Here is a 57,671-nt window from a genome sequence, read left to right on the forward strand (position 1 = left end):
TCGAGCTCAGGATCAAGCCGCCGACTCCGGCACAGAACCCAGAGAATAAATAGACCAATAGAATAATATTTTTCGAATTGATCCCTGCCAGCCGAGTCGCTTCCGGGTTGGCGCCGACGGATTGGATAAACAGTCCCAGCGCCGTCTTTTTTGTCATAAACAACGCAATACCAAACACTGCAGCCACTAAATAGACAGAAAAAGGAATCGTAAGCAAATAGCCACCGCCAATAAAGGAATAAGGCTCATAATAAATGGTCGTTATTTGCCCATTCGTGATCAATTGCGCAATCCCGCGCCCTGCCACCATTAAGATCAAAGTGGCGACAATTGGCTGGATCCCGATCCGTGATACCAGCAGCCCGTTCAAAAGTCCGGCAGCCAAAGACAAACCGAGTGCAGCTGCGATTGCCATAATCAACGGCGTTAGACTCGTATCGGGTGCCATTCCCTGAACAACCGTCATAGCAGCAATCGACCCGGACATGGCAATCACCGATCCAACCCCAAGGTCAATCCCTTTGGTTGCAATGACAAGCGTCATACCGATTGAAATCAGCATTAGCGGCGCCCCGCGGTTGACAATATCGACGAGACTTCCGGTCAGGTGGCCATTTTTGACTTCAATCTTAAAAAAGCCCGGGTCAAAAAATAAGTTGATTGCAAGGATGAAAAGCAGAATGATGACTGGCCAAAACAATCGTGATTTCAACATTTCAACCCACCCCTCCCGCAATTTCCCTCATAATATCCTGCTGGGTCATGTGCTCCCGGTTTTCCAGTTCCGACACCTTTTCACGCTCCCGTAAAACGGAAATCCGCTTGCATGTACGCAAAATTTCTTCCAGCTCGGAAGAAATGAATAAAATCGACATGCCCTTTTCACTTAACGACACCATCAGCTTCTGGATCTCCGCCTTTGCCCCGATATCGATTCCGCGCGTCGGCTCATCCAAAATCAGTAAATCCGGATCAGTCAGCAGCCACCTAGCCAGAAGCACCTTCTGCTGGTTGCCGCCACTCAAGTTTTTGATCAACTGCTCGGGATTAGGAGGATTGATGTTCAACAGTTTGATATATTCATCGACGATTTCTTCTTGTTGCTTTCTCGGAATATAGTTAAACCAGCCCTGTCTTCCCTGCAACGCCAGAATCATATTTTCACGTATCGACAAATCGCCGATAATTCCTTCTGATTTCCGGTTTTCTGATGAAAAAGCAATGTTGTGGGCAATCGCCTGTTTCGGGGAATTTAAATGTACCTTTTTCCCTTTGACTTTAATCGTACCGCTGTCTGCTTTATCTGCACCGAACAGAAGCCGGGCCAGCTCCGACCTTCCTGAACCAAGCAGTCCGGCAAGACCCATGATTTCCCCTTTACGAAGTTCCAGGTTAAACGGCTGAATGTTACCGGCTTTAGCAAGCTGTGCCGCTTCCATCACCGTTTCCGATACGCCTTTATTCTTTGCCTCCGGATTTTCGTTAATCGATGTACTATCGATAAACTCCTTGCCGATCATCTTCGAAATCAATTCGTACCTTGGCAGAGACTGCGTTTTGTATTCGCCAATCAATTCACCGTTCCGCAAAACGGTCAAACGATCGGTAATTTCATAGATTTGATCAAGAAAATGACTGATAAACACGATGCAAAGGCCATCGTTCTTCAGTTTCCTGATGGCAGAAAACAACTGCTGAACCTCCTTCAAATCAAGACTCGAAGTCGGTTCATCTAAAATCAGCACCTTTGCCTTCACATTCAAGGCACGGACAATTGCAACCATTTGCTGGATGGCGACGGAATAAGAGCCGAGTGCTTTCGAAACATCAATATCCAGGTTAAGCTTCGTCAACAGCTCCTCCGCTTTCCGGTTCATTTCTTTCCAATCGATCCGGCCTCTTTTCATGATTTCGCGTCCAATAAATATATTTTCAACAACGGACAGGTTCGAACACAGGTTGACTTCCTGATAAACAGTACTGATTCCCAGGTTCTGGGCTTTAAGGGGAGTCGAAACTTCGACAGGATTGCCGTCCAGCGTGACTGTCCCTCCGTCTTTCGTATAAACCCCGGTCAGCACTTTAATCAAGGTGGATTTCCCTGCTCCATTTTCCCCCATTAAGGCATGTACCTCTCCCGGGAATAAGCGCAAGCTTACATTTGCTAACGCTTTAACCCCGGGAAAGGTTTTGGTTATTCCCTTCATCTCTAGTTTCGGAAAGAGCTTCTCCAAGTTGATACCTCCCTATTTGACATCCTTGTAAAGAAAACTTGACAAAGCCAAGGCTTTAACGCAGGCTGAGCCTTAGTTGCGCTTTTATTGAAGAAAGTATTTTATACTTTCTTCAAATGTAAGAAAAACAGCCGCTCAAAATTTGATTTAAGCGGCTTAGCCATTGTTTTTTTAGTATTTACGAGTTGGAAGAAGCTCTTCGGCTTGATCCATTGTGTAAATGCCTTCTTCTACAGAAATCCGCTTATCAAGCGTTTCTCCTGCAAAGTGAGCTTCGATCAGCTCGACAAGCTGCGGGCCAAACAATGGGTTACATTCAACGGTAACGTTCATCTTGCCGGCTGCCATCGCTTCAAATGCACCTTTTACAGCGTCCACACCGATGATTTTGATGTCTTCACCCGGTTTCAAGCCGTATTCTTCAATGGCCTGGATGGCACCAATCGCCATATCGTCGTTGTGGGAGTAAAGCACATCGATGTTTTCCCCATCGGATTTTAAGAATGCTTCCATGACTTCCTTCCCTTTGGCACGGGTAAAGTCACCGGATTGGGATTTGATGATTCTGAAGTTCGGATGTTCAGCCATTACTTCTTCAAAACCTTCTTTACGGTCGATAGCCGGCGCGGATCCGACTGTTCCTTGAAGCTCCACGATATTGATATCGCCTTCGACGCCTTCCATATCTTCCACAAGCCAGTTGGCAGCTTTTCTTCCTTCTTCGACGAAGTCGGAACCAAGGAATGTCACCCACAAAGAGTCATCCTCGATATCCACCGCTCTGTCAACAAGGAATACTGGGATTCCAGCGTCCTTCGCTTCCTTAAGTACGGTTTCAAAACCAGTTTCTACTACTGGAGAGAACACGATCGCATCGACTTTTTGTGCGATAAAAGAACGGATCGCTTTGATTTGGTTTTCCTGTTTTTGCTGGGCATCGGAGAATTTCAACTCATGGCCAGCATCGGTGATTGCGCTCTTGACGGATTTGGTGTTTGCTGTTCTCCATTCACTCTCAGCACCTACCTGGGAAAAACCAATCACAAGCTTATCGCTAGAGGACCCGCCTCCTTCTCCACCACTACTCTCGTTTCCTTCTGTATTAGCGGATGAGCATGCAGCCAATACAAGGATCAATGACATGAGAAATACTAATCTGAACTTTTTTAACTGTCTTGCCATTAACCAAGTCCCCCTTATCTTCTTTGAATCTTTTGCTAACGAGCGTGTTGTTTTCATCAGCTTGGTTCAATTGTAAAGCGTTTTCAAAATCAACTGAATAGAATCATTTATCAGAAAAATAGAAATATTTTAACACATAGAGAGCAGGCAAACAAAAAAGTGGAAAAATTTTAGGGAAAGTGTAATTTTTTTAAATCGACACTGTTTGCAGTGAGCGATAGATATTTTTATACAGAAATCAACTTCGGGAATGCGGAAAGGGTACAGCAGCTTACATACTTTTTGAATAGGATTATATATTTAAAAAATTTATAAAAGTAACAAATTGCAACTATTTTCAGAAAAGTGTATTTTTTACCTAAGAATTGTGATTTAATGTTATTAAATAATTTGTCGAACTAAGCCATAATATAAATCCACTCGGGAACCTCTTTTCAACTTCACTAATTGTAACCGCTTACTAAAGATTTGGGATTTCATTTGCAAGGGGAAAAATTTATGAAACTGAAAAAATGGTTGGTTTCCAGTCTGCGGACAAAGCTCTTAGTCATGTTTATCCTGTTAACAGTGATACCGCTTATCATCATCGGAATGGTTTCATATATAAAATCAATCCATATCATTTCTCATAATGCCCGTACGTCAGCCCAGCTTCAGGCTAATCAGGCCAGCCAGGCTATTAACGTCATTTTCGAAGATGTCCAACGGTTTACCGAGATTGGGAACCAGGAAAGCACCGTTCAATTCCTGCTCAGCCCGGAAAACACCAATGAGGATGCGAAAAACATCTTAAACATGTTTGCTTTTTACCGTGAAATATATCCGTACAGCGAAAATATCCGCAATATAAAAATCTTTAATCTCGATGGCAGGGTGATCAGTGAGAGGGACGGGGTCCATCAATTAGAGAAAAGTCCTAAAAACGACCCGGAATATACGAACCTGCTGCAACGGGAGGAACATTCGATGATCGTCCCGACAACAATCAATGATACACCAGTTATCTCGATCACCAACTCTGTCATATCGGAAATTACAGGTGAAGTAATCGGTTTTATCAATATGGTTGTAGACGCTACTGCCATTGAACAAATCCTCAATCAAACATCTTTGGGAGACTCCGGCATTTTTTTTATCGAAACAGAGTTGGGTGAGTCGATATTTTTCCCAACTGAAAATAAAAAAGGCCGGGCTTTTATTGCCAATAGGGAATTGATCCGGAAAAGAAAATCAGGAGTGATCATGAACCAATCCGGAACGACCGTCACTGTTTTCGACACAGTAGCTTCCACCGGTTGGAAGGTCATCGGCCAAGCTCCAGTCAAAGAGATTATGAGTGAATCCAATGAAATCCGGACACTAATTTTTGTTACAGTCGCCTGCAGTATCATCTTTACGATTACACTCTATTATTTCATCTCCTTGAGACTGATCAGACCAATCCGCCATCTAAAGGAAAAAATGAAACATGCTTCCGATGGAGATTTGGATGTAAAGGTATATAGCGAAAGCGTGGATGAAATCGCCGATCTCAGTAACAGCTTTAATATCATGATTTCGAAAATCAAGTCACTGCTAAAACAAAGCGTGGAAGAACAAAAGCAACTGACCAATGCAGAATTCCGCGCGCTGCAAAACCAAATCAATCCACACTTTTTATACAACACGCTGGATAATATCATCTGGATGGTCGAAAGCAAGAAAAGCAACGAGGTTATTGAGATGACAACAGCATTATCCCGCTTTTTCCGTATCACTTTAAGTGGCGGCAAAGATTGGATTACCATTGAGGACGAGTTGGAACATATTCGTAGCTATCTCGTTATCCAAAAAATCCGTTACCGGGATATTCTGGACGTTTCCTTCCATATAAATGAAGAGATTCTTTCACATAAAATCTTGAAATTGACTTTGCAGCCGTTGATTGAAAATGCCATCTATCATGGGATAAAAAATCAACGCGGAAAAGGATTGATTATCATTAAGGGTGATTTCAATTTTGACGGCAACATCCGGATCGAGATCATTGACAACGGAAAAGGCATAAAAGAAGAACGATTGCTTGAAATTCAGGAGCGGTTGGCCCGCGGCCTGCCGATGCGTGGCGGAAACAGCGGTATCGGCATGTACAATGTCCAGCAACGGATTCAGCTCTTTTTCGGAAAGCAGTATGGCCTTGCGGTGAACAGCCAATACGGCGAAGGCACGATTATTACATTGACCATCCCAACGGAAGGTGAAACTAATGAAAAAAGTATTTCTGTTAGATGATGAGGTGCAAGTTCGTGAAGGAATCAAGAACAGGATTGACTGGAGAAAAGAAGGTTTTGACTTTTGCGGGGATGCTCCTGACGGCGAGGTTGCCCTTCCTTTAATCCAAAAACTTCAGCCCGATATCGTAATTACCGATATAAAGATGCCGTTTATGGATGGTTTGGAATTAAGCAGGATCCTCCGGGAAGAAATGCCGGATATCAAAATTATCATATTAAGTGGGCACGATGAATTTGAATATGCCCGGAAAGCGATGCGGATACAAATTGCTGAATATTGCTTAAAACCGATCAGTGCAGACGAACTGCTGAAAACCCTCCAAAAAGTATCTGCTCAAATTGACCTGGAGGAATTGGAAAAGAAGAAAATGGACGATCTAAGAAGTGAAGCCACAAAAAATAGATTGATGTCGCAGGAAGTTTTTTTAAGCGAGATCTGTAATGGTTCTTTTTCGCCTTCCGAAGCGTTGAAAAAAGCTGCCGAACTGAATATAGACTTAATTGCGAGTTTTTATTTTGTACTCATTTTGGAAACAGAAACATCAACACCGGTCAATTTGATTCATACGGAATATAATTGCCTCTCTTTTAAGAGCAATAAGAAAGAAATGGTATTTATTATGAAAGGCGAAACAGAAAGGCTGCTTGAGGATGAGGTGAACAAACTCAAGGAAAGGTTAGCAGAGAGGAACAAGCAGAATACCGAGAGGCCGATCGTATATGGATTTGGAAAAGTAGAAAGCCGGATGCAGGGTATTGCCGTCTCCTACGCTCAGGCAGTAGAAGACAAGAGCTACAACAAAATGGTTCAAAAAAATAAAGCCCATGACAGTCAAGAAGATATCCTGAACAATGATGAACTGTTCATTAAGAATCGGAATAAGTTAATCTCGTTTCTTAAAGACGGTGACGCGGCTAAGATACCTGCTTTTGCCGAAAACTACACATCATTTTTAAAAGCCTCGAATAACAGCGCACCGTTTTTCATCTATTATTCCTTGATCGATTTCACACTGACCATTAAGCAATTTATGAAGGAACAGAAGATCGAGGATGTCGGACTGCTGAAGGAAATGGCCAACCGCGAAGTGCGGGCAGGCTGGATCCGGGAATACTCGGAAGTCGAAGCATACATTGCCGATATGCTGAAGGTTGTCATGGAATCCGAGATTTTTTCATCCGTGAAGGTTAACCCGCTGATTCTTAAAGCCCAAGAGTATATACATGAGCATTTTTATGAATCGGAATTATCCTTGCAAAGGATCGCAGATATGGTCAATGTCAGTCCTTCCTATTTCAGCCGGATGTTCAGCCAGGAAACCGGTAAAACCTTGGTTGAGTATATTACGACTATCCGGATGGAGCACGCCAAAAAACTGCTGAAATCGACAAATGACAAAACCTATGAGATTGCCCAAAAGGTCGGGTACAGTGACTCCCATTACTTTTGCAACCTTTTCAAAAAAGTGACTGGGATGACAACTAGGGAATATAAGACGCGCGGTTAATAGAACGGAAGCAGCTTTCTGAAGCATTTGATATTCGCCATAGCGAAGGGACGCCTACCATTGCCTTAGCCAAAATAAATTAGATAATTAGCAATATTATTTCATGCAGCTGGAAACGAAAAAGCCTCTCAAAAGCTTCAGTGTACTCATGAGGGGCTAATTAAATTTATATTGTTTTCCCTCCAAGTATATGCTCCAGTCCCGAACTTAAAGATTGTTCGTCTATGGTAGGGCTTGTCGGGAGTAAGGACAATATCGGGAAACCCTGTTTCATGTAAGGATGCTGGGGAACTTTGCGTTTCTATACATATCCCTGAGTGTGTCATGGTTTTTCCTTCAGACAAGTTTCTCCCTTCTTGAAGGTTGTTAGAAGTATAGATGACAATGCCTGGTTGATCCGTTTCCACCTCGAGCGTACGTCCTGACTCTCCGTCTTCCAGTCGGATTGCTGGCTTCCCTTCACCATCCAGTAGGAAGAAATGATCGATACCACCATTTGCAGCTCTTTGTTGAGCAGTTTCATAGGAAAAGCTGGATCTCAGCTTTCTATTTTGACGGAAATCAAACGGTGTATCTGTTACATCTATCCATTCTCCTGTCGGAATGAGCTGATTATCTAACTTGGCAAAACGTGAACTGTTTAAAAATAATGAATGATTATGAACGGTATGATCAGCCTTTCCACTTAAATTAAAATAAGAATGATTGGTCAATGTTAGAACTGTTTTCCGATCCGTTTCTGCTAAATAATCGATGATCAACTGATTGTCGTTAGTAAGTGTGTAGGTGACCTCGACGTGAATGGTCCCAGGATATCCTCCTTCACCTTCTAGACTTTTGTGTGAAAGCTTTACACCTATTTCCCTATCCCTCTCAAATGGAGAAGCTTTCCAGAGACGTTGATGAAAGCCCCGCTTTCCTCCGTGGAGATGGTGTTCCCCTTCATTCGCTTCCACTTCATACTCCCTTCCTTCTATTTGAAAACAGGAATTTTTGATGCGGCCAGCTACCCTGCCGATCAACGCCCCTAGGAAGCCTGGATTTTTAACGTAATCCTCGAAATCTTCATAGCTAAGCACTACATTCTTAGAATTCCCATTTCGATCGGGGACAGAAATATTCGTGATGATCCCTCCGAAGTTCAGAAAATGGACACTCATGCCCTGGTCATTTTCCAGTTGAAATAATGTCCAAGTTCTTTGACCAGGAACTTGAACCTCATGCGTTTCCATGATCATGAAATACCTCTTCCTTCCCAACGACTGCCCTGAGGATAAGAACAGCCTTTATAAGATGACTTAGCCCTGTATTGAACTACAGGCAAGCTATTTTAGATATGGACCGATTTTCCTAATGGATCCTTGTTCAACCACTATCTTGGTAATTCCTCTTTATCTATATTTAGTTTTTCAGCTAAATGCTCAACACTCATTCTCTCCATCTTTCCTATCCATAAAAAAAGTTAAGGCAAGCTCATTACCAACAAAAGCAATAACTTGCCTTAAGATCACTATTTATTTTTGTTCAATACGTCAAAGGCGACTGCTGCCAATAGGACCAGTCCCTTAATAGCTTGTTGCCAGTCAATACCAATCCCCATGAGAGACATACCGTTGTTTAATACTCCCATGACTAAAGCTCCGATTACAGCTCCGAATATGGTTCCAATCCCTCCTGTAAATGATGCACCACCGATTACAGCTGCTGCAATTGCATCCAATTCGAACAAATTACCAGCTTGAGGAATTGCAGCATTCAAACGACCAGCAAAAATCATTCCACTCAAAGCAGCTAAAATACCCATATTCATAAAAACGAGAAACTTCATCCGTTTCGTTTTAACACCAGACAATTTAGCCGCATTTGCATTCCCGCCGACTGCATAAATGTGACGACCTAGTACTGTCTTATTCATTATAAATGTGTACCCGAGGACGAGAGCTACTAATATAAGCAATACATAAGGAAGACCTTCATACTGAGCCAGCACATATGTAAATAAGTTGATTACAACTGAAAAAAGGATGATCTTCAACATTAATAAAGGCATGGATAACGTCTTGAATCCATATTTAATATCGTTTTTACGTATGGAAAATTCACTGACAATATAAATTACAGTAAAAATAAGGCCGATAAGGATCGTAAATAATTGTAACTCCCCATTGCCAAATAAATCTGGAATGAATGCTGAACTCAAGCTTCTAAAGCTGTCAGGAAAAGGTGCAATGGTCTGACCTTGCAACACGACCAGGGTTAATCCTCTGAAAATCAACATCCCCGCTAAAGTAACAATGAATGAAGGTATATTTACATAAGCCACCCAATACCCTTGCCATGCACCAATAAGAGCTCCGAGAGCCAAACATATGATAATACCAAGGAATACAGGTAAGTCCCAGCTGACGAGTAAAACACCAGAAACTGCTCCTACGAAAGCTGCAACTGATCCTACAGACAAATCTATTTCACCCGTAATGATGACCAGCATCATTCCTATAGCTAATACAATGATATAGCTGTTTTGCATAATAATATTCGTTACATTCAATGGTGTTAATAAGATCCCTTGGGTCAATATCTGGAATAGAATGATTATTCCTATCAATGCGATTATCATGGTAAACCTACGGATATTACTAGCAACTAATTGTTTGATACCCACCATTTTAAGACCTCCAACTTTGTGTCATATATGTCATCAACGTTTCTTGATCAGCTTCTTCAATGTCCACATCAGCAGTGATTTCCCCTTCACAAAGCGTATAGATCCGATCGCACATCCCCAGTAGTTCCGGGAGCTCTGACGAAATCATGATGATACTTTTACCTTGCTCTGCTAATTCATTAATAATCTTGTAGATTTCGAATTTCGCACCTACATCTATTCCTCGGGACGGTTCATCCAGTATTAATAGATCCGGATCAGTAAAAATCCATTTTCCGAGTACTACCTTTTGTTGATTTCCCCCACTCAGATGATTCGTTACTTGTTCAATGGTCGGTGCTTTGATATTCATTTTTGTTTTTATGGATTCAGCTTCAACAATTTCATCATTCATATTGAGGATGCTTTTATGGGAAACCTTTTTTAAATTCGATAAAGTCAAGTTTTTACGAACACTATCAATAAGTACTAAACCATAATCCTTACGATTTTCTGATACGTATGCAATTTTGTGCTTAATGGCTTCACTTACATCATTTAATTTAATTGTTTGACCATCTTTATAAAGTTCACCGGATATCTTTTTACCATAGGATTTACCGAATATACTCATTGCGAGTTCCGTACGCCCCGCTCCCATCAACCCGGCGATCCCTATGATTTCACCTTTTTTCACCTTAAGATTGACATTGTGCAATAGTTGCTTATTTGGATCCAACGGATGATATACAGACCAGTTTTTCACTTCAAACACAACTTCATTTCCTATTACTTTTTTTCTTTCTGGATAGAGGTTGGTCAAGTCTCTACCCACCATATCTTTAATAATGGTGCTTTCCGTAATTTTTTGACTACTGATATGATAGGTTTGAATGGTTTGGCCATCTCGAAGTACTGTAAGACTATCAGAAACCTTCAAAAGTTCTTTTAACTTGTGGGAGATTAAGATCGAAGTCATCCCTTGTTCTTTAAGCTCTACTAATAGATTCAACAGATTCTCACTATCTTCTTCGTTAAGTGCAGCTGTGGGCTCATCTAAAATAAGCAACCTGACATCTTTTGATAACGCTTTAGCTATTTCTACCAGCTGTTGTTGGCCAACCCCAATATTTTTTATTTTTTCTTCAGGGTCTACTTTCAGGCCTACTTTTTTCAGTAGTTCTATCGTTCTTACTAAGGTTTCACTCCAATTGATCACACCATTTCTTTGTTGTTCATTACCAAGAAAGATATTTTCAGCTATTGACAGCTCTGGTATTAAAGCGAGTTCCTGGTGGATGATGACGATCCCTAGCTCTTCACTCTCATTAATATTTTTAAATTCACAAAGGTTACCATTAAAAATAATCTCACCTTCATAGGTTCCATAAGCGTGTACTCCGCTTAGAACTTTCATAAGTGTGGATTTTCCAGCACCATTCTCACCGATTAGTGCATGAATCTCCCCTTGTTGAACATTCAAGTTTACATTGTCTAAAGCTTTAACTCCTGGAAACCTCTTCGTGATACTTTTCATCTCTAGAATTGGACTAACCACGGACATCACACCCTTGATTGAAAGTAAGGAAGATGATTTAGCGAGAAGCAAATGCTAGATCATCTTACTCAAACAGTTATTTAAGCTGGTCTTCAGAGTAATAACCAGATTCAACAAGTACCTCCTTGTAATTGTCAATATCCACAGGAATCGGTTCAAGCAAGTAAGCTGGCACCACTTTTGAACCGTTATCATAGGTTTCTTTATCATTGACCTCAGGTTCTTCACCTTTAAGAACAGCATCAGCCATTTGTACCGCTTTATCTGCTAAACTTCTTGTATCTTTGAAAATGGTTTGCGTTTGCTCGCCTACGATAATAGACTTGATGGAGGCCAATTCAGCATCCTGACCGGTTACAATCGGCATCGGTTGGTTGCCGGAACCATAGCCGACCGCTTTTAATGAAGAAATAACTCCCCGGCTGATCCCATCAAACGGCGAATAGATCACATCCAATTGTTTACCTGAATAATGGGCACTCAAGATATTATCCATTCTTTCTTGGGCTTTACTTCCACTCCACCGCAACGTAGCAGCTTGACCGAACTTTGTTTGCCCACTTTGAACAACTAATTGCCCTTCGTCGATATAGGGTTGCAAGATTGACATTGCTCCGTCCCAGAAGAAATAAGCATTGTTATCATCCGGGGAGCCAGCAAATAACTCGATATTAAATGGGCCTTTTCCATCTTTTAGACCTAATTCTTTTTCAATATATTCACCTTGTTGGACACCAACTTGAAAGTTATCAAAAGTTGCATAATAACTTACATGATCAGAGTTCATGATCAGCCGATCATAAGCAATGACAGGTATTTCCTGATTTTTTGCTTGGTTCAAGACGTCAGTCAATGCTTCCCCATCAATAGAAGCGATAACTAAAATGTCTACACCTTTCGTAATCATATTTTCTATTTGAGATATTTGATTTTCTACAACGTCTTCTGCATACTGAAGGTCAACTTTATATCCCAATTCTTCAAATTCAGCAGCCATGTTCTCCCCGTCTTTCACCCAACGTTCGGAAGACTTCGTCGGCATCGCTATTCCCACGCTTTTCTTACCCTCTCCGCTTGCTCCTTCCGAATTCCCACATGCTGACATCAAGGATAAGATTACAATAGATAATAAAACTAACATCTTCTTCATTAGCTTGTCCCCCTATAAAATTTATTGAGCCTTTCCGACTAAACAATGACACCGTTTTCAAAACAGAGTAATATATACGTATATTTGTTAGGCACACCTCCTTTTATTCGATCTCAAAATTTGACATATTCTTAGCAATCCAACACTTAATCTATAAAACTTTAAAAAGCGTTTAAACTTTCCTGATTTCATCCATTTGTTTGAGTTCATTCCTTAAATTCCGTATATTGGTTGATTGATCGATGATGACGCATTCAATTCCTGTCATATCAGCGAAATCATATAACTGCTCTAAAGTGACTTCCGTTGAAAAAACGGTATGATGTGCTCCTCCAGCATAGATCCACGACTCAGTAGCTTCACTTAAGGTAGGCTGAGGTTTCCAAAGAACTTTAGCAACTGGTAAGTGCGGGGTTTTTTCTTTTATATTTACTGCCTCTACTTCATTCACTACTAAACGGAAACGCCCCCCCAATTCTATTAAGGAAGCATTGACTGCTTTTCCCTCGGTTCCATTAAAAACTAGACGTGCCGGATCATCCTTCCCTCCGATATCAAGCGGAGAGACCACGATTTCTGGCTTTTCACTAGACAGGGTAGGGCAAATTTCCAACATATGTGAGCCAAGGACCATTTCATTTTCCGGATCTAAATGGTACGTATAATCCTCCATGAAAGAGGTTCCTTTATTATGTGAAATAATTTTCATCATTCGTAAAAGAGCAGCTGTTCTCCAGTCCCCTTCGCCTGCAAAACCGTACCCCTCTGCCATTAAGCGTTGAACAGCTAAACCAGGTAACTGCTTCATCCCATGCAAATCTTCAAAATTGGTCGTAAACGCATTATATTTTCTTGAAGATAGGAAAGATTTCAAGCCAAGTTCGATACGAGCCTGCTCCTTAATAGATGCTTGAACCTCCTCTGAATTTCCATCAAGCAGATCATATAATTCCGTATACGTATGATATAGATCTTCTACTTCCTGTTCTGTAACTTTCTCTATTTCCTCTACCAAATCACCTATTCCATAATAATCAACTGTCCATCCGAATTTGATCTGGGCTTCCACCTTATCTCCATCGGTTACGGCTACATTACGCATGTTATCCCCAAAACGCGCTACACGAATGTTGCTACCTTCTGTATGAGCAACGGCCGTATTCATCCATCCGGCTATTTTTCCAACAACTTCAACATCCTTCCAGTGACCCACCACAACTTTTCTCGCGATATTCAGGCGAGATACCATGAATCCATACTCACGGTCCCCATGGGCGGATTGGTTCAAGTTCATAAAATCCATATCTATGGAGTTCCATGGAACATCCCGATTATATTGGGTATGAAGATGAAGCAAAGGCTTCTGCAGGGCCTTTAAGCCAGCAATCCACATTTTTGCCGGGGAAAAGGTATGCATCCACGTCAGCAGTCCTGCACAATGATCATCCGCATTCGCTTCAACCATGACTTTATGAATATCGTCTGAAGATGTCAGGACGGATTTGAACACGATCCGAAATGGCAAGTCTTGCTTTTCATTCAACTGATCCACGATTTCTTCTGAATGAGCCTGGACTTCTTCTAATGCTTCATTTCCGTATAAATGCTGGCTTCCTGTAACAAACCAGAATTCATAAGGTCTGATTCTTAACATAATAACTGCCCCTTCCTTGCATTTGCTGGACTTCTAAGCGCTTTCAATTTTTTCATCACCTGATTTTCTCCTCTTCCAAAATAGTCATGAAGGGTAGAATATTCCTTGTATAGCTCTTCATAGATTTCAACATGAGCAGGGATCGGCTCGATCGTTTCTTCTTTTATCCTTGCCATCTTCTCAGCGGCCTCGACGACATTATCAAACCCGCCTCGTTCGCTGCCAGCCGCTATGGCACCGAACATCGCAGCTCCCAGGGCTGGGGTTTGTTTTGAGTCAGCAATATTTATCCTGCGGTTGGTAACGTCCGCATAAATCTGCATGAGCAATTTGTTCCTTTGAGGCAGACCTCCGCAAACATAAAGTTCTTCCACAGGTACCCCATTGTGATGGAACGCCTCGACGATTTTCCTTGTCCCGAATGCTGTAGATTCAATGAGGGCCCTGTAGATTTCTTCAGGCTTCGTTTGCAGAGTGGCTCCAATCAGAAGCCCGCTTAATTCGGTGTCAACGAGTACGGAACGATTTCCATTCCACCAATCTAATACTAGAAGTCCTGTTTCACCTGGGAGATACTCCGAAGCTTTTTGTTCTAAATATTGATGCACATCCAGTCCTTGTTTGTTCGCAGCATAGTTGACGTAAGAAGGTACACCGTGAGCAATGTACCAGGCGAAAATATCCCCTACAGCCGACTGCCCCGCTTCATATCCGTACAACCCTGGGATGATCCCATCTTCTACGACTCCGCACATGCCCTCTATATATTTTTCTTCATCTCCAAGCAATAAATGACAGATGGACGTGCCCATAGTCATGATCATTTTTCCAGGTGATGTCACTCCAAGAGCGGCTACAGACGCATGAGCATCTACATTTCCCACTGCTACCGGAGTCCCTTCGTACAATCCGATCCTCTTCGCCATTTCCTTCGTTATTCCACCAGCTTTGGTTCCTAAAGGGACAACTTCACCTCTTAACTTCGTATCTGTCAAATCTTCTAATCTAGGATCCAAGGATCGAAAAAAGTCTTTGCTTGGATAGCCGTTTTTTTTATGCCAAATTGATTTATACCCAGCCGTACAGCTGTTTCTCAAAAGGTTGCCCGTCAGCTGGGAGATCACCCAATCTGTAGCTTCTATGAATTGATCGGCAGCATCATAGATTTCAGGTGCCTCTTCGAGGATTTGCCATATTTTCGCAATCATCCATTCGGAAGAGATTTTACCACCGTACCGTTTCAAAAATTCTTCCCCACGCTGTTCGGCGATTCTATTCAGTTGATTCGCTTTATCCTGAGCAGCATGATGCTTCCATAGCTTCACCCATCCATGCGGGTTATTACTCCACAAGTCACTGAAAGAAAGCGGGGAACCTGCCTCATCGATCGGAAGCATCGTACAGGCTGTGAAGTCGATCCCTAGGCCAATGATATCCTCAGCATCAACGCCAGAAGCATCTATGACAGAAGGGATAGATTCCTCCAGAACTTCTATATAATCACCCGGGTGTTGCAGCGCCCATTCATGTCCCAACTTAACGTCTGTTCCCGGCAGCCGCTTATCAATCACTCCATGACGATAAGGTGTGACGTGGTCCGCAACTTCTTCCCCATTGGTTAGAGACACTAATACCGCTCGCCCGGATTCTGTCCCATAATCCACTCCAATTGCATACTTTGTTGACATAACGTTCCTCCTCAGTAATCATTGACCGTAATAAGCATTCGCTCCATGCTTTCGTAAATAATGCTTATCCAATAACGTTTGGTCCATGTCGGGGGTATCAGGATTTATTTGATACGTATGAAAGGCCATTCTCGCTATCTCTTCTAAGACAACGGCATTATGTAAAGCATCCTTGGGATTACGTCCCCAATTAAACGGTGCATGACTATGAACAAGTACACCAGGAACTTGACCAGGGTGAAGGCCCCTTTTCTCAAAGGTTTCTACGATGACGTTTCCAGTTTGTTCTTCATAATCTGCATGAATTTCACCATTGGTCATCTTACGCGTACATGGAATCTCTCCGTAAAAGTAATCTGCTTGCGTCGTTCCTAAACAGGGAATACCTTTTCCTGCCTGTGCCCAGCTGGTCGCCCAGGGAGAATGGGTATGTACGACGCCTCCAAGATACGGAAATTTTCGATATAGGACTAAGTGTGTCGGTGTGTCAGATGATGGTTTTAAGTTTCCTTCAACAACATTCCCCAGAAGATCCACCACAACTAAATCTTTTGTCGTAAGCTCCTCATAAGGAACTCCGCTCGGTTTAATCACCATTGCCTGTTTTTCTTGATTGAAACCGCTTACATTCCCCCATGTAAATGTGACAAGATTAAGTTTAGGGAGAGCTTTGTTCGCCTCAAGCACTTGCTGTTTTAAACCCTCCAGCATAGCCATCCACCTTCCTCTCAACTTATACGTATAACTTTTCCTTTCTGTTTAATCTTAAAACAATTTGTACGTACATTCAAGAGAAAAAATGACAGAAAATAAATAATTTTTATTTTTTATGGGAAACTCCCTTCATAACAACGATCTGGGGTTCTCAAGTTATGAAAAATTTAAAAAAGTATTTTATACTTTCTTTAAATATAAAAAAGAGCACTATTCGTTATATAGTACTCCTTTGTATTCTTTACGTTGCATCCCGAAGACTTTTACTTGAAGCGTTTATATTTTTAGTAGACTGACGTAGGACCAGTTCAGGGGAATAGATCACGCTTTTCACTTCTTCAGTACCATCTTGGCTCATTTGTTTACGTTTGATCAAGTTTAATATTAATTTTCCAGCAGTCTTTCCTAAATCAGATTTCGGATGTTCAACGGACGTTAACTTTACTTCTGACATTTCCGCCAAAAACGAGTTATCGAAACCGATAATGGATAAATCATCAGGAACACGAAGATGTTTCTCTCGAATGACATCCAGCAGTTTCATTGCCAGTTCATCGTTATAACATACAATAGCTGTAGGATGAGGCCCTTGCTGGCTTAAGAAGGTTTTCAGCTCTTCAATCGGTTTCGTATGTTTTTCAGATGTATTATAAGGAATAATATGCTTAGGATTGATCGGTACCCCATACTCTCGATGAGATTTTAAGTATCCCTTCATCCTAAGGGTTCCTTGCATATCATCGGTTTTGAAAAACCCAAGGATCTCCTTATGGCCATTTTTAATCAAGTGCTCTGTCTGCAGGTACGCGCCCCGTTCATCATCAACGATAACTCTTACTGGCTCTAATGCATCATAATAGGCGTTAATCATGATATATGGAATATTCAAGCGTTCAAGGTTCAAGTAATAATCAATATTCGGGTTGGAATAAGCACTCTGGGTCGGCTCAATGATGGCTCCATCAAACCCTTGAGATATAATCTTTTCTAAATAATTTCGTTCTTTTTCATGATCATTGTTTGTGTTGAATAAAGTGACATGATATCCCTGATCACTCAAATAGCCTTCAGCACCACGAATGATCGAGGGAAAGATATAGTCAGAAATGTAAGTCGTAACAATAGCTATATTTTTCCTTGAACCTGAATCTTTTCTGGACTGCTCCGTACGATCCGCACAAAAAGTACCTGCCCCTTGCTCTCTATAGAGCCACCCTTCGCTCACAAGCTCTCCAATCGCTAACCTGACCGTATGTCGACTCACATTGAATTGACGCATCATCTCACTTTCTGATGAGATTTTTTCATGTGGCTTATACGTACCATCTAAAATTTTAGATTTAATAGACTTTTTGACGATCCTATATTTGGTTTCCATTCATTCACCCCATTACAACATATTCGTATAAGTTAGCTTACCATACTTTATCACTTAACAAAAAAGAATTATTTTAAGATATATATTAAGGTTAACAATACATACCCAATGCACCTTGGCATTTTCTTGTACGGACATTTTTAATGCCTAATCTTGTTGAAATAAAAAAATGACTTTCACCACTTGATAAATCGAAGCTCAAAATAGACCTTTGCAAAAGAAAACGATATTATTCTAACGTTTCCCTTTTCACCTCTGAAGTCATTTCATGTTAAAATAACACTTTTATGTACACATATCTGTGACACAATTCCTTTAAAAGTTTCTTCCAGCCTATGCAATGGTTCTTGTACCATACTAAGGTTTTTTTCCCCATAAAAAATCCCCTCCAATAAACAGTACAGTAACTTTCTTTCTACTGTCTACTTCAAGGGGATAATAACACAGAGAGTTTTTTTATTTAAGACACAGTTTAGGCGATTATTCCTTTCCGTTCTTCTTTGTATGTCGTTCTTTTAAAACAGATAAAACATCGTTGAGCGGCAGAGCCTGTTCCCTGAGTAGTACGAGCAAGTGGTAGAGCAAGTCGGCAGATTCCCATGATAACTCGTCCTTATCGCGGTTTTTTGCCGCGATAATCACTTCTGAAGCCTCTTCACCGACTTTTTTAAGTATTTTATCTACCCCTTCTTCAAACAGGTATGTCGTGTAGGAACCTTCCGGACGGCTGCGCTCCCGTTCAGCGATCAATTGCTCAAGCTCGGTGAGGATCGCCAAATTTCCGTCAGACCCACCTGTCTGGATCTCCTCTTCGCTAAGAAGTGAATCATTAAAGCAACTGAACGTCCCTTTGTGACAAGCAGGCCCCTTCGGATTCACTAGCACGACGAGGGCATCCTGATCACAATCATAACGGATATCGGTTATCGTCTGCGTGTTTCCGGATGTCTCCCCTTTATGCCATAGCTCCTGCCTTGACCGGCTGTAGAACCATGTTTCCTTCGATTCGAGGGACTTTTGCAAGGATTCCTCGTTCATATAGGCGAGCGTCAGCACTTCCTTACTCTCGACATCCTGGACGATCGCTGGAAGCAATCCTTTTTCATCAAAACGTAGCTCACTGATCTTCATCGGACGTTCACCCCTTGCTGTTTCAAATAATCTTTTACTGCTGCTATCGAGGTTTCTTTGTAATGAAAAATAGAAGCCGCTAATGCCGCGTCCGCATCCGCTTCAGAAAAAACCTCATGGAAATGCTCGGCCGATCCTGCACCACCCGAAGCGATTACAGGGACTGTCACCGCATCACGGACCGCTTTCGTCAGTTCGATATGAAAGCCCGATTTCTCACCATCACGGTCCATGCTCGTAAGCAGCAGCTCTCCGGCTCCTCTTTTTACAGCTTCCTTCGCCCAATCGATCACTTCCCACTCTGTAGAGCGTTGCCCGCCATTTGTATAGACCCGCCATGAGCCGAGATCTTCATCATAGCGGGCATCAATCGCGACGACGATGCATTGTGAGCCGAAATATTCCGATCCGAGCGTGATCAGATCCGGATTTTTAACCGCTGCTGTATTCAAGGAAACTTTGTCAGCTCCTGCTCGCAGTACACTCTTGATATCTTCCAAAGAGTTGATACCACCGCCGACAGTAAATGGGATTGCAAGTGTTGCCGCTACCTGCTCCACCAAGTCGATGATCACATTACGTCGTTCATTCGAAGCTGAAATATCGAGGAAAATCAGCTCATCGGCTCCTTGTTCGTCATACGCTTGAGCAAGTTCGACTGGATCTCCTGCATCTATGATATTGACAAATTGAATGCCTTTGACAACCCGTCCATCCTTCACGTCCAGACAGGGTATGATTCGTTTCGTTAACATCTACTGACCTACCTTTTCTAGTGCTTCAGAGAGAGTGAAGCGCTCCGTGTACAGCGCCTTCCCTATGATCGCACCTTCGATTCCATCCTGCTGTCGTCCTGCTAATACTTGTAGATCCTCCATGGAGCTTACTCCGCCTGAAGCTATCACCTCAGCACCTGATTCCCTGGCAAGCTCCGCGATCGCTTCGACATTAGGGCCTTCAAGCGTTCCGTCACGTGAAATATCGGTAAAAATGAAGTGGCTGGCGCCAGCCTCTGCAAGTTCCTTCGCAAGCTCGACAGCTTTCACCTTCGAGTTATCAAGCCAGCCTTCCGTTGCGACATACCCATCACGAGCATCAAGTCCGATCGCAATCTTCCCTTTATACTTATCGAGCATCTCCTTCGTGAAAGCAGGATTTTTAACGGCCACACTTCCTAAAATGACGCGATCCACACCATTTTTCAAATAAAAATCGATATCCTCTTCTGTTCGGATGCCACCGCCGATCTGCACCTTCACATCAAGTTCAGAGGCAACTTGAAGGACATGTTTGTGATTCACTTTCTCAGCAGTTTTCGCACCATCCAAGTCCACCATATGTATCCATTGGGCACCTTGATCTGCAAAAAGCTTCGCCATTTCAAACGGGGAATCACCGTAAATAGTCTCCTGGTCATAATCCCCTTGAAATAGCCGGACGCATTTACCGCCGCGCATATCAATGGCCGGATACAGTTCAAATCGTTTCACCCTGCTGCCTCCTCTCTACATAAGCACCGAAGTTTTTCAGGATTTCCATGCCTGCATCACTGCTCTTTTCCGGGTGGAATTGAGCGCCGAAAATATGGTCGCGCCCTACAACAGCCGGTACTTCCTCAAAATAATCAGCCGTTGCCAGCAGTACATCCCTGTCTTCTGTCTGTACAAGATAGGAATGGACAAAATAGACGAAGTCTGTGCTCAGGTTCTGCAGTAAAGGCGTGTCAGGCTTCTGGATGTTCATCCGATTCCAACCCATATGCGGCACTTTATATGTCGTACCATCTGACGTAATCCCTGGAAAGCGTACGACCCGTCCTGGTAAAAGCCCAAGGCCCTTCGTCAATCCGTTCTCTTCACTTTCCTCGAACAATAGCTGCATCCCGAGGCAGATTCCAAGAAGCGGCTTTCCAGATTGAACGGATTCAACGATGAATTCGTCCATGCCGTCTTTTTTCAATGCATGCATAGCATCTTTAAAAGCACCTACACCAGGCAGCAGCAATACATCTGCTTTTGCCAGCTCCTCTTTTTTCTCTGAAAGGAAATGATCGATTTTAAGACGTCTGAGCGCATTTTGTACCGAGTGAAGGTTACCCATTCCGTAATCGACAATCCCGATCATTTACAGCATTCCTTTCGTCGAGGGAACACCTTTTACCCTCGGATCGATTTGCGTCGCTTCATCCAACGCCCGACCAAGTGCCTTGAAAATCGCTTCGATGATATGGTGGGTGTTCGTTCCATGATGGATGATCACATGCAGGTTCATCCTCGCTTCAATCGCAAGCTTCCATAAAAACTCGTGCACAAGCTCTGTGTCAAAGGTTCCGACTTTTTCAGAAGGGAGCTCTGCCTTCAATTCAAGATGCGGACGGTTGCTGAGATCGATAACAACCTGGGCCAATGCTTCATCCATCGGAACGATTGCATTTCCGTACCTGCGGATCCCGCGTTTATCACCAAGAGCTTCAATTAAAGCCTGTCCGAGACAGATCCCGATATCTTCTGTCGTATGATGATCATCAATCTCTGTATCCCCTTCCGCTTGGACGTTCAAATCAAACAGTCCATGCCGGGTCCAAAGATCGAGCATATGGTTCAAAAACGGCACTGGAGATTGGATATTCGACTGACCTTCTCCGTCAATCTGGAGGCTCAGTTGGATGGCCGTTTCGTTCGTTTTCCGTGTAATCGTTGCTGTCCGTTCTGTCATGTTTTACTCTTCCTCCAATCGATAATCGATCGCTCGCGCATGGGCTTCCAAACCTTCAAGACGAGCGAGTTTACTGATTTTTCGGCCGTTTTCAAATAAAGCGTCGGTGCCATACGAAATGATGCTTGATTTTTTCGTGTAATCATCAACACTCAAGGGGCTTGAAAAACGGGCTGTACCATTTGTCGGGAGCACGTGGTTCGGGCCTGCGAAATAGTCACCGATCGGCTCCGCACTATTTTTACCGAGAAAAATTGCACCTGCATGCTTGATCTGACCAAGTAACTCGAAGGGATCATAAGCCACCACCTCAAGATGCTCCGGGGCAAGCTCGTTTACCGCAGCGATCGCCTCTTCCTCCGTATTCGCCACATAGATGACACCGTTGCCGATGACAGAGGCTTCAGCAATCTCTTTTCTCGGAAGGCTCTCAAGCTGGCGGATCACTTCCTTCGACGTTTCTTCCGCCACTTCAACCGAGGTCGTTATGAGAATTGCCGATGCCATCTGATCATGTTCTGCCTGTGATAAAAGGTCTGCAGCCAAATAGACAGGATTCGCTGTATCATCGGCATAAATCAAGATTTCACTCGGTCCTGCAATCATATCGATCCCAACGAGACCGAAAACTTCCCGTTTCGCCAGCGCGACGTAAATGTTTCCTGGGCCGACGATTTTATCCACTGGCGCAACTGAGTCGGTTCCGAAAGCTAATGCTCCGATTGCCTGTGCGCCTCCTACTTTATATATCTCATCAACCCCGCTCTCATATGCGGCAACCAATACACTTGCAGGGATCGTTCCATCCGAGCGAGGAGGTGTCGTAATCGCGATCCTGCCTACCCCAGCTACCTTTGCCGGAATAGCACCCATCAGGACGGAAGAAGGGTATTCAGCCGTTCCTCCTGGTACATAAATCCCTACTGAATCAAGCGGTGTGATTTTCTGTCCTAATACGGTTCCATCTTCCTCTGTCATCATCCATGATTGACGAACTTGCTTTTTATGATAAACCCTTATGTTATGGGCAGCCTCCTGGATGATTTCGATCACTTCTTCATCAAGTGATTCGTAGGCTTTTTCGATTTCGACCTTCTTGACCTTCAATGCTTCAAGTTCTGCTCCATCAAATTTCTTCGTCAAATCGAATAAAGCAAGATCTCCATCTGATTTTACCTGTTCAAGAATCTCAAGGACAGCCTGCCTCTGTTCTTCAGTTCCCTGATTCAACTGTTTACGAAGCTTAGCTCCCTTCAATTGCTGTACTTTCATCGCGCGATCTCCTTCCCTTCAATGACCTTTTCCAATCGATGCACCATCTCATCGATTGCGTCCGCTTTGATCCGGTAACTGACCGGGTTTACGATGAACCGCGATGTAATATCGATGATTTTTTCCGTTTCAACAAGCCCGTTCTCTTTTAACGTCCGACCAGTCGAGACGATATCGACAATCCGATCTGCCAGTCCTATCAGCGGAGCCAACTCGATCGACCCGTTCAGCTTGATAATCTCGACCTGCTTGCCCTGGCTTCTGAAATAATTCGAAGCGACCTTCGGATATTTCGTTGCGATTTTCGGCGCTACTGTATCAAGTTCTGTACCCGGGATTCCGGCAACCGCGAGATGACAACGCGAAATCCCAAGATCCATCACCTCATATACATCCCGTTTTTCTTCAAGCATGACGTCCTTCCCTGCGATTCCGACATCCGCAACACCATGCTCTACATAGGTCGGAACATCCATCGGTTTCGCCAATATGAAGCGTAAATTCGCCTCCTTAATTTCAAGGATCAATTTACGTGAATCTTCAAACTCAGGCGGAAGAGTGTAATCAGCTCCCCGAAGCAATTGGACAGCTTCCTCGAAAATCCGTCCTTTCGGCATCGCGATCGTCAGTGTTGAACTCACTTCTCTCCCCCCTCTTCTTTTCCGAGATAATACGTTACATTCGAAAATTGTTCTGTAAAAGTGTCAAGGCTCCCGATACCCCTGATGTCCTGGACCACAGCTGTCTCGCCTTGATCCCTCAGCTTCTTTCCGAAAGCATACGCTTCTTCCCGCTGCCCTTCAGAAAAAATGACGCAATGCGTGAATGGCTTCTTTTCCACTGGTTCGATCGCTTCCATCAAATAATCGAGATGGATGCCAAAACCGGTCGCTTTCGCTTCATTATCAAATTTCGCAAGAAGCTCATCATAACGGCCGCCATTACTGATTGGTGAACCGAGTTCAGGTGCATAACCTTCAAAAACGACACCCGTGTAGTAGGTCATATGGCTGACCAATGTAAGATCAAGTGTTGTCAGCTCATTAACTCCGAAGGCTTTCAAACATTCCCGTAAAGCGTGAAGCTCTTCGATCGCTTCATATCCCCTTGTTGAGGCGATCAACTTCTCGGCATCTTCTAACTTGTTCTCTCCTCTCAAGTGAAGGAAATCCAGAAGGCGTTTCTGATCGATCGAGGATAATGGGAGCTTCTTCACATGCTGCTTGTATCCGACATAGTTTTTCTCATATAAAAAGCGCTTCAACTTCTCGACACGCTCATCCGTTCCGAGAATCTCCTTGAACAGTGCATCCACATAGCCAAGGTGGCCGACAGCAACCTGGAAGTTTTGTAGTCCGACATGTTCAAACGTCTCGATCATTAACGCAATCACTTCACCATCTGCACTTGTCGAGCCATCACCGATCAATTCCACCCCGAATTGTTCAAATTCAGCAGGACGCCCTCCTTCCTGCTGCTGGGCACGGAATACATTCGCCGAATAAGCGATCCGCATCGGCTGTGATTCACCTTGTAGCGTGGACGCCGCTACACGCGCAATCGGTGCTGTCATATCCGGTCTCAGAACAAGGATTTTCCCCTCTTGATCAAGCAGTTTGAAAAGCTGCTTCTCCAGAGTCGCCGAAGCTTCACCTACCGTATCGTAATATTCGACAGTCGGGGTCTGCATGAAACGATAGCCCCACTTCTGGACAGCTTGCTCCATCGCCGAGCGGCTCATCGATTTGATTTCATACAGGTTAGGCAGCGTATCCCGCATACCTAAAGGTTTTTCAAAGACTAATGGTTTCGTCACAACTCTCACTCTCCGAATCGATCTATTTGAAATCATAATTACCCGGTTTACTTTGATTGGGTCTCTTGTTCCCTCTTAATGGAACAATATTGTTATCAGAGTCCTTTTTGCCTATTGTATTCACTCCAATTTGAATCCGCTTCTTTGTCCCCTTAAAAAATTGATAAATTTTGAGCGAAGCGTCCAATGTCTCATGTAAAAGAAGGCGTTTTGTCTAGCAAATAAGCCGCTTTTTCCATTGAGACAGTGTAAGGGGCAATGATGTTTAAAGCGAAATCCTTTAGTTCGCTAATTAACTAACAAGATAAAGGTATAATAAGTAGTCTAACTTTCTTCCAAAAACACGTCAACCCAAAACTTTTACCTCTGACGTTTATCTTTACCCTATTTTTTTCTTCTTAAATAACTGTTGAACAAAATCTTAAATATTAATTAACATGAATCGTTCTTATATTTCAGAGTAAGTTAAGATAAAATGAAAATATTAATAACATATCCTTATTTATTCCCGTGCACCTGGTAAATTACATATTGGAATTTTTCCGAAAAGCTTGGTAAGTAAAAAATACGCCATGAAAGAAGGTTTCATATGTTTAACAAAATATTTCTTCTTGCGATATTGATCGGTGTGCCGCTATCAGTTGCTGGCAACATGCTCCATTGGCCAGAGGCAATCATGTTCATCGTATACTGTCTGACCATCGTAGCCCTAGCCGCTTATATGGGACGGGCGACAGAAAGCCTAGCCATCCATTCCGGACCCCGAATCGGCGGACTTTTGAACGCCACATTCGGAAATGCCGTAGAACTCATCATTTCGATTTTTGCTTTGAAAGCTGGTTACATCTCGATCGTACTTGCCTCTTTGACCGGTTCCGTACTAGGGAACTTGCTGCTGGTCGGTGGCCTCTCCTTTTTCGTCGGTGGCCTGCGTTTTAAAAGACAACGGTTCAATGTCCACGATGCCAGGCATAATTCCGCCTTGCTCATGTTCGGGGTTGTCGTAGCCTTCGTCTTTCCTGAAATATTTGCAATGAATTTGAATGAGGCTGAAGCCTTGACACTAAGCATTTGGGTTTCCGGAATATTGATCGTCCTGTACTTAGGCGCCCTTTTCTTTAAACTGGTGACACACCGAGGTGTGTATAGCACGGAAGGCGGAGATGAGGAACCCCACGAAGAAGAAGCGGAATGGTCCGGAAAGAAGGCATTGATCATCCTCGCTTTGGCAACTGCTGCTGTCGCTTATGTAAGTGAAGCGCTTGTCCATACTTTCGAAACCGTCGGGGAACAATTCGGCTGGAGTGAAGTCTTCATCGGGGTCATCATTGTTGCGATTGTGGGTAATGCTGCAGAACATGCCTCTGCAATCATCATGGCATACAAAGATAAAATGGATATAGCAGTCGAAATTGCAGTCGGTTCAACACTGCAAATAGCGATGTTCGTTGCACCGGTACTCGTTTTGCTTTCTCTGATTTTCCCTACACCGATGGCTCTCGTCTTTACGATACCTGAGCTGGTCAGCATGGTGCTCGCCGTCCTCTTAACGAATACGATCGCAAACGACGGCGATACGAACTGGTTCGAAGGCGCCACCCTGCTCGCCGCCTACTTCATCATGGGCGTCGGCTTCTATTTGTTATAAAAAAACTAGACAAAGCCAATTTTTTTCGAAGAATGTCCCTTAGTTGCGCTGATACTGAATTCTTAGTGTAAAAAGAAACTACTGGTTCGCTAGTGGTTTTTCATTTGAATAATTAATAATCGGATATTGGCCTGGCTAGACTATCTTCTTCCTCGACACAGAATAGCTGACAATACAAATAGGGCCCCATTCTGAAGGAATCGGTAAAGATTCGCTCAGAATGAGGCTCGCAACATCAAAGTCTCAGTTTATTTATAAACATGGTTCACATATCGATGGACGAAACGGCGTACTTCCCGCTCTTGAACATGGAAATGGAACTGGCATCTATGGACATTTTTGAAATAACTGAAGTCTGTCTGAAGATATTTTTCAAGTTGATTTCGATGGATATGGACTACCAGCTCGCTCGATTGGTATGGCACAGCAATCTTAAGCATCGAAATGTACGGAAGTTCCTTAAATAAATAGACTAAGTTATCCAGTAGCAGTTTACCGATCTTCATTTTAGAGGAAAAATAATGATCATAATCATCTAGATATTCCGGGCTGACATGGTCGCTATTTTCGAAACGGATGACCGCTTCATTACCATTCCAATAAGCATCACGGATATAATCGCTACCTCTTAGACGGGAAACGGCAGACAAAAAGAAGAAACGGTCCTGTTGCTCTGTTTCCTGTTTTGTTTTCTTCTGGATCACTGGCCGAACCCAAGCATCGCTTATTTGGAACTCACCATTCATATAAATCAACGACATTCTCTTCTTTTGCTCCATTTGACACCCACCTTTAATCTATATATCGTCAATATCCGACAATTGTTTATGTTTGCCCATCTCTTCTTTTGTATAAATGAGCCCCATCGGATTTCCACCTACGAAGGAGCCGGGTTCAACATCCCTATGTACCAGTGTGCCTGCTGAAACGACGGCACCATCACCAATCGTCACACCGGGCAGGATTGTACTGTTTGCCCCGATCATCACTTCGTCTCCAATATTTACATTACCAAGACGATACTCTTTTATCAAATATTCATGCGTTAAAATTGTCGTATTGTATCCTATAATGACGTTTCGACCGACCGAAATCCGTTCAGGGAACATGATATCGACCATCACCATCAATGCAAAGGCTGTCTGCTCGCCCACTTTCATACCTAGAAAAGTGCGATACAACCAATTTTTCACTGGGATGATGGGTGTATACCTGGCAAGCTGTATGACTACAAAATTTTTAAGCACCTTGAGAAATGGAACCGTCTTGTAGATTTGCCAGAGCGCATTGCTTCCCTTCACAGGATAACGCTCAGTCTTCCGCATTATACATTCACCTCTAAAACTTTTAATAGATCCGGCATTTCTTCCAGCATGAAATCAGGCTCAGAAAGTTCAAGTGCTTCTTTCCCTTTGATCGTCCAGGCAACTGCCGCGGTCAATGTGCCCGCATTTTTACCAGCCTCTATATCATATTGGCTGTCCCCGACCAGGATTGCAGAAGCTGTGTCGGACTGCAGCTTGTCCAACGCACGGACCACTGGCTGGGGATCTGGTTTCGCTCTGTCGACATCATCCAAAGTCACAATCGTTGTAAAATATTCACCTAAACCAGTAATCTCTAATCCAAGCTCCACAGCATCCCTCATCTTCGTCGTCACGATCCCAAGCTTGAATCCTTTCTCATGTAAGGTTTTCACAGTATATGCTACACCTTCATAAGCATTTACATATTCTTCATGATGGGCAAGATTATGCTCTTTATACGTACGAACCATCTCGGCAACCGACGTTTCATCAACCCTTGTAAAAGAATCCACCAAAGGCTCTCCGATAAAAGAAATGATGTCTTCACGGGAGTATTGCTTAGGCTTGTACTGCTCCAATGTGTGTGTAAATGAAGCGATAATCAAATCATTCGTGTCAATCAGTGTTCCATCTAAATCAAAAAGGATCGTATCAATTTTCATAGTTCGCTTCCTTTCTATGTCTATAAACGTTCTTTCCTTCAACACGGTTCCAAACAAAAGCGACCACCATCGTCAATAAGATCGCGACGACAAGCCGGATGGCGAGCAACGGCCATACCGGTATGCCGAGCGGTATGAAAATCAAAGTATCTTCAATGACAGCGTGACAGGATACGAGAAAGATAAATGCGAGATAGAGATCCTTCTTTTCTACGCCATCTTCCTTGACTGCCTGCATCATCACTCCAGCACCATATGCAAGGCCGATAAGTATCCCTGCTGCTAGAGTCGTAGACGTATTCGGCTTCATACCTAGTGATCTTGTAATCGGCGACATCCAGCGTGAAAACACCGCCAGCCAATTCAAATCCTTCATGATCTGAATGAAAATCATGAGCGGAATGACGATTGCTGCAAGCTGAACGATTCCAAGGAACCCTTTTTCCAATCCGTGCCATAAAATGTTCCAAAACCCATTAACCTGTTCTTCTGTTCCTGAAATGAATCCATAGACCGCTTTCTCTGAGCCGCCTTTCCACAAAACTGAAATGAAGAAGGCGGAAATCAAAGCAAGCCCAATCCGGACCACAAGCACAATCCACATCTTGATTCCGACCTTTGTGGCTACGGAGGATTCGATTAATAGATTGTGTGAAAACGAAAGCATGACTGCAAGGATGAACACTTCTTTTACAGTAAGATCAAGACTCAGGATCGCTCCTATACCTGCATATAAGTTAAGAAAGTTACCGATGACAAGCGGCAAGGCAGCTTCGCCTGATAGGCCGATCCAGTTCATCAGAGGCTCTGCAAGCTTCACAAGCCAATCCATCAGAGGAGTTTGCCCAAGAATAGTAACAAGAAGTGTGATCGGGAAGATGATTTTTCCTAGCACCCACGTTGTATTCAAGCCTACCTTCAAGCCGTTTTTCAATGTATTCATCATTTCCCCGTTCTCCCTTTCTCTATGCTGCTACAATTCGTTATATCGTTTATCCGCCAATCCAGTCTTGCGACGATAAATGATGACGGCGATGCTGATGACGATCAACACGATGGAAATCACCTGAGCGATTCGCAAGTATTCCGTCAGCATCAAGCTGTCCGTGCGCATCCCCTCTACAAAGAATCGTCCGATCGAATAATAGATCACATACGTTAAAAATAGCTCGCCGCGGCGTAAATTGACGCGTCGCAAACCGATCAGCAGGGCAAAACCGACGATATTCCAAATCGATTCATATAAGAACGTCGGATGATAGTACGCCCCATCTATGTACATTTGGTTGATGATCCAATCCGGCAGGTATAAGCCTTCTAAAAATTCACGTGTCACTTCACCGCCATGGGCTTCCTGGTTCATGAAGTTACCCCAGCGCCCGATTGCCTGGCCGAGGATGATGCTTGGTGCTGCAATGTCGGCAAGCTTCCAGAACGATAAATCTTTCACTTTTGAAAACACGTAAACTGTCAAAAACGACCCGATCAGCGCTCCATGGATCGCGATGCCGCCTTCCCAAATTTTGAAAACTTCCCCAAGATGATCTTTATAATAATGCCACTCAAACGCGACATAATAGATTCGAGCACAAATGATCGCCACAGGAACGGCGATCATAACTAGATCAACAAATGTCTCAGAATTGATGCCTAAACGCTTCGATTCCCGGACTGCAATATATAGTCCGAGTAAAGCTCCAAATCCTATAATAATCCCATACCAGTATATGGTCAATGGCCCGATTTCAAGTGCCACCCGGTCCAACGGCTGAATATTTGCAACCATACTTTCTTACCTCCTAAAAGTCATCGTAATCTGGTGTATCGATGACATTGTTAAGCTTATCCGAAAACTGTTGAGCTGCGTTCACACCCATTCTTTTTAATCGGAAATTCATCGCAGCCACCTCGATGATGACAGCAAGGTTCCGTCCAGGGCGTACGGGAACCGTCAACTTCGGAAGCTCACAATCGATGATTTTCATCATTTCTTCATCAAGACCAAGCCGGTCATATATTTTCTTCTGATCCCATGTCTCCAGGTGGATCGTTAAAGCAATCTTTTTAAAATTACGAATAGCACCCGCGCCGAAAAGGGTCATGACGTTGATGATCCCGAGTCCACGGATTTCCAATAGATGCTGAATCAGATCAGGAGAACTTCCAACTAAAGTCTTTTCGTCCTCTTGCCGGATCTCGACTGAATCATCCGCAACCAACCTGTGCCCCCTTTTTACGAGTTCAAGTGCGGTTTCACTTTTTCCGACACCGCTTGCCCCTGTGATGAGGACTCCGATCCCATATATATCGACCAGGACACCATGGACGGCTGTCGTTGGTGCCAGCTTACTTTCCAAATAGTTCGTCAACCGGCTGCTGAGACGGGTCGTCGTCAATTGTGACCGTAAAATCGGGAGGCCCATTTTTTCTGCAGCTTCCCCTAATTCTGGAGGGATATCCCATCCTCTTGAGATGATGATTCCAGGTGTTTCCTCTCTACAAAGCTTCCGAAGCCTCTCTCGTCGGATCCGCTCATCAAGGCCATTCACGAAAGACAGCTCAGTCTTTCCTAACAACTGCAGGCGGTCGGCTGGATAATAGGCAAAATACCCAGCCATCTCAAGGCCAGGACGGGAAATATCACTTGTCGAAATCGTTCGATGGATTCCGCTTTCGCCATGCACGAGCTCCAGCTGGAATTCATCGATCAAATCTTTTATATGTATGTTCGCCATGAAGGTCACTCCCACTTTCTAGCGTTTCTAATACACTATATTTTAGCATTCTTTTGCAATTCATGCCGAATCTACACATAGTTTTCCATAAATAGGATGAAAAATTATGATGCGTCTGAAGTAAATCACCGAATTATTCTAGATTTGCTACGAATAATTTTAAGTTTGCTACGATAAATTTCAGATTTGCACCAAAAAATATTTTGGATTTGCTACGATAAAATTGGAGTTTACCCCGAATTGTCCAAATCAGCACTTTGCCTCACCAGGATCAACAACAGTTTTGAAGCGGAACTCATTCAATTTTACGACATTACGCCATTAAATGAATCCATCAAAACGATCAAAAATTGTGGAGAAACCCTTATGGATAGGAATCGGAGAGGTGTTCGGGTCTGGAATCGCTTACATGTACGAAAACACAGAATTTTACGTCAGGGGGATGACATGTTCATCTAAAGAAATCCGTGAAGAGGAAGAGGAGGGGTAGTAAGAAAGTACTGATTATAAAATTCGAAAAAGACTGACCATGAATCGAATTTTGAGTTCCAGGTCAGTCTTTACTTTATTTAACGTTCTTTCAACGGTTTGACAATCAAATTGTTGATCAGCAGGTTCAATATCGATATGATAATTGCCGCGAGCAGCGCCATACCGAATCCAGAAATCATGAATGCGTCGCCCATCAATGCCTGGGTGAGCATCAGCGTAATCGCATTGATTACGAACAAGAACAGCCCCAGACTTAATATCGTTACCGGCAATGTCAAAATTACTAAAATCGGTTTGACGATCACATTCATGATCGCTAACAAAATACTTGCGATGATGGCGGCTCCGATTCCAGATAAATAGAATGATTGACTGAAAAATCCAGAGACAACCATCAAAACGATTGTATTGACGATTAATGAAACAATCCATCCTCTCACAATCCTACCTCCTTACCGCTTCGCAATCGTAATCGAACCGGTCTTCGCGATCGCTTCAACTTCATAGGTTGTCGGCGCCCCTTCGTTAGCTATGAACTCCATTCGCTTGAGCACTACATCCTTTGTCTCCTTTTTAATATCAACATTTTCAAGGAAACAATTCAAACTTCCGATTGTAGCTTTCATATTTCCATTAACACGTAGACTGTCCGGTACAAGGATTTCGATCTTTCCTGCGACTGTTTTGAAAGAAGCTTTCCCTGGCATGACCTCATCCAGTGTAAATGTAATTGATCCATTCAAGGTTTCCGCCTCGACGTCTTCGTACTTGCCATTCAAACGAATCGCCCCGTTAAGCGTCTCGAGATCAAGCTTTTTCCAACCGCTGTTCTCTAATCTGATTTTTCCATTTGATGTCGAAGCATTCAAAGATCCACCATCTACCCGGTTCAACGTGACAGCGCCATTTGTCGTGCGTACGATCATCCGTTTTGTCTGTAATTCATCAAGTGAGATCGCGCCATTCCCTGTTCGCAGTTGGATTTCCTCATACACTTTTGTCGGCACATACATATGCGCTTGCACTTTCAAGCGGTTTTCATCCACCAAGAACTGGAGCTCGCCTGCCTCTGTTGCAAAGTGGGTATTTTTCAAAAAATATGCCTTCGCTTCTTCGGTCGACTGGGTCCTGTAAACAGAAGCACGGCACTCCATCCGGATACTCTGTTCTTCCCAGGGCTGTAACTGTATACCGCCATTGGTCACATGGACCTTCAATCGGTTGAAATCCACATCATTTTCCTGGAAAATATGATCGACTTCAATTGCCTGACCAAAATTGAAATCAAAATCAGTATCTTTTAGTTTCGTCACTACCCGGTCGATCAAGCTGGAAAACTTACTGATCGTAGACTGTTCGGATTTTTTCTCATTCGTGCTGGAATCGCGCCTCTCCTGGTTTTTCTCATCGTTCGATTTTTGTTTTTGCTGGGTGTGGCTGACTGTGGCCGTATTGGGAGTCTGGGCCTGTTTATTGTCGGGATCGTTTTCTCCTACTGCCTTCAGTAACTCGACCGCCTCAGCTGATGTAATCTTCCCTTCATCTAGCATTTTCAAGATCATCTTACGTTCTTCCATTTCGAATCCCCCTTCTTGTTAAAGGCTTTGTTAAATTTTCATCTTGATTTTTGCAGAAAATGGCTTCAATCGAAATTCACGACACTCCTGCGGGGAAAGCGAGCCAGGCGAGACCCTATAGCGATTTAAGGATCTTCGACTAAATACCACCACGTCCTGCGCTTGCGATTACTCGGCGCAAAACTACAAGGATGGAATTTAAGTACGTGTCTTGTGGTGAAGCATAAGGAAAGCTTCTAAGAATTCTCATCGCAGACACGAAAATGATTTCATTATTGTGTTGAGATCCCTGTGCAAGTGAGCGAGGAAGCTTGCGGAATTAGGCTAATTCAGAGAAGTAATGTCTAGCTCAGCGACCAGTCACTTGGATCACTTCAGATTTCCTGCGGCGGCAAAAGCCTCCTCGTCAGTCTTCCAGTGACCTACGTGACAAAGCGTGTCGCTTCTGCTTTTCTTAAGCCCGTGGAAAGGGAGTGAATTTCGTAAAAATAAACAATGACGTATAACAGAGCCTTGTTGTAAGTTATTCGGATACATACGGAAAGCTACTTCTGTTGTAAAACACGAATGCCCTTCATAAGGTTCCAGATGGCAGCGGTCACTGCAATTCCGCCGAATAGGATCATACTGAGAATCGTAAAATGATTCAGGATCTGGCCTGATTCAAAAAATAAAATCGACAAGGTTGCTAAGGCAATCAATGGGATTAAATGAGAAGTGGATGCAAGCCTAGCATGCTGCCTTACATCTAAATCATCAATAAGTAGAAAAATGATTGCTGGTACGATAAAAGGCGCGAAAAATATGCTCATGTAACTTAATGATTTAAACAACTTTCCCGATGATAACACCCTTGTTCTCCTCCATTCAAGACATGAATATGAAAATTTGAAACACTTATTATATGTATGAGATTCGGCTGTCTGACATTCAGCACTCTATTGATTCGACATAAATAAGAAAAAGCCTTCTAAGAGTAAGCATCTTAGAAGACTTTACGATTTTATTTCGCCATGGTTTCAGTTTTCTTGATTTTTGCTTCCATACGTTTTCGGTCACGTTTCAAAATAGGCGCTAAATACTTTCCAGTATAGGATTCTTTATTCTCAGCGATTTCCTCGGGTGTTCCAGTACCAACGATCATACCGCCTTTGTCCCCGCCTTCTGGACCGAGGTCGATGATATGGTCAACCGCCTTGATGACATCAAGGTTATGCTCGATGACAAGAACCGAATCTCCGTTATCAACAAGACGCTGGAGGACAGTCAACAAGCGCGAAATATCATGCACATGCAAGCCTGTTGTTGGTTCATCCAGAATATAAAATGTTTTTCCTGTTGAACGCTTGTGCAGCTGGGACGCAAGCTTCACACGTTGCGCTTCCCCGCCGGATATCGTTGTCGAGGATTGTCCGAGCTTGATGTAGCCAAGTCCAACGTCCATCATCGTCTGGACTTTCCGGTTGATCTTAGGGATATTCGCGAAAAACTCAACCGCTTCCTCAACGGTCATGTCGAGAATATCAGCGATGTTCTTCCCTTTATATTTCACCTCGAGGGTTTCTCGGTTATATCGCTTTCCATGACAAACCTCGCAAGGAACATACACATCCGGTAGGAAATGCATCTCGATTTTGATGATCCCATCCCCGCGGCACGCTTCACAACGGCCCCCCTTGACGTTGAAAGAGAAACGGCCTTTCTTGTATCCTCTCACCTTCGCTTCGTTCGTTTGTGCAAAAACATCTCGGATATCATCAAAGACACCGATGTAAGTAGCTGGATTCGAGCGTGGTGTACGGCCGATCGGAGACTGGTCGATATCAATGACTTTGTCAATGTGATCGAGTCCTTCGATCTTCTTGTGTTCACCCGGTTTTTCTTTCGCGCGATGCAGTTTTTGCGCAAGAGACTTATAAAGGATCTCATTGATCAAGGTACTTTTACCAGAACCTGAAACTCCTGTAACACCCGTAAATACTCCGAGCGGGATATCGACGTTCACTTTTTTCAAGTTGTTTTCGGTAGCATTTTTAATCGTCAGCTTCCTGCCGTCCGATTTCCTTCTCTCATTTGGAAGTGGAATGAATCGTTTCCCGGACAAGTAATTACCGGTCAGCGATTTTTCATCCTCCATGATTTCCTGCGGCGACCCCTGAGCGGTGATCTGTCCGCCATGTGCCCCAGCTCCAGGTCCGATATCGATGATGTAATCAGCTGCTAGCATCGTATCTTCATCGTGCTCGACGACAATCAACGTATTGCCAAGGCTGCGCATCTCTTCAAGGGTGTTGATCAATCGGTCGTTGTCACGTTGATGTAATCCGATTGACGGTTCATCAAGGATATAAAGGACACCAGTCAACCGCGAGCCGACCTGGGTTGCAAGACGGATACGCTGTGCTTCCCCGCCTGATAATGTCCCTGCAGAACGGCTTAATGTCAGGTAATCGAGTCCGACATTCACGAGGAAACCAAGACGGTCATTGATTTCGCGTAAAATCAAACGTCCGATCTGTTCTTCCTTTTTCGTCAACTCAAGATTTCTGAAAAACTTGTCCGCATCCTTTACAGACATGTCAGTGATGTTACCGATATGATGATTTCTGATCCGGACCGCCAGTGCTTCAGGCTTCAGCCGGTGCCCATTACAGCTTGGACAAGGCTTTTGCGCCATATATCCTTCCATCTGTTCACGGATATAATCAGAGCTTGTCTCATGATACCGGCGCTTGATATTGTTCACTACACCTTCAAAATAGATCTTGTTTTCCCTTACTTGGCCGAAATCATTCTGATAGCGGAAATAAATTTTATCCCTTCCGCTGCCATATAAAATCTTATCCATTTGAGACTTGATCAGGTTTTTGACCGGAACATCCATATCAATCCCGTAATGGTCGCATACGCTCTTCAAAAGCTGTGGGTAGTATTGTGAGCTCTGAGGTTCCCAGGGGGCGATCGCATGGTCCTTCAACGTACGGTCCCAATCCGGAATGATCAGGTCCAGATCCACTTCAAGCTTCGTCCCTAATCCGTCACAGGATGAACAAGCGCCGAACGGACTATTGAAAGAGAACAGGCGAGGTTCAAGTTCACCGATTGAAAAACCACAGTAAGGACATGCATGATGCTGACTGAACAACAGCTCCTCTTCGCCGATAACGTCGACGATCACTTTTCCATCAGCAATGTTCAATGCCGTTTCAAGTGAATCAGCAAGCCGTGTTTCTACACCCTCTTTAACGACGATCCGGTCAACGACGATTTCGATCGAGTGCTTTTTATTTTTTTCAAGTTTGATCTCTTCACTGACGTCCGTGATCTCACCATCTACGCGGACACGCACGTATCCTTCCTTCTTGATATTCTCAAGGACTTTCACGTGCTCTCCTTTACGTCCAGATACGACCGGTGCAAGGATCTGGAGTTTCGTCCGCTCAGGATATTCGATGATACGGTCGACCATCTGCTGGATCGTTTGGGAAGTGATCGGAACATCATGATTCGGGCAGATCGGCATACCGATCCGCGCAAACAATAGACGCAGGTAATCATAGATTTCCGTAACCGTACCTACCGTTGAACGAGGGTTTTTACTTGTCGTCTTCTGGTCGATGGAAATCGCTGGGGACAGTCCTTCGATTGAATCGACATCAGGCTTGTCCATTTGTCCTAAAAATTGGCGCGCATACGCAGAAAGCGACTCTACGTAACGGCGCTGACCTTCTGCGTAAATCGTATCGAAAGCCAGAGAAGACTTTCCTGAACCGGATAAACCAGTCATGACGACCAGCTTATTCCGCGGGATCGTGACATCAATCCCTTTCAGGTTGTGCTCCCTCGCTCCTTTTATCGTTATATATTCATTTGCCATTGGAGTCATCCTTCCGCTTTTAGCTCTAATACCATGTCACGAAGCTCTGCTGCACGTTCGAAATCGAGATCCTTCGCAGCCTGCTTCATTTCTTTTTCCATCCGCTCGATCATTTTTTCGCGTTCCTTCTTATCCATCTTCTTGACAGCTTTCGCCTGTCCGGCTCCTGCCTCATCCTCAGATGCAACCGTCGCACGTATCAAGTCCGGGATCGCCTTTTGGATCGTCTGCGGTGTTATACCGTGTTCTTCATTATAAGCAATCTGCTTCTCACGGCGACGTTCTGTCTCGTCGATCGCAATCCGCATCGAATTTGTAATTTTATCAGCATACATGATGACGTGTCCATTCGCGTTACGAGCCGCACGTCCGATTGTCTGGATCAAGGAACGCTCCGCTCTCAAGAAGCCTTCCTTATCCGCATCCAATATCGTCACGAGCGAGACTTCAGGAATATCCAGACCTTCACGAAGAAGGTTGATACCGACAAGGACATCGAACACGCCCCGCCGCAGATCACGGATGATTTCGATCCGCTCGAGGGTCTTGATTTCAGAGTGCAGGTAACGCACCTTCACGCCGTTTTCATGCAGGTAATCGGTCAAGTCTTCTGACATCTTTTTCGTCAAGGTCGTGACAAGGACTCTCTCATTCTTACTCACCCGTTCCTGGATCTGGTCCATCAAGTCATCAATTTGACCCTCGATCGGTTTCACTTCGATTGTAGGGTCAAGAAGGCCTGTCGGACGGATGATCTGCTCGACCATCTCTGGAGAGTGTTCTAACTCATACGGACCAGGCGTCGCGGAGACATAGACAGCCTGGCTGACTTTCTCTTCGAATTCCTCGAACATGAGCGGCCTGTTGTCTTTTGCTGACGGCAACCGGAAGCCATGCTCGACAAGGACTTGTTTCCGTGCCTGGTCACCGTTATACATTCCACGGACCTGTGGAAGCGTCACGTGGGACTCATCAACCATCAATAAAAAGTCCTTCGGGAAGTAATCCATCAGTGTATAAGGTGTCGAGCCGGCTGGTCGAAGGGTCAGGTGTCGGGAATAGTTTTCGATCCCGGAACAAAAGCCCATCTCCTGCATCATTTCGATATCATAACGTGTACGCTGTTCAATCCGCTGCGCTTCAAGAAGTTTATCGTGTTCCTTCAACTCTTTGAGACGTTCCTCAAGTTCAACCTGGATCCGTTCGATCGCAATCTTCATCTTCTCTTCTCGGGTTACGAAGTGGGAAGCAGGGAAAATCGCGACATGACTCCGTTCACCGAGAATCTCGCCTGTCAGGGCATTGACCTCAGTGATCCGATCGATCTCGTCACCAAAAAATTCGACCCGGATACAATGCTCATCTCGTGACGCAGGAAAAATCTCAACGACATCCCCGCGGACACGGAACGTACCGCGAGTGAAATTCACATCGTTCCTCGCATACTGGATGTCAACAAGGTCTCGAAGCAGCTGATCCCGATCCTTCTCCATGTCCGTACGGAGGGATACGACGAGTTCACGGTATTCTTCAGGATTACCCAAACCGTAGATGCAGGATACACTTGCCACGATAATGACATCGTTTCGTTCAAAAAGAGCTGATGTCGCAGAGTGACGCAGCTTATCGATTTCATCATTGATGCTCGCATCTTTTTCTATGAAAGTATCGGACTGAGGTATGTACGCCTCAGGTTGGTAATAGTCATAATAACTGACGAAATACTCTACCGCATTATTCGGGAAGAGTTCTTTGAATTCACTATACAACTGGCCTGCAAGCGTCTTGTTATGCGCAATGACAAGTGTCGGCTTATTGACCTGCCGGATCACATTCGACATCGTAAACGTCTTTCCAGTGCCTGTAGCTCCGAGCAACGTCTGATGCCTTTTACCAGCCTTGATCCCTTCAACCAATTTCTTGACCGCGGTGGGCTGATCCCCTTCAGGCTGGTATTTCGACACTAATTCGAACTGCTTCTCACTCATGCGACGAACCCTCCGTTTCTTAAATCTCACTATCAAACATTATAGCACAGGATTAGGAAAAAATAACAAGAAAAACGAACTTACATTCGCCTTTTTTGTTCCTGGTAATTTTTTCTCACCTGGATGAAACAGTAGACATGCTTTTCCCGTCTATATAGATAAGGAAACTTGAATTCCCGCATCACTGATTTGGAGGAACAGCTATGAAGAGATGTTTTTTCTATGGGGCTGTATTGATTGTTTGCATGTTTCTTTTCGCTAATTTCGCCATTATTCCTAACTTGCCTGGAAACGCAAATATGCCTGAAGAGGATTTATGGGAACAGCCGATCACTGGCTATATTGTCGATAAAGAAGAAGGACGTATTCTTGTTTTAGAAGGAATTGAAAAAGAGCAATTAAAAGGTTTTGACCCGAAAGAGATCCATGAGTACCCGGTTGGGGGAGCCTATTGGTTCCATGTAGATTCACCCGAATCCTATAAGGTCGGCCAGAAAGTCGAGGTATGGCCAAAAGGGGCAGTCGCCGAATCCTATCCTGCCCAGGGAGCAGCTGGAAAAGTTAAGATTTTAGAAGATATAGAATAAAAGGAACTGGGTATCGGGATGGCGAATTGAACTGATAGACTATGAAAAAATGCAGGTGATATGATGGCTAAGTATTCAATTGAAGAGTTTGTCAGACAAACATCCCAGGAGGACAAAGGCGAAGGCCTTTTCGAACTGGAGACGCCCCGAATCCTGGAGGTCAACCTCGACGGCAACATATGGGCTAAAATGGGTTCGATGGTCACTTACCATGGGAATATCAAATTTGTCAGGGAAGGGATCCTGGAGCATGGACTCGGTAAAATGTTCAAAAAAGCGTTGACCGGTGAAGGAGCCGCCCTCATGAAAGCGAACGGTTCAGGGAAGCTCTACCTCGCTGACCAGGGAAAGAAGATTACGGTCCTCCAATTACAAAATGATTCAATTTATGTGAACGGAAATGACTTGCTCGCATTCGAACCGTCCATCGATTGGGATATCAAATTGATGAGGCGAATTACGGGAATGATGGCCGGAGGGCTGTTCAACATCCATTGTCAGGGAACAGGGATGATCGCCATCACCTCACATTATGAACCGCTGACCATCCAGGTCAATCCGGGACGACCAGTCTATACCGATCCGAATGCCACCGTAGCATGGTCCGGCTCCCTCTCTCCAGATTTCCAGACGGACGTCTCATTGAAAACGTTCTTCGGACGAGGAAGCGGTGAGTCGATCCAGATGAAATTCGAAGGGAACGGATTCGTGGTCGTGCAGCCATATGAGGAAATTTACATGCAGCAAAACAGTGGAAACTAAATATTTTCCAAACTGGAAAGTGGCCTTGTGCCACTTTTTCTTATTTAGAGGGAATGAACCAGGTGGAACTCTTGAACGGTTTACTGTAACATAGACAGAGTGGAAATTGCTTTTTTTAAAAAGGAGAACTTATGGAATTACTATATATCATTCTTGGTTTCGCTGTCGGGATCTTATCCGGTTATTTCGGAATCGGCGGCGGATTCATTTTGACCCCTGTGTTGTTGTTGATGGGCTATGCCCCTGTGGTCGCCATCACGACAAGCCTGTTATACGCAATCGGCTCGTCGATTTCGGGAGTTTGGGCACATTTTAAAATGAATAATGTCGCATGGAAGACAGCAGTTGTGCTGGGCCTAAGCGGAGTTGTTGCAACTCAATTCGCGAAACCATTCGTGCTGTGGCTGGATCGGAAAGGCTATGATGAAACGATCATTCCGATTCTCTATGCGTTGATCATCGGCTATTTCGCGTATTCTCTCCTAAAGAAACCTGATAAGAAAATAACGGTTAAAACGGCAGAATCGGGAATTTTCAAAACAGTGATCATTGGTTTCATCGGTGGATTGATGTCCGCGACTTTAGGCGTAGGCGGAGGATTTGTCATGGTACCGCTCATGATCTCCATCATGGGCTTTGAATCTCGAAAAGCAGTTGGAACAAGTCTTGTCAGTGTGTTGATGATCGTTACGGCAGGATTCATCTCTTATGCAGTCACGATTGACATCAACTATTTGCTTGGATTTTTGTTGGTTGCTGGAGCCTTATTCGGTAGCCAGGTCGGCGCAAAGTTGACCTCATTCTACTCGAACGACCAGATCAAAAAATACTTCGGCCTTCTTTACATCACAACTCTCGTCAGCATTTTGTTCGAGCTGATGAATCTAGACATCGCCGGTATTTCAGCCCTGGGCCTTTACATGATCGTCCTGCTTGGTAAGTTCACTAAGGACTTGATCCAGCGTAGACATGAAAAATCACTATCTTGAGTTATACCAAAAAAGAGCTTGGCGTGGATATGTCAGTCCAGTCCACATCCCAAGCTCTTTTTTATACTATAACCGAGCTCCTTTCAGTCAAAGCACGGTTACTGAATAGACTTTTTAATGTTGTTAATAATCTTCTATTCTTTAAATACGCACACACATCTTTACTGTGTCTCCAGCCATTATGATCAAAGGTAGCAAAAGCAATAATTCCACCTATTAAAACTGCATTCAGGATCGATACTTTACCTTTCTTCAATCCTGGTAATCCCTCCTTATATTTTTCCCACCGTAATCATCAACTTTATTCAATACCCATTATTTTAAATCAGAGAGTTCATATCAATGTTTAATTTTTGACAACTGAGGCCACTTTTGCTTATTGCCATTCCCTGTATATATAGCTCCGGCAAGGAGACAATGATAACAATGATCATTTTTAGGAAGGGACCTCAAATGATGGATCAATTCTTAACAAAGCTGAAAGATAAGTTCAGGAACAGCGATGATTTGTTTCTTCAGGAGGAAGAAATCCTTGATGTTCCCGTTCTACTGATAGGTTTCAAGACGTTGATTGATTTTACAAAAACCAAAATGATCCTTCAAAAGTACATTGATAACGCAATTACCTCCAAAAAAACGATAGGTGAACTATTGAATGAGATAGGTGAAGTAACAGAGAAAGATGTAGAAAGAGCAGTTTCATCGATCATGACAGGCAAATTGCTTATCGTCATCAAAAATCATAAAAAATTCGTAGCCATGGAACCTGTTCCCAAAATGTTGAATCGGGCAATTGAACCGCCTACAAACGAAAATGTGCTACAAGGTCCATTAGCTTCATTCAATGAAGATATCGAAACCAACATTGGCCTGATCAGAAAGCAAATCAATTCAAGCAACATACGGGCGGAATCCTTTTCACTCGGTCCTGAACAGAAAACGAAGCTCTCAATGCTCTATTTTGATGGCCAAGTAGATAAAAAGCTCGTAGAGGAAATCAGGGCATCAATTGAAAAGAATCAAGCCCGAGAAATAAACAACTTGCAAGATTTAGCGAAAGTGTTAGGCTTTTCGGGTTGGTCTATCGTTTCCAGACTTACTACGACCGAGCTTCCTTCAGAAACGGTTCCTTTCTTAAGAAGAGGAAGAGTTGCATTATTTATTGATCGTTATCCATTCGCGCTCATTCTTCCATGTTTTTTATGGGATATGTTTGTGCTGGAAAACGATCGGAATTATCCTATTCCCTTAATGGCTTCAATACGTATGGTACGCATCATCGGCATTCTGGTCACTTTAATTCTACCTGCTTTATATGTCGCCCTTGTAGCCGTCAATCCTGAAGTTTTACGAATAGAGCTCGCGTTGAGCATTGCCCAAAGCCGGGAAGCTATTCCATATCCAGCATTAATCGAGATCTTATTGATGCTCGTGGTATTGGAATTGATCATAGAGGCGACGGTCAGGCTTCCAAGTACCATCGGTCCGACAATCACAATGGTCGGCGGGATCATACTTGGGCAAGCTGTAGTAGAGGCTAAGCTGGTGAGCACCCTGCTGATTATCATACTTGCAGCTACTACAGTTGCCAATTCAACATTGGTAGGGATACAAAATTCCTTAGCAGTACGTTTTTTTAAGTATGTGATGGTCATTTTGGCATCTATCTATGGCGTTTTGGGAATATTGGGAGGCATCGTATTGATCAGTGCGTATCTCGCCAGTATTGAAACATTCGGAATATCATATCTCCACATGAATTATGAAAAGGAAGGAACCAAATATGGATAGGAGTTTTCATGTCGTTCTAATGTATATTCTGATACATTTAGGACTCATATTCTTTTTATACCCGAACGATATCATCAGCAGCTCGGATAAAGGACAATGGATGCCGATCATGATCGGGCTCATTGTTCATTTTGTCTTTGTTTGGATTTATATGAAAGGATTGAGTTTTTTCCCAAATAAGAACATCATCCATATTTATTCAGAAATGGGCAAAGGCTTTGCAACAGTCTTTCTCTTTCCGGTTTTTATTTATTTGCTGTTGGTGAATATCATCGGGGTTCGCGCTTATTCTGAAATCATAACCATCATCTTTTTATCCAATACTCCCTCCTGGGCCATCATCGTATTGTTCCTCTTCATTTCAGCCTATTTAGCTGTTAAAGGAGTGGAAGTGATTTTCCGCACTGGGATCATTTTAGCGCTTTTGTTTTTTCCAATCATCTTGTTCGTATTGATCGCTTCCTTTCAAAACGTTGATTGGCGATATGTATTTCCGCTCATCGATGATGATTTCCATTTTATTACGTCCCCTTCTTATTTGGAAAGTTTTTCTACCTTTATAGGAGGTTTTCTGTTTCTTGGATTTGTAGCACCATATCTTACATATAATCGTAAAAAAGTACTGACTGCAGCAGCGATCCTAATTCCATTTTTCGTTTTGGCTGTTTATATTCCCGTTCTCACTTTTGGTCGTAATACTGCTTCAACGTTTATGTTTCCATATATCTTAACCATCGACTCGACTTATATCAATTGGCTGATGTTCGATCGGGTCACGATGTTCTTCATCTTATGTTTGGTTACGTTTCTCATGCTGCTTGTTTCGCTGTTATTGTGGATGGCTAATCAGATTCTGAATCACTGGATCCCGCACAAACCTGTTTATAGTGTTATTGGATTAGTCATAATCATCTTCATTACGTCATTGATGATCATTGATTGGAAAGCGGTTGAACAACTGTTATGGTTGAATTCTTTTTTACGGTTTTACGTGATATTGACAGTTCCATTATCGATCTATTTTATAGGACGACGAAGGAAGGGACGAGCATGAGAACAAATTGTATCAAAATATTAATCGCTCTATGTGCTGTATTTCTATTAAGCGGATGTTGGGACACCAAAGATATCAATCATCGTTCATTGCCGATCGTAATGGGTGTATCCACGGTAGATGACCAATATAAAATCCACCTCCAGATTCCAGATCCTGATCCGAATACGATACAAGTAAGAATTGTTTCAGAAATGGGGGAGACTGTAAGCAAAGCAGTGGATAAACTTAGTGCCAATATGGAAAGCAGAATTGATCTGCTGCATGTGAAAGTGATTGTGATCGACAAAGAATTGGCGAAAAAAGGGGGCAAAGATCTTATTTCTGGATTCATGAGAGCACGTGAGGTTTCACCAAAAGCTTTGGTCATAGTCAGCGATGAAGAGATTGAGCCGTTCTTTTCTAACTTGAAAAATACGACAGATCCTCAAGGCACCACCCTCTTTGATTTTTTTGATAAAGACGCAGGGTGGAATCCAGAAATTGCGCTCACAAGAGTGTGGCAGGTTTATCGTAGTATTCATTCCTATACGAGGGACGTTGTTGTGCCCATTGTGAAGTCCGGGGAGAGTACAACAATTAAACACCTAGGGTCAGCAGTCATTAAGAATGGCAAGATGGTTGAACGTATCGGGACAGACGAAACGCTGCTTGTTAATACATTCTATGAGGAAAGCACATATGGGAGAATCGAGGTCATGGATGAAGCGACAGTTATGATCGTTGACACTTCGATGGATCATAAAAGTCAGTACATTGATCAAATTCCATATTTGAACAGTCAACTTCATTTGAAGGTTGTCCTCTTAGAGACCAAAGGAAAACCTACTACAAAAGAAATACGGACTTCCCTGGAAACAATGCTTACAAATCGCTTCAATGAGATGTTCACTAAAATACAAGAAAGTGAAGCTGACATTTTAGGGCTTGGCCAATACTTCCGGACCAAAATACCCAGGGAAAAACTGAGAAATTGGCGATCTGAACAATATCCCAATTTAAAGATGGACCTTCAAGTCCATGTGGTTATCCAAAATGAAGGACAACTGAAATTAGGGGCAGATTAATACTCTGTGAAAGTTATTAAGTATTGTTTTGATAATCATTTTTCATTTTGATCGCAATTCGATAAGTTTAGAATATTCGCCAATGAAAACCAAAACTGCTCCTATGACAAGAATACCAGTGCCTAGTGCAATTAAGGTTTGGGTAGCAACACTTTCCATACCGTACCTCCCAATTTTTATATTCTATAAATATGACGATGAATTTTATATGGTGTCCGAATATTGACAGGAGTAATAAAAGGCTTAGTAATTCCATAAAAATAAACAATTATGTATAACAGAGTCTAATAAAAAAGAGGCCTACCCTTATAACGGATAAGCCCCTTGAATAGAACGTAGATACTTTAATCAGATCTGGTTGATCTAAAAAAACTTCCTTGGATTAATGGCATTGGACTTGCTTGAATTCCATTGTCCTTTGTGGATTTCAAAGTGTAAATGCTGTCCAGTTGATCGACCTGTATTCCCCATAATTCCAATACTCTTTCCTTTTTTGACAGAGGCACCATTTCCAACGTGTCGTTCTCTTAAATGAGCATAAACCGTTGTATAGGTTTGTCCATTGAGATAGTGGGCAATAAAGATTACATTTCCGTAACTGCTAGAGTAATAAGATTTAATGACTGTCCCAGATGCAGATGCTACGACAGGAACCGTTCCACCACGAGCAATGTCAATTCCAGGGTGCATTCTTCCCCATCGTTGGCCGAACCCAGATGTAAAATAGCCATCAGATGGTTTGAGGAACATGCCGCCATTAGGAGATGGCGACTGAGACTTCACACTGCTCTTACTACCAGTGTTTGAAGATTTTTTCTTCTTAGTTTCTTTTGCAGTGGTGCTTTTTTCAGCCGCGCGTTTTTCAGCAGCCCTTTTTTCGGCTGCTCGTTTTTCGGCCGCTTGTTTTTCGGCTGCGCGTTTTGCGGCTAAACGCGCCTCCTCTTCTTGACGGCGCTTTTCAGCTTCAAACGCTACTTGCTGTTTGTTGAGTAGATCTGCTTCATCTTCCAAATTACCGAGTTCTTCATGCATATGCTCTTCTTCTTCTTTCAACTCACTTAATAACGCATTTTTACGTTCTACTTTTTGTTTCAAGCTTGCTTTCAAGCTCTCCAATTCTTGCATCTGCTTTTTCAAAACTTCAAGCTTTTCTTCAACCTTCTTCTTAGTCTCTTCAAGTTTCTTTTTGTCAGCTTTATGTGCTTCAAGGATTTCTTTGTCCTGTTCTGCAATTTCATTTAATGCGAATACACGATCAAGGAAATCACCAAAACTTCTTGAGCCGAGTAATACTTCTATGTATTGAACAGAACCGCCATTTTCATACATCGCTGTTACGCGGTCCTTCAGCATTTTATCACGCTCATCGATCCGCTTTACCAATACATCAATTTCAGATTTCAGCTTTTCGATTTCTTCCTTTGTTTTTGAAATTTCTTTTTCTTTGGCATCGATTTTGTTTTCAGCTTCCGACACTTGTTGATCAAGTTTTTTTATTTCTACGTCAAGTAAGTCTTGATTGTGCTTTATTTTTTCAATCTCATCTTTCACCTTATCTTGAGTAGTTTTATTTTCTTCCCGTTTCTCTTTAACTTCATTAATCTTATCCTTCAATGACTCCGCGTGAGCATCTTGTTCCCCTAAATAACTGAATCCACCGAATAACAAACTAGCAGATGTTATGACGGCAATAGTATTTTTTTTCAATTTTTTTATCCCCCAAATACTCAAAGACTATGTAAAGTAAGTTAATAGACTGCTAAATGAAAATCCACCTGTATACTATACTAGAAAATTTTTAACAAAAAAATAGTCTATAAGTCCAGGGGGATTCCAGATTCAGTAATCAATTTTTCCTAAATCGCCATCTTCAAGCACTCTATGGCGGGCTTTATAGTAACTCTCATTTAACGTTAAATTATTGGGAATGGTCTTAGGATACCACACTTTCCATTAAACCTTTTGATTCCCCCTTTTTAGTTCTATCGGCTTGGTCTCCTTCATGTTTAATAGTTGGATGTAGTGGATAAAAGAAAATAGTTAGAGTCCACAAGGAGGGTTCACCATGAAAAAATTTTCTTTCCTACTCTTTGTTGTTTCAGTCATCTTCTTACTGGCTGCTTGCGCTGATTCAACTTCGACTACCTCAGAGAATAAGGAAAAGAAACCTGAAGCCGAACAAAGACATAATACCGCAGAAAAGTCCAAGGATTATGACAAAAAAGACACCGAGCCAGTCAAGCCTTATGAAGCTTTAAAACCTTCTGATGATGCGAAGCACCTGAAAGAAAACCTGTCTGAAGAAGAACTAGAGAAGATGCCAGCGGCAGAAGCATATGGGGACGAGCGTCGTACAAGATCGGTTCCCGTTGGACAAACCCTTGTGAATGGAACAAAAGATGAAAGTAATGGCCCTTTGAAAAACAACCGAATCGTTACCTTTTATGGCCATCCTAACTCTACTAATATGGGGATTCTTGGTGAACTGGAACCTGATGTATTGATGAAAAAATTAAAAGAACAGACAAAGTCTTATTCACATGCTGATCCATCTAAACCAGCTATTCCGGCTATTGAGCTGATTACCACAGTCGCTCAACGCAACCCCGGTCCGGAGGGGAAATACTATCGAATGACACCTGAGGATGATATTGAGGAATATGCAAAGCTTGCCAAAGAAAACAACGCCTTGCTCCTGCTGGATGTGCAGCTCGGTAAGGACTCTGTTATGAATCAAGTCCAGTTGATAGAAAAATGGCTTAATCGCCCTTATGTCCATCTTGCCATCGATACGGAATTCCATGTGGGTGAAGGAGAACTCCTGGGGTGGACCTTGGCCAAGTAGACGGGGCTGAAGTCCAAAAAGCGGTGGAATATCTATCAAAACTCGTGGAGGAAAAGAACTTACCGGATAAATTTGTACTTGTCCACCAATTCACAGATAAAGCCATCACAAACAAAGAGGCAATCAAGCCTACCAAAAATGTGGAAGTGGTGCTTAATTACGATGGATGGGGTCCATCCTCGGCTAAACAGTCACTTTATCGGAAATTTGTCAGTAATGAGAGCTCCCAGTATGGGGGATTTAAAGTCTTTTTCAAAAAAGATGAACCTGTCATGAAACCACTGGACGTCATAAAACTTGACCCGAGTCCAGCGATCATTAATTATCAATAGAAAAAGGGGCCCTGTACTGCCATAACCATGTAGAAATCCGGTCTTTTGATCAGGGTAATCGAGGTCATTTAAGCTTATTGGCTTCTTAAACTCATTTTTTTTGGATCGACCGAAAAAACGCAAGCAAAAACTGCCCACGTTTTTCTATTTGTCTATTAAACTGAAACTTTCATTCCGCTTCACCGGTATCTATAGATTAAAGAGGTTTGGAATCCACAACACCGCATCCTCCCAATACGTAATTACAAATAGGATTAAAATTCCCATGATCAAGAACGGCATTGTCGATTTCACCAACCGTTCGAATTTCACCTCTGCAATCGAAGATACGATGAACAACCCTGTACCTACCGGCGGCGTCAACAAGCCGATCGTCAGATTGATACAGATGATCACCCCGAAATGGATCGGATCGATCTGAAAAGCGGTCAGAAGCGGCATGAGAACCGGTACGAGTATAATCAGTGCTGCGATCCCGTCCAACACTGCCCCTAACAACAATAAGAAAAGGTTGATGAGGAGCAGAAACACGATTGGGCTGTCAGACAGCGTCAGCATTGAATTCAGAAGCAGCTGCGGTATCTGCTCGAACGCGATCATCCAGCCGAAGATGTTTGCCATCGCAATCAAAAACGTAACCGTAGCCGTACTGATGACAGTGCTCAAAAAGATCTTCGGAAGTTTCCTTATTTTCAGCTCTTTATAGAAAAATGCACCGACAAGATAAGCGATCAAACAAGCAATCGCTGCTGATTCTGTTGCTGTGAATGCTCCGCTCAAGATACCGAATATGATGATGAATGGAACGAGCAAAGCCGGCAGTACATTCAACGTACTCTCTAAAATATCTGCCCCGGATGCCCTTTCATGTTTCGGAAAGTTATATTTATAACCTATAAACGCGATCAATGAAATGAACCCGATTCCGTACAAAAAGCCTGGTATGATTCCAGCCATGAACAATCCACCGATCGATGTACCGGATAATGTACCATAAATAATGAAAATCATGCTCGGCGGAATGATCGGCGCAACGATTGAAGAAGCCAACGTGAGGGCTGATGAAAACTCTCTCTTATAGCCCTCCTGCTCCATTTCAGGGACCATGACCTTACTCATCATCGCTGCCTGTGCATTGGCAGACCCCAGTATTGAAGCTAAAAACATGTTCGCAATGACAGTCACGTAAGCCAATCCGCCACGGACATGACCAAACAGCACCTTAGCAAACCGAACCAGACGAGTCGTTATTCCGCCGCCATTCATCAGCTCACCTGCAAGCATGAACAATGGAATCGCTAGTAACCCGAAATTATCCAGTCCGGAAAAAAGCCGCATCGGTGTCGATTCCAACAGCATTGTGTTCCCAACAGTAAAAAAATACAGAATCGTGGTCATGCCAAGGACGAGTGAGACCGGAATCCCCATGAATAAAAACACGAAGAACATCAAGATAACCAGAACCGTCATTATGCAACATCCTCTCTGATGACTTCAAGCAAATTCGCAATCAGATGGATAGACGCAAACGTCAGCCCCAAAGGAACAGCTAAATAAGGGATCCACATCGGCAATAAAAGTGACGTTGATTTTTGGAAAGCGACACTCGGTGACAGAATCCATTGATAGCTATAATAAAGGATCAGTAACAGGAACACGAGCATAAAAATATGCCCGATCACAAGCACTACCTTTTTCACCTTAGGAGGCAGATACTCGATGATGATCGAAACAGCGGCCTGGGACCTATATTTAAGCCCCAGGCTGCCACCAATGAAACTTACCCAGATCAATAAAAAGATAGAGACTTCACCAGCCCATGACAAAGGTGAATTGAATACATATCGGAATGCGACAGCCAACGTAACGATCACTGCCATCGAAAACATCAGAACAATGGATATATATTTTTCAATGGTGGAGATGCCATTGCTCAAAGCTTTCATTTGTGAACCCCCCTTTAGATTACTTAGTCACGGAATGCATCGATGAATTCTTGAATGAGAGGGTCTTGTTTTCCGTACTTCTCATCAAATTTTTGCTTATACGGATCGAAAAGTGAAGGATCTATCTCATAAATGTCCATACCTTCATCCTTAAGTGTCTTTTTGAATTCCTCTTCCTGATCCGCTCTTGTCATTGCTGAGAACTCAGCAGCTGCAGCAATCGCCTCGCGGATGATTTTCTGGTCAGCTTCTGGCATTCCCTCAAACGTCTTTTTGTTCACGATTGCTACTGCAGGCCAGACCATGTGATTCGTCACCGCACCATAATTGACGACTTCGAAATATTTGTTCGTGATCGTCGCATCCAAATCCATGTCCATTCCATCAATGACACCGGTCTGTACAGCTGAATAAACCTCAGGTAACGGCAGTCCTTCTGTCGATGCGCCAGTGGATGTATAGAAATCTTGCATCGGCGGACTCGGTGTTACACGCAGTTTAAGGCCCTTCATGTCCTCAGGCTTTTCTACTTTTTTATCTTTGAACAACATGACACGTTGGCCAGCAAAGAAGTAATCCAGCCCGACCATGCCTTGCTCATCTAATGTACCGAGGATTTTTTTTGCGATTTCGCTGTCACGTGCCTCATTTGCTTCATGAAGGTCTTTGAAAGCATACGGTGTGAACCAGGCTGCGAAGGATGGAGAACGGGAGCTCATATAAGCTGCCGTGATGAATCCGAAATCAACTGAACCAGCGGAAATTTGCTCGACCATATCTGCTTCTGTTCCAAGCTGGCTGGATGGATAGATTTCAAGCTGCATCCGGCCATCCGAACGCTTGTCCAGTTCTTCTGCAAATTTTTCCGCTGCTTTATGCCACATGTGATCAGGGGGTGTAATATGCGCCAATTTGAATTGGTAGGTTTCCTTTGAAGCGCCATCAGCCGATTCAGCGGTCCCATCATTCCCCTTACATGCAGCCGTGAAAATGAGCAATAGTGCCATTGCAAAAAACGAGAGACCTTTCACAAACTTCCTCATTTCATACCCCTCCATTTTTAAAAATTCCAAGTCGATATGAGCCAAACTTATGTATATCTCAGGAGCAGTACAATCAATATCATCTGTTTTCCAATTTCTCCTCAGCTTTTGTTACCCCGCCAGCTGCCCAATTTTCTTCCGCGATTTCATACAACAGCACCCGGATCCGGTCATGATCCGCTCCGGTACTCCGGTAGATCGCTTCTGTCACTTCTTTTATCAGGGACCGTTTTTGTTCTTTGCTACGCCCTTCCAGTATGTGAATTTGTGCGATCGGCATTCAAGTTCCTCCCTACCCCTCGACACGGAGGTTCAAGGATCCTAATTGATCGTAGCGTACTTCGATCTGGTCGCCATCGCTGACATCCACAGCCTCTGTAAAACCTCCGACAAGGACGACCATTCCAGGTTGAATCGTCTTCCCTTCCCGACTGAGCATTTTCGCAAGCATCGCTACAGACCTTACCGGATGTCCGAGAACAGCTGCACCGGTACCTGAATGGACCAATTCACCATTTCGAAACATTGCTACGCCCATCTCATCCCATGCGGTGTGGTATGGTGAAAAAGCCTGGTCACCAAGAATGAACTTCGTGGATGAAGCATTATCAGCTATGACATCGACAAGGGTGAAAGAAAAGTTTTTATAGCGGCTATCGATCACTTCAATCGCCGGAAAGATACATTCGGTCGCCATCCACACGTCACGTGGGGTAACATCCTCTCCACCAAGTTCTTTTTTCAATACGAAAGCGATTTCCGGTTCGACACGCGGATGGATCAAGTTCTTAATCTGAAGCACAGGCTCTGTCAATTCCATCGATCGCGTCAATCTACCGTATATCGGTTCATCGACTCCGACAGAGACTTGCTTCGCTTTGCTCGTCAGCCCCATCTTCCAGCCGACCATCCGATCCCCGCGTTCCTCCTTGTAATCGATGCACATCTTCTGGATTTCATATGCCTCCTCCACAGTGAGTGAAGGATGCTCAATCGTCACTTTTTCCATGTCTTGACCGGCAGTCTGATGAGATTCGATCTTTTCAGCCAGATGCTTCAAATCAACTTGTTTCACTTCCATTGGTATTCCTCCCTATCCTACAGGTTCTCGTTTCTTTGATAGTTCACTCGCTACATCAATGATCATGTCCTCTTGGCCACCGATGACGCGGCGGTTCCCAAGTTCGACAAGTATGTCGCGAGCATCGATCCCGAACCTTTCTGCTGCCCGGTTCGCGTGCAAGAGGAAACTCGAGTAAACACCAGCGTATCCAAGCACAAGGCTTCCTTTCGTAATTTCCTGAGGTTTCGGCAATATCGGGGCCACCGTCTCTTCTGCAAGGTCCATCATCTTATAGATGTCAATCCCGGTCTCTATACCGAGTCGATCGAGAACGGATACGAGCACTTCCGTCTGTGTGTTCCCGGCACCAGCCCCGAGGCATCGCACACTTCCATCGATCCATGTGGCACCTTCTTCAATTGCAACGATGGAATTGGCCATCGCAAGCGAAAGGTTGTTATGCCCATGGAACCCGATGTTGATCGACAACTGATCTTTCAACGCCCGGATCCGTTCTTTGACCTGGTGGGGAAGCAGCGCCCCTGCCGAATCGACGACATAGACGGTATCCGCCCCATAGCTTTCCATCAGTTTGGCTTGCGCGACGAGTTTTTCGGCCGGAACCATATGCGCCATCATCAAAAAGCCTATCGTCTCCAGCCCGAGCTCCTTTGCCTGATTGATATGCTGGCGTGATACATCCGCTTCGGTCACGTGGGTCGCCACCCGTACCATACGTGCTCCTAAGTTGGCTGTTTCTTTCAGTTCTGTTACGGTTCCGATCCCTGGTAAAAGCAGCACCCCGACCTTCGCCTGTTTGCAAACAGAAACGGCCGCCTCAATCAATTCCATCTCATCCGTAGCAGACCGCCCATATTGTAACGACGAACCACCGATTCCATCTCCGTGCGAGACTTCGATGTAAGGAACATTTGCGTCATCTAGTTTCCGGGCTACCGCTGTCACTTGAGCGACGGTAAACTGATGGCCGATCGCATGGCTTCCATCCCTGAGGGCAACTTCTACTACCGTTACATCCCGTTTAATCATAAAACTTCTCCTTCCTCACGCATTCTGAACCAGTCGATTTTTCGCCAATTCTTCAGCTACCTTCACAGCTGAAGCGGTCATGATATCGAGATTTCCAGAGTAGTTGGGGAGATAATCCCCTGTTCCTTCGACTTCAAGGAAAACCGTCACTTGATTGCCTTCGAAAATCGGCTCTGACCGAACGCTGTAACCAGGCACATACTCCTGGACGGCTTTGACCATGTTCATAATCGAAGAAGTGATTTTCTCTTGATCACACTGGCCTTCCTTGACGAGGCAATAAACCGTGTTCCGCATGATGATCGGAGGTTCAGCAGGGTTCAGGATAATGATCGCCTTTCCTTCGTCCGCGCCACCGATCTCCTCAATGCCCTTCGCAGTCGTAATCGTGAATTCATCGATATTCGCTCTCGTCCCAGGCCCAGCGCTTTTGCTGGCGATCGTTGCGACAATCTCTGCATACTCCACATTACTCACCTGGTTGACTGCATGGACAATCGGGATCGTCGCCTGTCCCCCGCACGTGATCATATTGACATCAGGAGCATTGAGATGGACACCCAGGTTTACCGGTGGTACGACAAACGGACCGACGGCCGCAGGAGTCAAGTCGAGAACCTGCTTTCCAATCGAATTTAATAGTTCCGAGTGGTGTTGATGTGCCTTAGCAGAGGTTGCATCGAAGAGAATGTCCGCAAGTTCAGGCTTTTCCATGAATCCATCAATGCCGTTCTCGATCACTTCATAGCCGAATTGCCGTGCCATCCGCATTCCATCTGAATTTGCATCGATTCCAATCATCGTCGTCATTTCAAGGGTCTTTGAGCGGCGGAGTTTCAACATCAGGTCCGTGCCAATGTTCCCTGAGCCGATGATCCCTACTTTTACCTTGGACATATCATCACTTCCTTTCGTTAGTTCAGTCCTTACCGCTAGCTTTTTTTACTCCCTAAACCGAACCGAGACTTCCCCTAATGCGTGAAATGTCGCTCGGAATGTATCGCCGGGCTTTGCATCCACTGCTGCTGATAAAGCTCCTGACAAAATGACCTCTCCAGCATTAAGCGAAACGCCGTAATCTGAAAGCTTATTCGCAAGCCAGGCGACACAATTCGCTGGATTTTCGAGAACTGCCGTACCTGTTCCCGAATTGATGTGTTCTTCATTTTTATACAGATCCATCTTGATGGCCGGCAGATCGACAGCCCGGATCGGCACCTTATTTTCACCTATAACATACAGGCCGGATGATGCGTTATCCGCGATCGTATCCGGTAGTTTGATTTTCCAGTTAGCTACACGGCTATCGACGATTTCAAGGGCTGGTACGACATAAGCCGTCGCTTCATATACCTCGGAAGCTGTTACATTCGGTCCATGCAGATCCTTTCTTAAAACGAATGCGATTTCTGCTTCCACTTTCGGTTGGAGTACAAGATCAGCCGGAATCTCTCCACCATTGTTGATCTCCATATTGTCTAGAAGATGCCCGTAATCCGGTTCGCCGACCCCTAAAAGTTCTTGCATCGCTTTTGAAGTAAGGCCGATTTTTTTCCCGACGACCCGTTGTCCAGATTCTGTTTTCCGTTTAATTGTGGAAAGCTGGACTTGGTACGCTTCAGCTATACTCAAATCAGGGTAAACCTCGGTAAGCGGTTGTACTCCTCTACGATTTTGTTCTGCAGTCACTAAATGTTTGGAAAGCTCCTTCACTCTCTCAGTCATCAATATGCCTCCTGGTTTTTTTCATCTCTGTTTATAGTTTTATCGTGATGTTGGATAGTTCACTGTAAAAGTCAAAGCTGTGTATACCGCCTTCACGTCCGATGCCGCTTTGTTTCATACCTCCGAACGGAGTCCGCAGATCCCGCAGATACCACGTATTCACCCAGATGATTCCCGCCTCGATCTGATGTGCGACACGGTGGGCACGTCGAAGATCATTCGTCCAGATTGTCGTCCCTAACCCGTAATGGGTATCATTCGCCTGTTCTATGACTTCCTCTTCGGTATCGAATGGCAGGACAGTGACGACAGGACCAAAAATCTCTTCTCTTACACATCGAGCATGAGGTCCTAGCCCGGTAATGATCGTCGGCAAAATGTAAAATCCTTTGTCTATTCCCTCAGGTCGAGTTCCTCCAGTAAGGATATCCCCGCCTTCTTCTCTCGCAAGCTCTATGTAGCTATTAACCCGGGTGTAATGCTCCTTACTGATGACAGCACCGACCTTCGTATCCTCCTCAAATGGATCGCCGACTTTAAGCTTTTTTGTTTCAGCGACGAATTTATCGAGGAATACCTCATAAACTGCGCACTCGACATAAATCCTTGACCCGCAAAGACAGACTTCCCCCTGATTCATGAAACTTGACTTCAGTGTCGTTTCAATCACTTCATCCAAGTCGGAATCTGCGAAGATGATGTTCGGGTTCTTCCCGCCTAGCTCATAAGACAATTTTTTCAATGTAGGTGCAGCAGCTTTCATGATCGCAGAGCCTGTCTTCGTTTCTCCGGTAAAGGTGACGGCATCGACATCCGGGTGTTCTGTAATCGCAGAACCGGCTGAATCTGGCCCGAAACCATGAACAAGATTGATGACGCCATCTGGAACACCTGCCTCCTTACAGATTTCAGCAAGGACCGTCGCTGTCATCGGAGTCCATTCTGCTGGTTTCATAACCGCAGTATTTCCTGCTGCCAGGCAAGGTGCCAGCTTCCACGTCAATAACAGCAATGGTAGATTCCATGGATTGATCATCCCTACGACTCCGAGCGGTCTTCGGATTGAATAATGGATAGCGGTCTGGTCCTGCTGATAGGCCTCTGTACCCATTGAAGTAAGGTAATCCGCGAAAAAGTGGAAGTTATAGGCTGCCCGAGTAATATCAATTTCAAGCGCCATTTGATACGGTTTTCCAGTATCCATCGCCTCTAATGCCGCCAACTCTTCGACTCTCTCAAGGATCAAGTCGCCGATTCGCCGCAAAATCCCTGACCGTTCTCTTATAGAGAGGTCTTTCCATGGACCTTTCAAGGCATTCTTAGCGGCAGCGACGGCAAGGTCGACTTCTTCTTTTCCTCCTTCCGCTACCTGCCCCATGACTTCTTCGGTTGCCGGATTGATATTATCAAAGGTTTTCAGATTGATAGAATCCACATATTTGCCATCGATGAAGTGGCGACAGTTGATCGGTTGGACTTTTTGCAGGATCTTCTCTTTCACTTTCATTTCCTCAACCTCCTATCCTGTTGGGTTTATTTTTGGCTTTGTTATTCCTAATTATTTATTTATACGAAATTTACTCCCTTTCCGCGGGCGATCCGCAGGAGTGTCGCTATTTAGGTTGAAGTCATTTTTTAAAGGGAATTGGTGACACGACGGCCACCATTTTAGCTGTAAAAATCCGGCCAGCCATCCTCTTTTGATCACCGATCACTGGGCTGGTTCAATCCTCCACTTCAACGATCATCTCGATTTCGACTGAAGTGTTGTTCGGCAACTGAGCCATACCCAATGCAGAGCGGGCGTGCCTACCTCGTTCTCCGAACACCTTAACGAGAAGATCGGATGCACCGTTGATAACTTTCGGATGATCGGTGAAATCCTCCGTGGAATTCACAAACCCTAACAATTTGACGATCCGTTTCACTTTGTTAAGGTTTCCCAGCTCATATTTGATGACGCTAAGAAGATTCAGCATCGATTGCTGGGCCGCGTCATAACCTTCCTCCAACGTCAGCTCCTTTCCGAGCTTTCCATGGAATTCATCAACGCCTTGTCCGGCAGTGAAAATCAGATTCCCGACACGGACATGACTTACATAGTTCCCTGCAGCTGGCCGGACTTGTTTAAGTTGAAATCCTAGACTTTGCAGCTTCTCCTCTGGTGTCATGACTTTCTGCTCCATTTGCCCGCCCCTTTTCTTTTACATT

General features: G+C 43.8%; 55 protein-coding genes (2 of these 55 cut by a window edge). 12 read left to right on the forward strand and 43 right to left on the reverse strand.

Annotated elements, in window-relative coordinates; genetic code table 11:
• From ACJROX_RS24075 to ACJROX_RS24085, 3 genes are all read right to left on the reverse strand, one after another.
• On the reverse strand, window positions 1-715 hold the 5' portion of the coding sequence (locus tag ACJROX_RS24075; RefSeq protein WP_408007742.1) for an ABC transporter permease. It extends 335 nt beyond the left edge of the window; 715 of the gene's 1,050 nt are visible here — the first part of the coding sequence; the start codon lies at window positions 713-715; its stop codon lies off the left edge, out of view.
• 1 nt (window position 716) lies between these two features.
• The gene (locus tag ACJROX_RS24080) at window positions 717-2,207 is read right to left on the reverse strand and encodes a sugar ABC transporter ATP-binding protein (protein ID WP_408011757.1); all 1,491 of its coding nucleotides are present in this window, start codon (window positions 2,205-2,207) and stop codon (window positions 717-719) included.
• A gap of 198 nt (window positions 2,208-2,405) precedes the next feature.
• The gene (locus tag ACJROX_RS24085) at window positions 2,406-3,416 is read right to left on the reverse strand and encodes an ABC transporter substrate-binding protein (protein ID WP_408007743.1); all 1,011 of its coding nucleotides are present in this window, start codon (window positions 3,414-3,416) and stop codon (window positions 2,406-2,408) included.
• Between the two features lie 498 nt (window positions 3,417-3,914).
• Here ACJROX_RS24085 and ACJROX_RS24090 point away from each other — a divergent pair, with 498 nt between their 5' ends.
• Together ACJROX_RS24090 and ACJROX_RS24095 are read left to right on the forward strand one after the other, a co-directional pair.
• Complete coding sequence (locus ACJROX_RS24090; RefSeq protein WP_408007744.1) at window positions 3,915-5,687, forward strand: sensor histidine kinase; 1,773 nt, start codon at window positions 3,915-3,917, stop codon at window positions 5,685-5,687.
• Complete coding sequence (locus tag ACJROX_RS24095) at window positions 5,662-7,197, forward strand: response regulator (RefSeq protein ID WP_408007745.1); 1,536 nt, start codon at window positions 5,662-5,664, stop codon at window positions 7,195-7,197. The genes ACJROX_RS24090 and ACJROX_RS24095 overlap by 26 nt, the downstream gene beginning before the upstream one ends.
• A 146-nt stretch (window positions 7,198-7,343) precedes the next feature.
• On the opposite strand, the gene ACJROX_RS24100 is transcribed toward ACJROX_RS24095, so the two are convergent.
• The 16 genes from ACJROX_RS24100 to ACJROX_RS24175 form a co-directional block, all read right to left on the reverse strand.
• Window positions 7,344-8,435, reverse strand: coding sequence for an aldose epimerase family protein (locus tag ACJROX_RS24100; protein ID WP_408007747.1), 1,092 nt, complete (start codon window positions 8,433-8,435; stop codon window positions 7,344-7,346).
• A gap of 272 nt (window positions 8,436-8,707) precedes the next feature.
• Entirely contained in the window at window positions 8,708-9,865 is a 1,158-nt protein-coding gene (gene mmsB / locus ACJROX_RS24105) for a multiple monosaccharide ABC transporter permease (protein ID WP_408007748.1), read from the reverse strand.
• A gap of 1 nt (window position 9,866) precedes the next feature.
• The gene (gene mmsA, locus ACJROX_RS24110) at window positions 9,867-11,408 is read right to left on the reverse strand and encodes a multiple monosaccharide ABC transporter ATP-binding protein (protein WP_408007750.1); all 1,542 of its coding nucleotides are present in this window, start codon (window positions 11,406-11,408) and stop codon (window positions 9,867-9,869) included.
• 70 nt (window positions 11,409-11,478) lie between these two features.
• Window positions 11,479-12,552 carry a multiple monosaccharide ABC transporter substrate-binding protein gene (chvE, locus tag ACJROX_RS24115; protein ID WP_408007752.1) on the reverse strand — a complete coding sequence of 358 codons (1,074 nt, stop codon included), beginning with the start codon at window positions 12,550-12,552 and terminating at the stop codon, window positions 11,479-11,481.
• 172 nt (window positions 12,553-12,724) lie between these two features.
• A complete protein-coding gene (araA, locus tag ACJROX_RS24120; RefSeq protein ID WP_408007754.1) occupies window positions 12,725-14,206 on the reverse strand; it encodes an L-arabinose isomerase in 1,482 nt (493 codons plus the stop codon).
• Window positions 14,200-15,894: a ribulokinase gene (locus ACJROX_RS24125; protein WP_408007755.1), complete on the reverse strand. Its 1,695-nt coding sequence runs from the start codon at window positions 15,892-15,894 to the stop codon at window positions 14,200-14,202. The genes araA and ACJROX_RS24125 overlap by 7 nt, the downstream gene beginning before the upstream one ends.
• A gap of 18 nt (window positions 15,895-15,912) precedes the next feature.
• A complete protein-coding gene (gene araD / locus ACJROX_RS24130; RefSeq protein ID WP_408007756.1) occupies window positions 15,913-16,605 on the reverse strand; it encodes an L-ribulose-5-phosphate 4-epimerase in 693 nt (230 codons plus the stop codon).
• Window positions 16,606-16,849: 244 nt separating this feature from the next.
• Window positions 16,850-17,986, reverse strand: coding sequence for a GntR family transcriptional regulator (locus ACJROX_RS24135; RefSeq protein ID WP_408007757.1), 1,137 nt, complete (start codon window positions 17,984-17,986; stop codon window positions 16,850-16,852).
• 480 nt (window positions 17,987-18,466) lie between these two features.
• On the reverse strand, window positions 18,467-19,117 hold the full coding sequence (hisIE, locus tag ACJROX_RS24140; protein ID WP_408007758.1) for a bifunctional phosphoribosyl-AMP cyclohydrolase/phosphoribosyl-ATP diphosphatase HisIE: 651 nt from the start codon (window positions 19,115-19,117) through the stop codon (window positions 18,467-18,469).
• Complete coding sequence (hisF, locus tag ACJROX_RS24145) at window positions 19,114-19,872, reverse strand: imidazole glycerol phosphate synthase subunit HisF (protein ID WP_408007759.1); 759 nt, start codon at window positions 19,870-19,872, stop codon at window positions 19,114-19,116. The genes hisIE and hisF overlap by 4 nt, the downstream gene beginning before the upstream one ends.
• A complete protein-coding gene (hisA, locus tag ACJROX_RS24150; protein ID WP_408007760.1) occupies window positions 19,873-20,607 on the reverse strand; it encodes a 1-(5-phosphoribosyl)-5-[(5-phosphoribosylamino)methylideneamino]imidazole-4-carboxamide isomerase in 735 nt (244 codons plus the stop codon). It abuts the gene before it with no gap.
• Window positions 20,594-21,241 carry an imidazole glycerol phosphate synthase subunit HisH gene (hisH, locus tag ACJROX_RS24155; RefSeq protein WP_408007761.1) on the reverse strand — a complete coding sequence of 216 codons (648 nt, stop codon included), beginning with the start codon at window positions 21,239-21,241 and terminating at the stop codon, window positions 20,594-20,596. The genes hisA and hisH overlap by 14 nt, the downstream gene beginning before the upstream one ends.
• A complete protein-coding gene (gene hisB / locus ACJROX_RS24160; RefSeq protein ID WP_408007762.1) occupies window positions 21,242-21,832 on the reverse strand; it encodes an imidazoleglycerol-phosphate dehydratase HisB in 591 nt (196 codons plus the stop codon).
• 3 nt (window positions 21,833-21,835) lie between these two features.
• Window positions 21,836-23,104 (reverse strand): histidinol dehydrogenase, encoded by a 1,269-nt coding sequence (gene hisD, locus ACJROX_RS24165; protein WP_408007764.1) that lies wholly within the window; start codon window positions 23,102-23,104, stop codon window positions 21,836-21,838.
• Window positions 23,101-23,721 (reverse strand): ATP phosphoribosyltransferase, encoded by a 621-nt coding sequence (hisG, locus tag ACJROX_RS24170; protein WP_408011758.1) that lies wholly within the window; start codon window positions 23,719-23,721, stop codon window positions 23,101-23,103. The genes hisD and hisG overlap by 4 nt, the downstream gene beginning before the upstream one ends.
• Window positions 23,722-23,741: 20 nt before the next feature.
• Window positions 23,742-24,956 carry an ATP phosphoribosyltransferase regulatory subunit gene (locus tag ACJROX_RS24175; protein WP_408007765.1) on the reverse strand — a complete coding sequence of 405 codons (1,215 nt, stop codon included), beginning with the start codon at window positions 24,954-24,956 and terminating at the stop codon, window positions 23,742-23,744.
• Window positions 24,957-25,509: 553 nt separating this feature from the next.
• Here ACJROX_RS24175 and cax point away from each other — a divergent pair.
• Entirely contained in the window at window positions 25,510-26,568 is a 1,059-nt protein-coding gene (gene cax / locus ACJROX_RS24180; RefSeq protein ID WP_408007766.1) for a calcium/proton exchanger, read from the forward strand.
• 248 nt (window positions 26,569-26,816) lie between these two features.
• On the opposite strand, the gene ACJROX_RS24185 is transcribed toward cax, so the two are convergent.
• The 6 genes from ACJROX_RS24185 to hprK are packed head-to-tail and all read right to left on the reverse strand — an operon-like array spanning window position 26,817 to window position 31,272.
• Window positions 26,817-27,347, reverse strand: coding sequence for a hypothetical protein (locus tag ACJROX_RS24185; RefSeq protein WP_408007768.1), 531 nt, complete (start codon window positions 27,345-27,347; stop codon window positions 26,817-26,819).
• A gap of 18 nt (window positions 27,348-27,365) precedes the next feature.
• Complete coding sequence (locus ACJROX_RS24190; RefSeq protein WP_408007770.1) at window positions 27,366-27,893, reverse strand: acyltransferase; 528 nt, start codon at window positions 27,891-27,893, stop codon at window positions 27,366-27,368.
• Window positions 27,893-28,537, reverse strand: coding sequence for a pyrophosphatase PpaX (gene ppaX / locus ACJROX_RS24195; protein ID WP_408007771.1), 645 nt, complete (start codon window positions 28,535-28,537; stop codon window positions 27,893-27,895). The genes ACJROX_RS24190 and ppaX overlap by 1 nt, the downstream gene beginning before the upstream one ends.
• Window positions 28,527-29,480 (reverse strand): nucleoside recognition domain-containing protein, encoded by a 954-nt coding sequence (locus ACJROX_RS24200; protein WP_408011759.1) that lies wholly within the window; start codon window positions 29,478-29,480, stop codon window positions 28,527-28,529. The genes ppaX and ACJROX_RS24200 overlap by 11 nt, the downstream gene beginning before the upstream one ends.
• A 30-nt stretch (window positions 29,481-29,510) precedes the next feature.
• Window positions 29,511-30,323 carry a prolipoprotein diacylglyceryl transferase gene (gene lgt / locus ACJROX_RS24205; protein WP_408007772.1) on the reverse strand — a complete coding sequence of 271 codons (813 nt, stop codon included), beginning with the start codon at window positions 30,321-30,323 and terminating at the stop codon, window positions 29,511-29,513.
• Window positions 30,324-30,336: 13 nt separating this feature from the next.
• Window positions 30,337-31,272 carry an HPr(Ser) kinase/phosphatase gene (hprK, locus tag ACJROX_RS24210; protein WP_408007773.1) on the reverse strand — a complete coding sequence of 312 codons (936 nt, stop codon included), beginning with the start codon at window positions 31,270-31,272 and terminating at the stop codon, window positions 30,337-30,339.
• Between the two features lie 325 nt (window positions 31,273-31,597).
• Between hprK and ACJROX_RS24215 the strand changes: the two genes are divergently transcribed.
• Window positions 31,598-31,762 (forward strand): hypothetical protein, encoded by a 165-nt coding sequence (locus ACJROX_RS24215; protein ID WP_408007774.1) that lies wholly within the window; start codon window positions 31,598-31,600, stop codon window positions 31,760-31,762.
• Between the two features lie 79 nt (window positions 31,763-31,841).
• Here ACJROX_RS24215 and ACJROX_RS24220 read toward each other — a convergent pair whose 3' ends face one another.
• The 5 genes from ACJROX_RS24220 to uvrB all read right to left on the reverse strand — a co-directional run bounded on the left by ACJROX_RS24220 (window position 31,842) and on the right by uvrB (window position 39,206).
• The gene (locus ACJROX_RS24220) at window positions 31,842-32,204 is read right to left on the reverse strand and encodes a phage holin family protein (protein WP_408007775.1); all 363 of its coding nucleotides are present in this window, start codon (window positions 32,202-32,204) and stop codon (window positions 31,842-31,844) included.
• A 12-nt stretch (window positions 32,205-32,216) separates the two neighbouring features.
• The gene (locus ACJROX_RS24225) at window positions 32,217-33,341 is read right to left on the reverse strand and encodes a DUF4097 family beta strand repeat-containing protein (protein WP_408007776.1); all 1,125 of its coding nucleotides are present in this window, start codon (window positions 33,339-33,341) and stop codon (window positions 32,217-32,219) included.
• 545 nt (window positions 33,342-33,886) lie between these two features.
• Entirely contained in the window at window positions 33,887-34,153 is a 267-nt protein-coding gene (locus tag ACJROX_RS24230) for a hypothetical protein (protein WP_408007777.1), read from the reverse strand.
• Between the two features lie 191 nt (window positions 34,154-34,344).
• Window positions 34,345-37,218, reverse strand: coding sequence for an excinuclease ABC subunit UvrA (gene uvrA / locus ACJROX_RS24235; RefSeq protein ID WP_408007778.1), 2,874 nt, complete (start codon window positions 37,216-37,218; stop codon window positions 34,345-34,347).
• Between the two features lie 5 nt (window positions 37,219-37,223).
• Window positions 37,224-39,206, reverse strand: a complete 1,983-nt coding sequence (gene uvrB / locus ACJROX_RS24240; protein ID WP_408007779.1) for an excinuclease ABC subunit UvrB — start codon at window positions 39,204-39,206, stop codon at window positions 37,224-37,226.
• 203 nt (window positions 39,207-39,409) lie between these two features.
• Between uvrB and ACJROX_RS24245 the strand changes: the two genes are divergently transcribed.
• The 3 genes from ACJROX_RS24245 (at window position 39,410) to ACJROX_RS24255 (ending at window position 41,544) form a co-directional block, all read left to right on the forward strand.
• Entirely contained in the window at window positions 39,410-39,793 is a 384-nt protein-coding gene (locus ACJROX_RS24245; RefSeq protein WP_408007780.1) for a YobA family protein, read from the forward strand.
• Window positions 39,794-39,856: 63 nt separating this feature from the next.
• A complete protein-coding gene (locus tag ACJROX_RS24250; RefSeq protein WP_408007781.1) occupies window positions 39,857-40,555 on the forward strand; it encodes an AIM24 family protein in 699 nt (232 codons plus the stop codon).
• 131 nt (window positions 40,556-40,686) lie between these two features.
• Window positions 40,687-41,544 carry a sulfite exporter TauE/SafE family protein gene (locus ACJROX_RS24255; protein WP_408007782.1) on the forward strand — a complete coding sequence of 286 codons (858 nt, stop codon included), beginning with the start codon at window positions 40,687-40,689 and terminating at the stop codon, window positions 41,542-41,544.
• 61 nt (window positions 41,545-41,605) lie between these two features.
• On the opposite strand, the gene ACJROX_RS24260 is transcribed toward ACJROX_RS24255, so the two are convergent.
• On the reverse strand, window positions 41,606-41,800 hold the full coding sequence (locus ACJROX_RS24260; RefSeq protein ID WP_408007783.1) for a hypothetical protein: 195 nt from the start codon (window positions 41,798-41,800) through the stop codon (window positions 41,606-41,608).
• A gap of 197 nt (window positions 41,801-41,997) precedes the next feature.
• Here ACJROX_RS24260 and ACJROX_RS24265 point away from each other — a divergent pair, with 197 nt between their 5' ends.
• From ACJROX_RS24265 to ACJROX_RS24275, 3 genes are read left to right on the forward strand one after another with little or no spacing between them, the layout of a single operon-like run.
• Window positions 41,998-43,335, forward strand: coding sequence for a spore germination protein (locus ACJROX_RS24265; protein WP_408007784.1), 1,338 nt, complete (start codon window positions 41,998-42,000; stop codon window positions 43,333-43,335).
• Window positions 43,328-44,389, forward strand: coding sequence for a GerAB/ArcD/ProY family transporter (locus ACJROX_RS24270; RefSeq protein ID WP_408007785.1), 1,062 nt, complete (start codon window positions 43,328-43,330; stop codon window positions 44,387-44,389). The genes ACJROX_RS24265 and ACJROX_RS24270 overlap by 8 nt, the downstream gene beginning before the upstream one ends.
• Window positions 44,386-45,456, forward strand: coding sequence for a Ger(x)C family spore germination protein (locus ACJROX_RS24275; protein WP_408007786.1), 1,071 nt, complete (start codon window positions 44,386-44,388; stop codon window positions 45,454-45,456). The genes ACJROX_RS24270 and ACJROX_RS24275 overlap by 4 nt, the downstream gene beginning before the upstream one ends.
• A gap of 363 nt (window positions 45,457-45,819) precedes the next feature.
• Here ACJROX_RS24275 and ACJROX_RS24280 read toward each other — a convergent pair whose 3' ends face one another.
• Entirely contained in the window at window positions 45,820-47,163 is a 1,344-nt protein-coding gene (locus ACJROX_RS24280; RefSeq protein ID WP_408007787.1) for a murein hydrolase activator EnvC family protein, read from the reverse strand.
• A gap of 358 nt (window positions 47,164-47,521) precedes the next feature.
• Here ACJROX_RS24280 and ACJROX_RS24285 point away from each other — a divergent pair, with 358 nt between their 5' ends.
• Together ACJROX_RS24285 and ACJROX_RS24290 are read left to right on the forward strand one after the other, a co-directional pair.
• Window positions 47,522-48,301, forward strand: coding sequence for a hypothetical protein (locus ACJROX_RS24285; protein WP_408007788.1), 780 nt, complete (start codon window positions 47,522-47,524; stop codon window positions 48,299-48,301).
• Window positions 48,283-48,633 (forward strand): hypothetical protein, encoded by a 351-nt coding sequence (locus ACJROX_RS24290; RefSeq protein ID WP_408007789.1) that lies wholly within the window; start codon window positions 48,283-48,285, stop codon window positions 48,631-48,633. The genes ACJROX_RS24285 and ACJROX_RS24290 overlap by 19 nt, the downstream gene beginning before the upstream one ends.
• A 189-nt stretch (window positions 48,634-48,822) precedes the next feature.
• Here ACJROX_RS24290 and ACJROX_RS24295 read toward each other — a convergent pair whose 3' ends face one another.
• The 11 genes from ACJROX_RS24295 to ACJROX_RS24345 all read right to left on the reverse strand — a co-directional run.
• A complete protein-coding gene (locus ACJROX_RS24295) occupies window positions 48,823-50,103 on the reverse strand; it encodes a TRAP transporter large permease (RefSeq protein ID WP_408007791.1) in 1,281 nt (426 codons plus the stop codon).
• On the reverse strand, window positions 50,103-50,579 hold the full coding sequence (locus tag ACJROX_RS24300) for a TRAP transporter small permease (protein WP_408007792.1): 477 nt from the start codon (window positions 50,577-50,579) through the stop codon (window positions 50,103-50,105). The genes ACJROX_RS24295 and ACJROX_RS24300 overlap by 1 nt, the downstream gene beginning before the upstream one ends.
• Before the next feature lie 23 nt (window positions 50,580-50,602).
• Window positions 50,603-51,622 (reverse strand): TRAP transporter substrate-binding protein, encoded by a 1,020-nt coding sequence (locus ACJROX_RS24305; RefSeq protein ID WP_408007793.1) that lies wholly within the window; start codon window positions 51,620-51,622, stop codon window positions 50,603-50,605.
• A gap of 79 nt (window positions 51,623-51,701) precedes the next feature.
• Window positions 51,702-51,902 carry a 2-hydroxymuconate tautomerase gene (locus ACJROX_RS24310; protein WP_408007794.1) on the reverse strand — a complete coding sequence of 67 codons (201 nt, stop codon included), beginning with the start codon at window positions 51,900-51,902 and terminating at the stop codon, window positions 51,702-51,704.
• A 12-nt stretch (window positions 51,903-51,914) separates the two neighbouring features.
• A complete protein-coding gene (locus tag ACJROX_RS24315; protein WP_408007795.1) occupies window positions 51,915-52,703 on the reverse strand; it encodes a 2-keto-4-pentenoate hydratase in 789 nt (262 codons plus the stop codon).
• Between the two features lie 12 nt (window positions 52,704-52,715).
• On the reverse strand, window positions 52,716-53,735 hold the full coding sequence (dmpG, locus tag ACJROX_RS24320) for a 4-hydroxy-2-oxovalerate aldolase (protein ID WP_408007796.1): 1,020 nt from the start codon (window positions 53,733-53,735) through the stop codon (window positions 52,716-52,718).
• Window positions 53,736-53,750: 15 nt separating this feature from the next.
• Window positions 53,751-54,632: an acetaldehyde dehydrogenase (acetylating) gene (locus ACJROX_RS24325; protein WP_408007797.1), complete on the reverse strand. Its 882-nt coding sequence runs from the start codon at window positions 54,630-54,632 to the stop codon at window positions 53,751-53,753.
• Window positions 54,633-54,677: 45 nt separating this feature from the next.
• A complete protein-coding gene (locus ACJROX_RS24330; protein WP_408007798.1) occupies window positions 54,678-55,460 on the reverse strand; it encodes a 2-keto-4-pentenoate hydratase in 783 nt (260 codons plus the stop codon).
• Between the two features lie 31 nt (window positions 55,461-55,491).
• Entirely contained in the window at window positions 55,492-56,967 is a 1,476-nt protein-coding gene (locus ACJROX_RS24335) for an aldehyde dehydrogenase (protein ID WP_408007799.1), read from the reverse strand.
• Between the two features lie 217 nt (window positions 56,968-57,184).
• The gene (locus ACJROX_RS24340) at window positions 57,185-57,646 is read right to left on the reverse strand and encodes a RidA family protein (RefSeq protein WP_408007800.1); all 462 of its coding nucleotides are present in this window, start codon (window positions 57,644-57,646) and stop codon (window positions 57,185-57,187) included.
• Window positions 57,588-57,671: the final stretch of an amidohydrolase family protein gene (locus tag ACJROX_RS24345; RefSeq protein WP_408007801.1), read on the reverse strand. Its footprint extends 978 nt past the window's final position; only the last 84 of its 1,062 coding nucleotides appear in the window; its start codon lies off the right edge, out of view — the gene reads right to left on this strand; its stop codon occupies window positions 57,588-57,590. The genes ACJROX_RS24340 and ACJROX_RS24345 overlap by 59 nt, the downstream gene beginning before the upstream one ends.

Source organism: Pseudalkalibacillus sp. A8 (assembly GCF_045920555.1).
GTDB lineage: Bacteria > Bacillota > Bacilli > Bacillales > Fictibacillaceae > Pseudalkalibacillus.

Excerpts from the sequence above, each read along its gene's own strand:
- ACJROX_RS24185 (WP_408007768.1), bottom strand. The coding sequence starts at position 27,347 with ATGGAGCAAAAGAAGAGAATGTCGTTGATTTATATGAATGGTGAGTTC.
- hisD (WP_408007764.1), bottom strand. The coding sequence starts at position 23,104 with ATGAAAGTACAGCAATTGAAGGGAGCTAAGCTTCGTAAACAGTTGAAT.
- araA (WP_408007754.1), bottom strand. The coding sequence starts at position 14,206 with ATGTTAAGAATCAGACCTTATGAATTCTGGTTTGTTACAGGAAGCCAG.
- ACJROX_RS24095 (WP_408007745.1), top strand. The coding sequence starts at position 5,662 with ATGAAAAAAGTATTTCTGTTAGATGATGAGGTGCAAGTTCGTGAAGGA.
- ACJROX_RS24300 (WP_408007792.1), bottom strand. The coding sequence starts at position 50,579 with ATGAAAGCTTTGAGCAATGGCATCTCCACCATTGAAAAATATATATCC.
- ACJROX_RS24215 (WP_408007774.1), top strand. The coding sequence starts at position 31,598 with ATGAATCCATCAAAACGATCAAAAATTGTGGAGAAACCCTTATGGATA.
- ACJROX_RS24315 (WP_408007795.1), bottom strand. The coding sequence starts at position 52,703 with ATGGAAGTGAAACAAGTTGATTTGAAGCATCTGGCTGAAAAGATCGAA.
- ACJROX_RS24250 (WP_408007781.1), top strand. The coding sequence starts at position 39,857 with ATGGCTAAGTATTCAATTGAAGAGTTTGTCAGACAAACATCCCAGGAG.
- dmpG (WP_408007796.1), bottom strand. The coding sequence starts at position 53,735 with ATGATTAAACGGGATGTAACGGTAGTAGAAGTTGCCCTCAGGGATGGA.
- ACJROX_RS24330 (WP_408007798.1), bottom strand. The coding sequence starts at position 55,460 with ATGACTGAGAGAGTGAAGGAGCTTTCCAAACATTTAGTGACTGCAGAA.
- ACJROX_RS24305 (WP_408007793.1), bottom strand. The coding sequence starts at position 51,622 with ATGAGGAAGTTTGTGAAAGGTCTCTCGTTTTTTGCAATGGCACTATTG.
- chvE (WP_408007752.1), bottom strand. The coding sequence starts at position 12,552 with ATGAAGAAGATGTTAGTTTTATTATCTATTGTAATCTTATCCTTGATG.
- ACJROX_RS24175 (WP_408007765.1), bottom strand. The coding sequence starts at position 24,956 with ATGATTTCAAATAGATCGATTCGGAGAGTGAGAGTTGTGACGAAACCA.
- ACJROX_RS24190 (WP_408007770.1), bottom strand. The coding sequence starts at position 27,893 with ATGCGGAAGACTGAGCGTTATCCTGTGAAGGGAAGCAATGCGCTCTGG.
- ACJROX_RS24245 (WP_408007780.1), top strand. The coding sequence starts at position 39,410 with ATGAAGAGATGTTTTTTCTATGGGGCTGTATTGATTGTTTGCATGTTT.
- ACJROX_RS24265 (WP_408007784.1), top strand. The coding sequence starts at position 41,998 with ATGATGGATCAATTCTTAACAAAGCTGAAAGATAAGTTCAGGAACAGC.
- ACJROX_RS24340 (WP_408007800.1), bottom strand. The coding sequence starts at position 57,646 with ATGGAGCAGAAAGTCATGACACCAGAGGAGAAGCTGCAAAGTCTAGGA.
- ACJROX_RS24100 (WP_408007747.1), bottom strand. The coding sequence starts at position 8,435 with ATGATCATGGAAACGCATGAGGTTCAAGTTCCTGGTCAAAGAACTTGG.
- hisG (WP_408011758.1), bottom strand. The coding sequence starts at position 23,721 with ATGCCGAAAGGACGGATTTTCGAGGAAGCTGTCCAATTGCTTCGGGGA.
- hisF (WP_408007759.1), bottom strand. The coding sequence starts at position 19,872 with ATGTTAACGAAACGAATCATACCCTGTCTGGACGTGAAGGATGGACGG.
- hisB (WP_408007762.1), bottom strand. The coding sequence starts at position 21,832 with ATGACAGAACGGACAGCAACGATTACACGGAAAACGAACGAAACGGCC.
- ACJROX_RS24270 (WP_408007785.1), top strand. The coding sequence starts at position 43,328 with ATGGATAGGAGTTTTCATGTCGTTCTAATGTATATTCTGATACATTTA.
- lgt (WP_408007772.1), bottom strand. The coding sequence starts at position 30,323 with ATGGTTGCAAATATTCAGCCGTTGGACCGGGTGGCACTTGAAATCGGG.
- ACJROX_RS24080 (WP_408011757.1), bottom strand. The coding sequence starts at position 2,207 with ATGAAGGGAATAACCAAAACCTTTCCCGGGGTTAAAGCGTTAGCAAAT.
- ACJROX_RS24125 (WP_408007755.1), bottom strand. The coding sequence starts at position 15,894 with ATGTCAACAAAGTATGCAATTGGAGTGGATTATGGGACAGAATCCGGG.
- hprK (WP_408007773.1), bottom strand. The coding sequence starts at position 31,272 with ATGGCGAACATACATATAAAAGATTTGATCGATGAATTCCAGCTGGAG.
- uvrB (WP_408007779.1), bottom strand. The coding sequence starts at position 39,206 with ATGAGTGAGAAGCAGTTCGAATTAGTGTCGAAATACCAGCCTGAAGGG.
- cax (WP_408007766.1), top strand. The coding sequence starts at position 25,510 with ATGTTTAACAAAATATTTCTTCTTGCGATATTGATCGGTGTGCCGCTA.
- uvrA (WP_408007778.1), bottom strand. The coding sequence starts at position 37,218 with ATGGCAAATGAATATATAACGATAAAAGGAGCGAGGGAGCACAACCTG.
- mmsB (WP_408007748.1), bottom strand. The coding sequence starts at position 9,865 with ATGGTGGGTATCAAACAATTAGTTGCTAGTAATATCCGTAGGTTTACC.
- ppaX (WP_408007771.1), bottom strand. The coding sequence starts at position 28,537 with ATGAAAATTGATACGATCCTTTTTGATTTAGATGGAACACTGATTGAC.
- hisIE (WP_408007758.1), bottom strand. The coding sequence starts at position 19,117 with ATGAAGATCAGTGAGCTACGTTTTGATGAAAAAGGATTGCTTCCAGCG.
- ACJROX_RS24325 (WP_408007797.1), bottom strand. The coding sequence starts at position 54,632 with ATGTCCAAGGTAAAAGTAGGGATCATCGGCTCAGGGAACATTGGCACG.
- ACJROX_RS24230 (WP_408007777.1), bottom strand. The coding sequence starts at position 34,153 with ATGAGCATATTTTTCGCGCCTTTTATCGTACCAGCAATCATTTTTCTA.
- ACJROX_RS24255 (WP_408007782.1), top strand. The coding sequence starts at position 40,687 with ATGGAATTACTATATATCATTCTTGGTTTCGCTGTCGGGATCTTATCC.
- ACJROX_RS24085 (WP_408007743.1), bottom strand. The coding sequence starts at position 3,416 with ATGGCAAGACAGTTAAAAAAGTTCAGATTAGTATTTCTCATGTCATTG.
- ACJROX_RS24090 (WP_408007744.1), top strand. The coding sequence starts at position 3,915 with ATGAAACTGAAAAAATGGTTGGTTTCCAGTCTGCGGACAAAGCTCTTA.
- ACJROX_RS24135 (WP_408007757.1), bottom strand. The coding sequence starts at position 17,986 with ATGGAAACCAAATATAGGATCGTCAAAAAGTCTATTAAATCTAAAATT.
- ACJROX_RS24310 (WP_408007794.1), bottom strand. The coding sequence starts at position 51,902 with ATGCCGATCGCACAAATTCACATACTGGAAGGGCGTAGCAAAGAACAA.
- ACJROX_RS24285 (WP_408007788.1), top strand. The coding sequence starts at position 47,522 with ATGAAAAAATTTTCTTTCCTACTCTTTGTTGTTTCAGTCATCTTCTTA.
- ACJROX_RS24225 (WP_408007776.1), bottom strand. The coding sequence starts at position 33,341 with ATGGAAGAACGTAAGATGATCTTGAAAATGCTAGATGAAGGGAAGATT.
- ACJROX_RS24295 (WP_408007791.1), bottom strand. The coding sequence starts at position 50,103 with ATGACGGTTCTGGTTATCTTGATGTTCTTCGTGTTTTTATTCATGGGG.
- mmsA (WP_408007750.1), bottom strand. The coding sequence starts at position 11,408 with ATGTCCGTGGTTAGTCCAATTCTAGAGATGAAAAGTATCACGAAGAGG.
- ACJROX_RS24200 (WP_408011759.1), bottom strand. The coding sequence starts at position 29,480 with ATGAATACATTGAAAAACGGCTTGAAGGTAGGCTTGAATACAACGTGG.
- ACJROX_RS24275 (WP_408007786.1), top strand. The coding sequence starts at position 44,386 with ATGAGAACAAATTGTATCAAAATATTAATCGCTCTATGTGCTGTATTT.
- hisH (WP_408007761.1), bottom strand. The coding sequence starts at position 21,241 with ATGATCGGGATTGTCGATTACGGAATGGGTAACCTTCACTCGGTACAA.
- ACJROX_RS24335 (WP_408007799.1), bottom strand. The coding sequence starts at position 56,967 with ATGAAAGTGAAAGAGAAGATCCTGCAAAAAGTCCAACCGATCAACTGT.
- araD (WP_408007756.1), bottom strand. The coding sequence starts at position 16,605 with ATGCTGGAGGGTTTAAAACAGCAAGTGCTTGAGGCGAACAAAGCTCTC.